Raw genomic sequence first — 57,671 nt, forward strand, 5'->3', positions numbered from 1 at the left:
GAATAAGTGTTTTTTAAAACCTCTTCTTTCTAACCTCTTCAACTATGGCTTTAGCCATCTCATCTACTTCTGATGTTACTTCGTTTGCTTGATTAGCAATTACTACGTTTTCTTTTGTTAGGTGATCTATTTGAGCAACTGATTGATTTATCATATTTATGCCTTCGCTTTGCTCTTTGATTGATTCACTCATCTCATTTATTGATTGAGCTAGGACATTTGTATTTGCTTCTATCTCACCAAGTGATTTTTGAGTTCTTTCAGCTAGCTTTCTAACTTCATCAGCAACAACTGCAAATCCTCTACCGTGTTCTCCTGCACGTGCTGCTTCAATTGCAGCATTAAGTGCTAGAAGGTTTGTTTGATCTGCTATATCTCTAATGATAGTTATTATGTTTTTGATCTCATCACTTTGTCTTATAACATCAGCTGTCTTTTGAGAGATGGCATTCATTGAGCTTGACATTTGCTCAACTGCAGCAGCAGATTCTTGTAAGCTATTTGCTTGAGTGTTTGCTGAGCTTGCTACTTTAGATACTGATTCAGCTAGAAGTTTAGCTTTTTCTTCTAGTACTTGTGCTTGGTTTAGATTGTCATTTAGCATTTTAGATATCTCAATGCCTAGTGAGTTTATACCACTTGCTATCTTACCATCATCATCAAGTCTTTTTGTAAAGTCTTGGTTTTTATATGTGTTTAGTAGATCAAGTACATCTTTACCATTACAAGAGATTGCATTTTTAAGAGCAAGTTGTAGATCTTTAAATGTGCTTTTTAGTTGATTTAGAGCTGGGTTATTAGTATCAGCTTCTAGACTTGCTTCATAGTTGCCATCTTTTATCTCATTTACAAAGGTGTTGGCTTTTTGGATGAAGATACTTTGATCTTTCATACCATCTTCAATGGCCTTTGTGTTTTTGTTTATTAGCTCTGCCATTTGACCAAATTCATCTTTAGAGGTTATCTCTATAGGCTGGGCTTTGTTTGTCTTGTGATTTAGTAGATCAAAGAAAGATAGTAGGCCTGTTTTTAGTTTGAGGATGATTTTTAGGAGGTAAGACGACATTAGAAGTGAAACTATCACAGAGATGATGATCGCTGCTAAGATAACGCCGATAGCTGAGTAAAATAGCGTATGCAAATCTTTTAAAAGCACATCCTCATCCATCTCGCCAAATAGGTACCAATCAAGGCTTGGGATATATTTTGAGCCAATTATCAAATTTCTCGTGCCGTTAAAGTGACGGATGACGCCGCCATTTTTATTCATCAAGACATCAAATTTCTCTTTGCCAAGGACATCTTTTACATTTACTTTGCCGACCCTGTCGCTCTTTTCTATCTTTACGATACCGCTTGAATCAACCATTAAAAATTTACTGCCCTCACCCATGGTTTTTGAGGTGACTAAATTTACGATGTCATCAAGGTTCATGCCTATCGCGCTGACGCCATAAAATTTGCCGTCTTTTTCAACCTTGCTATTTACATAAAGTGTTAGCGAGCCAGTAGCTTCTGAGACTTGGATGTTTAGAGAATTTACCTCTTTGCCATTTTTAACGTCAAAGTACCAGCTATCACGTGGATTATCCTTGCTAAGCTGTTTTAAAATTTTGTCGTTTGTGTAATAGTTTAGAGTTTTATCGGAGACAAACATCGCCGTTGAGAGGTTAAACGCCTTCATAAGGTCGGTGTTGTAGTTAAAAAGCGTTGCTAATCCGTCCTTTGGCTCGCCCTCGTCGATCCACTTGAGAAGATAGTCGTTTTTGGTCATCTGATAAGAGGTGTTGATGATCTTGTCTATGGCATAGCCGATCTCACCTGCAACGTTAGAGACAGCTAGTGGCAGCTCATCTTTCACAACTTTTTCTGTATATAGGTTGCGAGCTATGTTGTAACTAATGAGGCTAACGCCGATTAGTAGCAGCACGATCACAGCTGTCAAAATAACAGAAATTTTAATCCTTAAAGACTTCATAAATCACTCCTTGATCAATATTTGCGTAATTATTCAACTTTTTATATAAAAGTAAAATTAATTTAAACAAATCTGAAATTTTGTTTTAACTATGTCACTTTGTGGGGTTATAATGACACAAATTTAAATCACTCCCTGCCATAAAGTGCTAAAAATTTCTAAGTAATTTTTCAAACTGCACGCCATATTTTGTGCGATTATCATCTTGTAATGTGATCTTGATGCTCTCAAGCACAAAATTTGCTGCCTTTTTGATAGCATTTTGCATGCTTTCGCCATTTATGAGCGAGCCAAAAAGCACTGAAGCGAAGATATCTCCGGTGCCACTTGCATGAAAAGGCAAATACTCGTGAAAATACTCCACTTTTTCTTTCGTCTTTGCATCGTAAGCTATGATGCCACACTCATTTTGCCTAAACCTAATGCCCTTTAAAACGATCTTTTGCGCGCCAAAACCAGCCAAGCCCTCAAGCAACTCCAAAATGTAATCCTCGCCGTATCCCTCGCTTAAAAATGACTTTTCACACATAAAACTTGCCTCAGTTATGTTTGGCGTGATAACGTGAGCCTTTGTGCAAAGCTCTCTCATCTTTGCGACAAATTTCTCATCAAATCCGTGATAGAGCTTGCCATTATCGCCCATACAAGGATCCACAAGCCTTAGCAAAGAGCCACTATCAAACTCAGCAAAGACCTTCCCTATAAGCTCAAGCTGCCTAAAACTACCTAAAAATCCAGTGTAAATTCCATCAAAGCTGATGCCCTCTTTGTGCCAAACCTGCGTTATAGCGTCAAATTCATCAGTTAGATCACGAAAAGTGAAATTTTTAAAGCCAGTGTGAGTTGAGAGCAGTGCCGTTGGCAAGATGCACGCCTCGATGCCTTGGGCGCTGATTATGGGAAGTGCGACTGTGAGCGAGCATTTGCCCACGCACGAGATGTCTTGTATAGTTAAAATTCGCTTCATCTATCATCTTAATTTATAAAATTTAACGCCAGCAACGTCAGTTTGATAAACCGCACCATCTTGCAAAAGGCTGTTTAAAATTTGCTTTGAGCGCTCTGAGAAATTTTCTTCGACATTTGCCATAGTTTGCGGACGGCGCTCTAGCATGGCTAAAATTTCACTCTTGCTAAATTCATACTTTTGCTCTATCTTGTGAGCCCTAGCTATGGTGACTGGCACGCCTTTTATCTTGCTTGCAAGCTCTTCAAGCCTGCTAGCATCAACGCCTTTTACATTGTAAGCTGGCGGGCGATCTATCGTGCCCACATCCACTCGGTGCGGAGCTATCTCATTTATAGCCTCATTAAGCGCTATAAATTCCTCTTCTTTGTCGTTAAATCCAGCCACGACCAAAATTTCAAGCACAAGCTCGCCCTTAAATTCCTTGCGAAATTTAGCCATTGCTTTTATAAGTTCATTTACTTCTATGCTACTTTTGTTGCGGTCTATCTTTTTAAATGTGCTTTGCACAGCGCTATCTAGGCTAAATTTAACTATATCAAGCCCTTGCAAGGCTTCACAAATTTTTTGATCTCTCGCGCCTGAGCCGTTGCTTAGGATTAGAGTTTTTGCCTTGCCTTTTATCTCATTTACTTTTACTATCAGCTCTTTTAAGTGCGGATAAAGAGTTGGCTCGCCATTTGCTGTAAGCGTGATGACATCGATATTTTGATGAACTTTTAATGCTTCTTTTAAAGCGCTTATGATCTCATCAACGCTTGGTGGATTTTCTATCTCCCCAACTGGCTTTGCTCCCTTTAGTTCGCAATAAATGCAGTCAAAATTGCATGATTTTTGCTTTGGGCTTAGATCGATGCCAAGACTCATACCAAAACGGCGAGAATTTATGGGCCCAAAGATGAGAGTGCTATCTTGCACTTTTTCTTTGAACCTCTTTTATGAAATATTTTGCGTTTTCAACTGACACATCAGGCAAGATCCCATGACCAAGGTTGAAAATGTGCGGTGCGCCTTTCATCGTACTTAAAATTTTATCCACGCCTTCATCGATCGCCTTTTTACTATAAAGCCTTGTTGGCTCCATGTTGCCCTGAAGGACGTATCTTGGACTAAGTTTTTCTTTTGCTAGTTCGATCGGCGTACTCCAATCAACGCCAAAAACATCAAATTTGCCTGAAATTTTATCCAGATATCCGCTTATACCTTTTGGGAAAACTATGACTGGGATCTCTGGAAATTCAGCCTTGATGCTATCAACTATCTTATTTATATAGCTAAATCCAAACTCAAAATAAGCCTGCTCTTCAAGCGCAGCCGCCCAGCTGTCAAAAATTTGCACCGCATTTACACCAGCTTTTATCTGCTCTTTGACGTAAAGAATGAGAGCTTGCGTCACTTTTTCTAAAATTTGATGTAAAAATTCTGGATTTTCATAGAGCATTTTTTTGCAGACCGCATAGTTTTTGCTGCCACCACCCTCGATCATATATGTAGCTATCGTCCACGGCGCACCACAAAAGCCGATCAGTGCTTTATCCTTCGCTAAATTTTCACGAGTTAGCTTGATCGTGTCATAGACATATGCTAAGCTTTTAACCGATCTTTCGATACTAAGCGCATCAAGGCCTGCTTGGTCGCGCAAAGGCTCTGTAAAGACTGGTCCCTCGCCCTTTTCAAAGCGCAGATCCATACCCATTTCAAGAGGCACGACAAGGATATCGCTAAACAAAATAGCCGCATCAACACCAAGAATTTCAACTGGCTGAAGCGTGACCTCGCTAGCCTTTTTATAGTCTTTGCAAAGTGACAAAAAGTCCCCAGCCTGCGCGCGTACTCGCATGTACTCAGGCAAATATCTGCCAGCTTGGCGCATCATCCAAACAGGCGTGTATGGCGTAGGTTTTTTAAGGCAAGCGTCTATGAAAATCATCAAATTTCCTTTAAATTTTTAAATGGATATTATCCAAAAATAGCTAAAGAAAAGATGTAGGAGAAATTTTAAGCGTAAGAACGCTTAAAATTTTAGTGTTCGCCCTTGTGAAGGAAGTAAAGTCCAAGGCAAAGTGCGAGGATAGAAGCCGCAAGATAGGCCATCTCAAGCGGAGTTGTGAAATTTGCGTGAAGCACTCTTTGGAAGAAATTTACGATGAGGACCATGACGATCACTTTGCCAAGCTTGTCTTTTAGCTCATCAAGCGAATGCACTTCAAGCACCTTACTCTGCTTTGACTGCTTTAGCTGTGTGATCTCTGAGATGAAAAGCTCGTAAATTCCGAAGCTAAATATATAAAGAACAAGCGCCATCAAGTATAGATCGATCGCTCCAACGATCTCGCCAACGACCTCTGGGTGGAAATTTTCAACGTGAAAATCTGCAGCAAAGAAATATTTATAAACCTCTAAAATCACCTTGCCGACATCATAGCTTGCGATGATGAAAAGCACGATCGCACCTAAAAGTCCAAAGACCACCGGAAAAAGCGTGAAACTGTTGCTTGCAAGCAAAATTCTCTCAAATATTTTACGCAATAAAAACCCTTTTTATGAAATTTAAAAAGGGGGTATTTTATAGTTTTTTCCTTAAATTTTTAGGTGCAAAATCGTAATTAATTTTAATGCAAACTACTCCTGCATCGCGATCCATTTTTGCGCGATCCTCACGGCATTTGTCGCAGCTCCCACGCGGATCTGATCGGCACTGCACCAAAGGTGAAGCACATTTGATCTAAAGTTATCAACCCTGATCCTGCCAACATAAGTCTCGTTTGTATCGCTTGATATAGTAGGCATCGGATACTCTTTTTTAGCTGGATTATCGACTACAACGACGCTTGGAGCTTTACTTAAAACCTCTCTTGCCGCATCTGCGCTCACGTCTTTGTCAAAGTGGATAGTGATCGCCTCAGAGTGGCTTCTAAGCACCGGCACACGCACGCAAGTTGCGCTCACTTCGATATCTTTGTGAAGTATTTTTTGCGTTTCATTGACCATTTTCATCTCTTCTTTTGTGTAGTCGTTATCCAAAAAGACGTCTATGTGAGGGATCACGTTTAGCGCTAAGCGGTGCGCAAAGACCTTTGGCTCGCACTCATCAAGCTTAAATTCAAAAAACTTTTGCATCTGCACAACAAGCTCCTCCATACCCTCTTTACCAGCGCCGCTTGCTGCTTGATAGGTAGAAACATCAACCCTGTTGATGCCAAAAGCGTCATTTAGTGGTTTTAAAATTTGCACCATTTGGATAGTTGAGCAGTTTGGATTAGCGATGATGCCACGGTTTTTCCACATGGCGATGTCACTTGGGTTACACTCAGGCACGACTAGCGGGATATCTTTATCCATCCTAAAATGGCTGGTATTATCGATAACTACCGCGCCGCTATCAGCTGCAAATTTGGCAAATTTCTCTGAAACTGAGCCACCTGCACTAAAAAATGCGATATCGATCTCGTGCTCGCTAAAAACTTTCTCGGTTAGCTCTTTTACTTTGTAGTGTTTGCCCTTAAATTCGATCTCCATGCCAACGCTCTTTGCACTTGCAAGTGGCAAAAGCTCACCAACTGGGAAATCAACCTCCTCCATAACTCTAAAAAGCTCTTCGCCGACCGCTCCAGTAGCACCAACGACCGCTACGTTAAATTTTCTCATCTGCTCTCCTTGGTTTCTTTTAATTTTCTTAATTTGCATAATTTTACTAGCCAAAAACTTAAATTTTTACCTATTTTTTACTTCTCGCTTGCAAAAATAGATCTTTTGGCAAAATTTCATCGCCCTCGCTTAGTATCGCTGCACGCTGCACGACTGAGATGAGCTCTCTTATGTTGCCTGGGTAGTCGTAGCCCAAAAGCTCCTCTTTGGCTGCTTTTGAGAATTTTTTAGCCTCAAAGCCATACTCTTTGCAGCATTTGTCCAAAGCATCCTGCGCGATAGGCAAAATTTCATCCTTTCGCTCGCGAAGTGGCGGGATGAAAAGCGGGATCGTGTTTAGGCGGTAGAAAAGGTCCTCTCTAAACCTGCCCTCTTTCATCGCAAGCTCTAAATTTGCATTTGTAGCGCAGATGATGCGAACGTCTATCTTTTCGCTCTTTGTAGCGCCAAGCCTTGTTATCTCGCGCTCCTGCAAGGCACGAAGCAATTTTGGCTGTAAATTTATAGGCATCTCGCCGATCTCATCTAAAAATAGTGTTCCGCCATTTGCCAGCTCAAACTGCCCTTTTTTGGTAGTCGCAGCGTCAGTAAAGGCGCCCTTTTCAAAGCCAAAAAGCTCACTTTCTATCAAATTTTCAGGTATCGCTGCCATGTTTAAAGCGATAAATGCCGCATCTTTTCTAGGTGAGTTTGCGTGGATAAACTTAGCAAAGACCTCCTTACCAACACCACTTTCGCCACTAAGCATAATAGAAGCGTCCGTTCTTGCGGCTTTTAGTGCGATATTTAGCGTGATTTCAAGCGCTTTTGAAGTAGCTAAAAAGCCGTTATTTTCGCTTTTGCTTTCAACTTTTTTTATGCTTTTTGGAGTCTTTTGCTTTAGCGCCTCTACCCTTTTTATCGCCTCATAAAGCGTTGAGACGTCAAATGGCTTGGTTAAAAAGTCCTTCACGCCAAGCCTAACGCTCTCGATCGCCTTATTAAGTGTCGCGTTTCCAGTCATTATGATGACGTCAAATTTGCCGTTTAGCTCTTTAATGAACTCAAGTCCGTCCATTTTTGGCATGTTTATATCGGTGATTATTAGATCAGTGTCGTCGCTTAGCTTTTTTAGAGCCTCAACTGCGCTCTTATAGCTTTTGATATTTAGCTCATCATACTCGCCAAGTGCGATCTCAAGCGACTTTCGCATATTGATGTCATCTTCTACTATGACGATATTCATTTGATCTCTTTTTTATTGAAGTGTGCCGATGATAGCGGATTTTGACTTAAATTCCACCATAAATCTAACTGGCAAAATTTTCAAATTTGAAGTGTTTGAGATCTGTGCATTTTTGACTTTTAGCTCATTTTTTATCATCACTTTTTTTAAGACAAAGCAGTCAAATATCTCATCTTTGTGTAAATTTAAAAAGCCAAGAGTTGTGATGTTTTCATCTTTAAAGGCGTCTATCTGGCAAAGAAATTTTGGTTTTGGATTTGGCGTTAAAGTCATCGCCTTAGAAAATGAAATTTCCTCAAAGGCAACTATTTGATTTTTCGTATCGACCTTTGCCCAGAAGATAAACTCCTCCAGGCAAAAGGCGAAATTTAAAAGTATCGTTAGTAAGAAAAGACTTCTCGCCACTTATCTTCGTCTATCTTAAGCTCCATATTTACCTTATAAAGCCCGTCTTTGAAATTTTCACTTACGATCCTTGCGTTTTTGACAAGGCCTTGAACCTTTGAAGTGATAGATGAGTCGTTTAGCATCGCGTCTCTTACGGTGTCTTCAGCATTGATCTTTACGCCGTAAAGCTTGCCAGCAAGCTGCGAATAAGCATCAGCCATCGCCGCTCTTTTTGCAAGAGTAACCGACTGAGCGTATGAGAGAGAATTTAACGGAGCTATACCCTCACCTGTGGCTCTAAATGTAGTCTCTCTTGGAGCGCTATCATATATCATCTTCTCTTTTTTCATCACCTCTCTAAGATCGTCTTTATCGACCTTTTGGATGACTACGTTGCGGTTTGATGTGCTAGTTGGCTCGCCCATAAAGCCGTTAAATGAGCAACCGCCAAAAATAGCAACCATCAAAGCAAAAGATAAAATTTTAACCTTCATAAACAACCTTTTTTATGCTTTTATTTAAAATTTAACAGCAAATTTTATTCCAAAAGCCCCATATCTTCGCTTGGTGCTTCATCCTCGTCCTCGCCATCATCTGCCTTAGGGCATCTTGCGATACTTACAACATCATCGCCATCAACATTTACGACGATCACGCCGCTTGTGTTACGTCCTGCTTTGCGGATGCTTTGCATATCAACTCTTATCATCTTGCCGCTTGATGTTAGAGCCATAAGGTCTTGCTCTTCATCAACCATCACAACGCCCACTAGATCGCCTGTTCTGTTTGTTAGCTTCATGCAGATGACGCCTTTGCCACCGCGATTTGTTAAGCGGTACTCATCAGCGGTTGTGCGCTTGCCGATACCTTTTTGAGATATGCTTAAAATTTCTTGATCATTGCTTTCGATGACTGCAGCACCCACGACCTCATCGCCTGGCTCTTTAAATTTGATACCAGTTACGCCGCGTGCCGTTCTTCCCATTTGGCGAACCTTGCTGATCTTAAATTTAAGACACATACCCTTTTTAGTAACTACAAATAGCATTGTCTCATCGCCTGAGTTTGCGTCCTCTTCGGCATTTGCACTATCTTCATCGATCTCGTTTTGAAGCTCTTCAACTTCAAGCACCTCTGTCTCAACACTTAGCTCATTTTCAGGGTCAGTTACTGGCATATCATCGTATGTTTGAGCGATGAGTGCAGTTACTAGCTCGTCGTTCTCATCAAGGCTTATAGCTCTTACGCCAACTGAGCGGATATTTTTAAACTCACTTAAATTTGTGCGTTTTACGATGCCGTTTTTAGTAAAGAATGCTAGAGATTTGCTCTCGTCAAAGTCAGTCGTTGGGATGATCGCTTTTATCTTCTCATCAGGCTGCAGCTGGATCAAATTTACAACTGCTTTGCCTTTTGCTGTACGGCTTCCCTCTGGAATTTTATAGACTTTTAGCCAGTATAGCTGTCCGCGGTCTGTCACAAACATAAGCGTGTCGTGGGTATTTGAAGTAAAGAAGCTCTCGATAAAGTCATCATCATATGTCGTGACCGCTACTTTGCCCTTGCCGCCACGTTTTTGCTTCTCATACTGCTTGCTTGGCACACGCTTGATGTAGCCTCGGTGAGTTATGGTTACGACCATATTTTCATTTGGTATAAGATCTTCAATGTCGATATCATCGTAGTCATCAACGATCTCAGTTACTCTTGGCACTTTAAATTTATTTTTGATCTCAAGAAGCTCTTCTTTGATCAAATTTTCAAGCAATGTCTCGCTCTTTAAAATTTCATCAAGTCTTGCGATCTCAGCCATAAGCTCGGCTAGTTCGGCCTCTAGTTTTTCTCTCTCTAGGCCTGTAAGCTTGCTTAGACGCATATCAAGGATAGCGTTTGCTTGAAGCTCTGAGAGGTTAAATTTACTCATCAAGCCTTCTCTAGCAACCGCCGTATCGGCACTATTTCTAATAAGCTCTATCACCTCGTCGATATTATCAAGTGCGATCTTTAGACCCTCTAAGATGTGAGCTCTTGCGCGCGCTTTTTCAAGCTCAAATATCGTTCTTCTAATGATAACTGTTTTTCTGTGATTTAAAAATAGCTTAAGTAACTCGATAAGATTAAAAACCTTTGGCTCTTTGTTATTAATAGCAAGCATAATAACGCCAAAAGTGCTCTCCATCGTGGTTGATTTAAATAGGTTATTTAGCACGATGTCGCTCATAGCGTCGCGTTTTAACTCGATGACTACGCGAATGCCGTCCTTGTCAGACTCATCTCTAACCTCGCTAATGCCCTCTATCTGCTTATCTTTTACAAGCTCGGCGATCTGCTCGATAAGTCTTGCTTTGTTTGTCTGATAAGGCAGCTCATCGATGACGATGACATCTTTGTTTGGCTTTTTTTCTATGTGAGTTTTAGCTCTTAGTTTGACCCTGCCACGACCTGTGCGGTATGCCTCTATGATGCCTTTTTTACCAAAAATGATACCACCAGTTGGGAAGTCTGGACCTTTTATAAATTCCATCACCTCTTCAAGTGTTGCTTCTTTGTTTTCAAGAAGGAGCAAAAGACCGTCTATTAGCTCATCAAGGCTGTGTGGCGGGATATTTGTCGCCATACCAACAGCGATACCGCTTGAGCCATTTAATAATAAATTTGGCACACGGCTAGGCAAAACATCTGGCTCAACCTCTCTATCATCGTAGTTTGGCACAAAATCAACCGTGTCTTTGTCGATATCTTTTAAAAGCTCTTCAGTAAGCATAGTCATTCTAGCTTCGGTATAACGCATCGCAGCTGCGCTGTCGCCATCAATCGAGCCAAAGTTTCCTTGTCCATCAACGACTGGATAGCGCATAGAAAATTTCTGAGCCATACGAACAAGTGCGTTATAAACCGCTGTATCGCCGTGTGGGTGGTACTTACCGATGACTTCACCTACGATACGAGCTGACTTCATATAAGCACTTCTGCTGCCAACGCCGAGGTTATCCATAGCGTATAAAATTCTTCTATGAACTGGCTTTAGTCCGTCTCTAGCGTCAGGCAAAGCACGTCCGACGATGACGCTCATAGAGTAGTCAAGATAGCTATTTTTTATAGAATCTTCGATATCAACTGAAGCGATATCTTGAGTTAATTCAAGTAGATTGTCTTTCATTTTTATCCTTAAATTTAGCTTGTGGGATTTTAGCCAAAAATTGATAAAAACTTTCTAAGGGCAAAGCGGCCTGGGTTAAATTTAACCCTTAAGCGCGCTCGTAATATGTAGCTCCGTTTGAAAAACGCTTTGTGTAAAGCGGGGTGTAAGGCACAAGATCAGCGTGTCCTGCGTAGAGCCTGCCCTCTGGCTTAAGCATCCTATGCAGTCTCTCAACGCATTTTAGCCTAAATTCGTCGTCAAAATATATCATCATATTTCTTGAAAGGACGATGTCAAATTTACCAAGATTAAACATCGCATCGTCAAAAACATTTAAAATTTTAAACTCGCACCTTGGTAAAATTTCTTTTTTGATGAAAAATTTGTCATCTTTTTTTGTAAAAAATCTCTCCTTTTGAAACTCGCTTAGCCTATGTAAGCTCCTCTCGCCATAGCTTCCGACGCTACAAGCTTGTATGGCTTCTGAGTTTATGTCGATGCCAGTTAGCTGGATATCACTTTGTTTAAGACCAAATTCATAAGCAAGCATAGCAAGCGAATAGGTCTCATCGCCAGTTGAGCAAGGCGCGCATAAAATTCTAGCCTCCCCAAGCTCTTTTGCGTAGTAGATCACGTCTTTTAGCTGTGCTAGCTCTCTATAAAAATATGTCTCATTTACGGTGACTAAATTTAAAAGATCTTGCCTAAGCAACGTGTCAAATCTTATCATCGAAACTAGATCTTTAAAGCTTTTTATCTGGCGATTTTTGGCAAATATACTAACTCTTTGCAGCGTGATATCCCTCTTTGGCTCTAGATCAACCCCGCAAAGCGTCTTTATAGTGCTCATAAATTCGTTAAATCCATCCATATCGCTTGGTGCTTTTGCCTCTAAAACTTCGCTTTGTTTATCCACTTTGTTAAAAAGCATTTAAAAACTCCTCAAGCTCTTTTCTTATCATCATTAAATTTAACGATTTTAAATTTTGATTTAGCTCTTTAGCACGCTTTGGCATGCCATAAACTATCGCGCTCTCTTCATTTTCAGCTATGCATTTTGCACCTGCTTTATAGAGCTTATCAAGTCCAGCTGCGCCATCATCGCCGATGCCAGTTAGCAAGATCGCAAGTAAATTTACATTTTTTGAGATCTGCGTGCCTGAGTTAAAAAGCACATCAACATTTGGCGTATATATCGTTTTTATCTCAGGTTGTGGCTTTGCACTAACTGGCAAAGTCGCTGAAATTTCAAAATTTTGATCACAGATATAGACGATATTTTCTCTTAAATTTGTCTTCTCGCTTAAAATTTCAACATTTATATTGCACTCCCTGCCCATTTGCGTGACAAATGAGTTTATAAACATCTTGTTCATATGCTGAGCTATAACGACCATCGCACCATTTAAATTTATATCTTTTAATAGTTTTTTTATATGACCTGGGCCTCCTGTAGAAGCCCCTATTAAGACCAGTTTTTGAGCCACTAATTGCCTTTAAATTTAAAATTTACCACACAAATCAAGTTCTAAATTCGCCAAGTTTTGCATTTAGCGTATCTGTCATCTTGTTTAGATGCTCAGCAGCTGAAGCTATCTCTTCTACGCTTCTTGCACTTTGAGATGAAATTTGACTTATGCCCTTCATGTTTTTTACTATATCGTCAATATCCTTGCCAGTCTTTATATAGTCCTCGATAGTTTTATCAGATAGTCCTATGGCTGATCTCATGATACCACTCATATCTCTTATGGTGTTTTGCGCGTTGTTTGCCACGCCTGTTAGCTCGCTTATTTGCCTTGAGTTTATACTCATTTGCTCGCTACTTTCATTTATCGCTTGAACGATGACGTTGATAGTTGCGTTTATCTCAGTGAGACTCTTTTGAGTGCGCTCAGCTAGCTTTCTAACCTCATCTGCAACGACTGCAAAGCCACGTCCATGCTCGCCTGCACGTGCTGCTTCGATGGCTGCATTAAGGGCTAGTAAATTTGTTTGATCAGCGATGTCATTGATAACCACAAGGACTGATTTTACCTGCTCGGCATCACGGCTAAGCTGCTCGATCTTGCCAGCCATTTGATTTTCTATATCTGATGTCTGAGCGATCTCTGAAGATAAATTTGAGATGGTATTTAAGGTCTCATCAACGTAGCTTAGCGCCTTTTGAAGATCATCTTTGCCGCCTTTTGCAACTTCGATTGAATCTTTCATATATGATTGTATCTCAGTGCAATCCTTCCCAGCGTCCTCAACTATCTTGCTTGAGTTTTCTACCCCACGACCAGTTTGGACTGAGGTTGAGCTAAGCTCATTTGCGATGGAGCTGTTTTCATTTGAGATATCTTTTGCTTCCGAGATTAAAACCCTTACTTTTTCTATAAATTTATTTATAGCCTCGCTGGCTTTTGCTATCTCATCTTTGCCTACAACTTCTAGTTTTCTTGTTAGATCGCCATCGCCGCTTGAGAGGTTTGTAGCTCGCAAGATTAGCTCATTTAGCGGTTTTGTGATAGAAAATTTAGAGTAGAGCATGGCAACTATTAGTGAGATGATTAAAACTACTACGGCTATGACGATGAAATTTGTAGTGTTTGCCTTAGCGTCATTTTGCATAGTGGCTGAAATTTTATCTATCTCTTTATACATACCCTCAAGATTAACAACAGACATCAGCACTACATCTTCATGAAAGAGGTTTAGTTTTAGCCCTTTTCCTATCTTTCTCGTAGTTGAGCCATCTTTTGCTTTAGCTACAAAATTTACAAAAGCGCCCTCGCTATTTTCAGAGGCTTTTTGCATGAGATCTTTTATGTATTTATAGCCATTTGCGTCAGTTGCTTCAAGTCTATCAAGACCGTTATACTCAGGCACTCCAGGACTAGAGATAACCACACCTTTTGTAGTGTAGATACTAAAGTATCCCTTTTTATCATCGCCAAATCTAGCCTTTGAGAGATAGTCGATGATATCTTCTTTTTGATCTTCTATAGTCTCGTTTGCGTCGTCATAGACCTCTTGAATTTTAAGCAAAATGTTTGAAACGATATCCATCTCTTCACTTAAAGCTGCCCTTTTGTCGGCTAAGATCGTTTCAGTCAGCTGTTTGGTAGAAAATTCTATCGCTTTGTTTTGCTCGTAAATGTTTAGAAAGACTAAGATGGCTCCAAGCACCAGTAGGGACGAGACGATCATCATCGTCACTTTTGATGAAATTTTCATAATACCTCCTTTTTAATGTTTAAATTTCCTTAATTTTGAGATTATAGCACCATTAAAGTGCAATATTTACTTTTTATTTGTGATCTTATATAAAAAGCTAAAAATCTCAGCCACCGCTTTATATAAATTTGGCGGTATCTCTTGATCGACCTCGACCTTGCTTAAAATTTCAATGAGATCAGGATCCTCTTTGATCGGTATGTCATGCTCTTTTGCAAGGCTTATTATCTTATTTGCTATCTCGCCAGCACCGCTTGCAAGCACCTTTGGAGCGTTATCTTGCGATCTGTTGTAGCCAAGAGCAACGGCTTTTTTCTTATTTACTTGCATCAAATTTTCTTATCAAAGCCCACATCAAGGCCGCCAAAATTTTTAAATCTATCGTTTAGCTTCACCTTTGGCAAGGTTTTGATGTTAAAATTTGAAACGATTAGTCCAAGCTTTGAGATCGCTTGCTTTAGCTCGCTTGAGTTAGACAAAATAAGCTCTTTAAACTCATTTGTCTGCGTTGCCACCGATAGATCGATATAGCGTTTATCCACAAGCCCAACCATCACATTTATCTGTCCAAATTTCTTAAAATTTAGATCGATCTGAGCATAAAATTTATCCTTTTTGCCCTGCTTAAACGCGACATTTCCGCCCTCCACGCCGTCCCAGATATAAGGCATATAAGTTTGTATGCCTCCTTGTAAGCTTGAGACCATCTGGTGCATCTCGATTTGAGAGATCATTTTGTTTGCAGCATTGACTGTTTGGGCGTTTTGGCTCTTTTCGCTTATGTTTAAAAGCGTGCTTTTTACATCTTGATTTAGCACCTTTGAAATTTCACTCTGGCTCTTTGTCGTGATGTTATTTATATCATTTGTGGCTAGTTTTAGCTGTTTTAAAAGCGCCTTACTCTCAGTTAGATCGCTTTTAGCTGTGCTTGCTTCTGGGTCAGCTAGACTTAGGCTATGAGCGAGGCGTCTGGCCGCACTTTGGAGCTTATCTTGCAAGCTGCCCTCTTTTGAGACGTCGCTAACCTCGTTAAACGCCTTTACAAGCCCAGCCTCATCGCCTATGTTATTTAGCATTTTTAGATCGTTTTTTAGGTTTTCAAGGATAGTTTTTAGCTCTTTGTGGTTTGAGCTAAAAGCCGCACTTTGATTTAGCTTTTCACTCGCTAAATTTGCTACCTTTTCGCTTAAATTTGAGATGAAATTCTCCATCTTGCCGATCTGGCTTTTAACCGCGTCTGCGCTTTGCTCTTTTGAGAAGTTTTTATCAAGAAATTTAGCCACATTATCAAGCTTATCCACATCTTTTAAAAGCATTTTTATGCTTGAGTTATCAAGGAGATTTTTAGCGTCACTACTCGCTTTTTCAAGCATAGAAGTAAGCTTCATAAATGAGTTTTGATTATCCAAGCTCTCATCATTTAGAGTTAAAATTTGACTAAGTAAATTTTGATTTGAGAGATTTTTTATATCGCTTAGTAGCTTTTGTATCGAGCTTGGCAGTTTTTCTGGGGTAAGCGCATCTTTTAAATTTGCTTCAAGCATGACACCTGAGTTTTTTATCTGATCATTTAGTGAGCCAGCTTTGAGATCTGCTATTGGCTTTAGAAATTCTTTTAGTTTTAGTGCAAGGCTCTTTATCTCAGGGCTTTCATTTTGCGTGGCTTCTGCCTCTAAGCTTTTTGCAAGGTCTGAGAGCTCGCTAGCTAAATTTGGAGCGATCTTCGTATCTTTTGCTTGAGATAAAATTTGCTCAGCTTTACTAAGGCTTGAAGCGCTTTTTAGATCATCAAGCACCCTTGCAACTAGCTTACCAACGTTATCAAGAGCATTTGAGATGGTCTGCTCACTTGGCGTCCCAGCTGGCTGGTTTTTAAAAAGCGAACCCTCATTTTTACGAACAGGCGCGTTTTGGGCGGCGTTTTGCCCGGTTTGGACCGAGGTGTTTGATATGTTTAGAGAATTTGCTACGTCCATTTTCTACTTTTTATTTTCTTTATCGGCAAAATTGCCATTTTGCTGAATAGTAGCGATGCCAGCCGTCCTTGCAACGAGCCTGTCGTTGTACTCTTTTCTCATGTGCTGCGGTATGGTCTTTTGCGTTAGCGCAAACAAAATGAGCCCAACATAAAGCACCAAATAGACATAGATAAAGCCAAATGCGCCAAAAATTTTCATCGCATAGCTCATAAGAAGCGGCGAGAAAAGTGAGGCAAAAGAGTAGCTAAAAAGCAACGCACGTGCCACTTGGACGCTCTTTGTCTTGTCTGTGATCTCGTCATTTGCTCTAGCAAGCGAAAGTCCGTATGTGCAAAAAATGCCGCCGCCAAAGAAAAACGAAAGTATGTATTGAACGATCAAATTTGAGCCATTTAGCAAAAATAAAACCGCACTGATTAAAGATACAACGCTACAAAGCAAGAGCGCTGGGCGTCTGCCATATTTATCTGAAAAGCCTCCGATAAATGTTTGAGCCAAAAAGCCACCAGCCATCGCTATAGTCATAAAAAATGACGCCTCTTTTGCGCTATATCCTTGAAGCAAGACAAAGAGGCTTGCCATCGAAAAAAAGCCATTTATCGCAAGTCCTGCAACGAGCGCTCCCACAAGGGCAAGTGGGACGATACCAAAAATTTTTGGGATGTTTATGGGTTGGCGCTGCGGGATTTGAGGCTGGTTGATGCGGATTAAATTTAAAGGTATGCTTGAGAGCATGATAAAGGCTGCGCTGATGATGAAAATTTCAAATGCGCTAAGATCAAGCGCTAAGATCAAAATTCCAAGTCCAAAACTTGTGTAGAAAACGCACTCGTAAAAGGCGATAACGCGCGATCTTATCTTGTTTGGGATCTTAGCATTTAGCCAGCTTTCTATAACCATCAAAAGTGCGTAGTAGCAATATCCCAAAAAGGCTCGTAAAATCGCCCAAAAGATCAAATTTTCACTTATGGCGTGAAGCATGGCTGAGACTGCAAATATAGCTGAAAAGATAGCAAAAGCTCTGATGTGACCAGTGGTTGAGATGATCCTGTGCGCTGTGATCGTGCTAATTAACGCTCCTATAAAAAATCCAGTGTTAATTAGTCCAATCGCAAGCTCGCCTACGCCATTTTGCTTAAGAAGCGCACTACAAGATGCGATGACTAGGCCATTGCCTATAAAAAGCAGGCTCATGCCTAAAAATAGCGGTCCCATCGAGCGAATGATCCTAAAGCTACTTGCCATCTTCGTCCTTTCTTAAATTATTTTGCATTATCCCAAAGATAAAAGCTCCAATAGGCATCGGAGCAAGCCCCACTAAAAAGCCAGGCACGTTTAGTAAATTTTCATTTTTTAAAAATATAAATCCAAAAAAAAGTATCGCATACGCAACCAAGCGATAAGGCATAAATGCCGCCACAAAGCTTTTATCTTTAAATGAAAATTTCTGCTTTTTTAGCCTTGCTTTTTCATCTTTTAGGCTAAATTCTTTTGCCTCCCTCTGGGGCAAAATTTCATCATCCTCTTCGTCCTCTTCTTCTATCTTGACTAAAATTTCCTCTCTTGCATTTTCTAGCCTTGAGTTTATGCGGTTTTTATAGGCAAAAAAGCTAGCCGTTAGGACGATAAGCGAGGCAAAAAATGAAATTTGCGAGCTTATAAAAAATGAATTTGATATAAATTTGCCAACCACGCTAAGAGCTAGCCAAAGCGCAAAGTAGCAAATAAAAAGCCTGCTAATCGTCCTCGTCATCATCGTCTTTTTTATAGCCTTTATATCTAGCCTCATCCTTTAGCTCATCTAGGCTTTTAACCTGCGCTTTGTAGGCCTTATAGACATTTAAAATGGCAGCTGCGATGCCAAAGGCAAGCCCTATCCAAAGCGCTGGCGTGAAATTTGTAGCCTTTTTTACAAGATATCCTAGCCCAGTGCCGATCACCACAGCCACAACCATCGATATGCCAAGGCTTAGCTGCTCAGCACCAGCAACGATATCTTTTATCTTAAATTTTGCCATTAAGCTTTTATCTCCAAAAATGCCTCTTTAGCTGCATTTACCGCTAGGTCGATATCCGCTTCACTCATCGCATCGCAGATAAATCCCGTCTCAAACTGACTAGGTGCAAGATAAATTCCACGCCTAAGCATAGCTTGGTGAAATTTAGCAAAGAGTTTTGTATCGCTCTTTAGCGCATCGTCGTAGTTTTTCACAACGTGATCTGTAAAAAAGTAGCCAAACATCGAGCCACGAACCTCGGTTTGTATAGCGATACCAGCGCTCTTTGCTGCCTCTTTAAAGCCGTCCATTAGTTTTTTAGCTAGTTTTTCAAGTCTAGCGTATAAATTTACGTCGCTATTTATCTTAGAAATAGCCGCTATACCAGCGCTCATCGCCACTGGGTTGCCACTTAGCGTACCTGCTTGATATACAGCGCCCTCTGGACTTAGGCAGTCCATGATCTTAGCCTTACCGCCAAATGCAGCGACGTTCATGCCTCCGCCTATAACTTTGCCAAATGTGATAAGATCGGCGTCCACCTCGTGAAATGGATATGAGCCAAGGCGAGAAGCTCTAAAACCGCTCATAACCTCATCAAGAATGAGCACTGCGCCAAATTTATCGCAAAGCTCTCTAAGCTCCTGCAAGAATTTCTTATCAGCTGGCACAAGCCCCATATTTCCAGCGATTGGCTCGATGATAACAACGCCTATTTTGTCTTTATTATTTTCAAAAATGGCTTTTACGCTCTCTATATCGTTGTAGATAGCTAAAAATGTATTTTTCACAACATCTTGTGGCACGCCGCCGCTTGAAGCGTTGCCATATGTCGTAGCGCCACTTCCTGCTTTGATAAGAAGTGCGTCGCTGTGTCCGTGGTAGCAGCCTTCAAATTTAATAAGTCCGTCTTTTTTAGCATATCCTCTAGCCACTCTGATAGCGCTCATGGTAGCCTCTGTGCCAGAGCTAACGAAGCGAATTTTATCTATTTGTTTAAACTCATCACATATTAGCTTTGCTAGAGCGGTCTCTTTTGGAGAGGGAGCGCCGTAAGATACGCCTTGTTTTACAGCAGAGATGATCGCCTCTTCTATGTCTTTGTCGCAGTGACCAAAGATGAGCGGACCCCAGCTTTGGATGAAGTCAAGGTACTTTTTGCCCTCGACGTCGTATAGATAAGCTCCCTTAGCATGATCTATCATCACAGGCTCGCCTCCAACACTGCCAAATGCACGAACAGGTGAATTTACGCCGCCTGGGATATATTTTTTAGCTTCGCTAAATGCCTCTTTATTTGTCATTTTTTATCCTTTTGATTTTGTGTTTTTAAATTTGTCTTTTGATTATCTTTTTGATTTGTTACTGGCTTTGCTGGTGACTTTGGTGCCTGCGTGTTAGCTGGCTTTGCGGGCTCAGCTGGTTTTGCCGGGGTGCTTTTAGCTGACTCTGCTGGCTTTGCAACAGGCGCAGTTTTAGTGGGTTCAGGCTGTTTTTGCGTAGCAGCAGGTGCGGCTGGCTTGGCTAAATTTTGCGATTTTGCCGCTTTTGCAGGAGGTTTCATCTGATTTGTGATGTACTCATAAAGGATAGTTGTCTCCTCGTCTGTCAAAAAATAGCTTGGCATGACCCCTTTTGGCTTTGTTAGAGCGGCTTTAAAGCTTTCAAATTCTATATCATTTATCTTTGGTGCTCTAAGCTCATCATCTACCGTTTTGTTTGCCTTTTTGTCAAAGTGCTTGTATTTAGAGATTAGGCTGCCCTCGCCCTTTGCGCCGTGACATTTATCACAGCCTATGCCACGAGGATTTAGGTAGAGCATCTTGGCGTACTCGGTCTTTGTGATAAAATCAGCACCAAAAATCGCCACGCAAAAAAGCAAAATCAAAAAAACAGACCTCATAAACCTCTCTTTTAAAAATTTAATTTATTTTTAGGTATGATACCACCCTTGTGATTAAAAAAGCTTTTAAGTAAGGATCGAATATGAAAATTTTAGACGGAAAAGCCGTATCTTTAAAGGTCAAAGAAAGCGTAAAAGTAAGAGCCGATGAGCTAAAGAAATTTGGTATCGAGCCAACCTTAGCCGTCGTCTTAGTCGGCGAAGATAAGGCATCTCAAACATACGTTAGAGCCAAAGAGAAAGCCTGCAACGAATACGGCATAAAAAGCGTGGCTCACCGTCTAAGCGAAAATACAACCCAAAACGAGCTACTTGCACTTATAAACGTGCTAAATTTAGACGATAGCATCCATGGCATCTTGGTTCAATTGCCACTGCCAAAGCACATCGATACAAATGTCGTACTAGCAGCGATCGATCCACGAAAAGATGTAGATGGCTTTCACGCTGTAAATGTTGGCAAACTTGTTAGCGGACTTGATGGCTTCGTGCCTTGCACACCGCTTGGCGTGATGGAGATTTTAAAAGAGTATGGCATAGATGTAGCTGGGCTAAATGCGGTGGTGATTGGCAGAAGCAACATCGTTGGCAAACCTATGGCAAATTTACTCCTAAATGCCTCTGCAACGGTTACGGTGACACACAGCAAGACTAAAAATTTAAAAGAAATTTGCAAAAATGCTGACCTCATCGTTGCTGCCATTGGCAAGCCATTTTTCTTAAAGGCTGATATGGTAAAAGATGGCGCAGTAGTCGTTGATGTGGGCATAAACAGACTTGATGATGGCAGGCTTGTGGGCGATGTGGATTTTGATGAGGTCGCACCAAAATGCTCATACATCACACCTGTTCCTGGCGGCGTTGGCCCGATGACCATAGCCATGCTTTTAAACAACACAATCCTTGCTGCACAAGCAAAGATAGCTAAAAATTAAAGAGTGAGATAATGAAGAGAGCTTTTACTAAATTTTATGACTTTTGCTCGAGCTGGACAGGCACGGTTATCATCGTTTTGCTTGTCATTTTCTTTGTAGCTCAAGCCTTTGTGATCCCGTCTGGTTCGATGAAAAACACGCTTTTGGTTGGGGATTTTTTATTTGCCAAAAAGTATGTTTATGGCATACCAACACCAAGAATTCCATGGCTTGAGGTAAAAGTTTTACCAGAGCTAAATGACAATGGTCACCTCATCACAGGTGATGGTCCTGCAAGGGGCGATATAGTCGTATTTCGCTATCCAAACGATGAGAAAACTCACTTTGTAAAGCGCTGCTTTGCAACTAGCGAAGACGAGATCGTTTTTACTGAAAAAGCCCTCTATCTACGCCCTAAAGAGGGAGATAGCTTTATAAAGGCAAACTGCCGTGAAAATTTAAACGGCAAAGAGAGTAAATTTGGCTACTCATGCAGCGACGTTATCGAGCTTGATGGCAAGCTTTTCATAAAAGAGCCGTATAGATTTAGTGGCATCCATTACGACGAAAAAGTAAATTTATTTGAGCAGATGGTTTTCATGCTAAATACAAACAAATCAAACGTTTTTATGAAGCCAGCGCTCATTAGCTCACTACCGCAAAATCCAAATTTTAACTTTAACGCTTTTTACGTCAAAGTGCCAAAAGATGAATACTTTATGATAGGCGACAACCGCGATCACTCAAACGACAGTCGTTTTTGGGGAAGCGTGGCTTACAAGGACATAGTCGGTCAGCCTTGGTTTATATATTTTAGCTGGGATAGCAACTACAATGTGCGCTGGGAGCGTATCGGACGCTTTGTAGATACGATAGAAAATGATGAGTTTTTCACAAAACAAGCTCTAAAAGAGGGAGAAGTCGATGGACTTCACTAATTTTGATCCCATAAAAGTCGCCACTATCGTCATCTCTTTAATAATCGCCATCGTAGGCCACGAGATCGCTCACGGATATGTCGCTTATAAATTTGGCGACAACACCGCAAAAAACCTTGGCAGACTTAGCATAAATCCTATAAAACACATCGATCTTGTTGGCACTATCATCGTGCCACTGGTGCTTTATCTAAGCACTGGCATGATGTTTGGCTGGGCAAAACCAGTGCCTGTAAATACCTACACAGTCGTGCGAAATGGCGGATACAAGGCAGCTATCTACGTAAGTCTAGCTGGCATTTGCTACAACATCATCCTAGGCATCTTGTCGCTTTTTGTGTTAAAAGCTTTGCTAAACATAGAAACCTTTGAAATTTTACTTCAGTTTTTATTTACGCTTGCACTTTTAAATTTGATGTTAGCCATCTTTAACCTCTATCCGATTCCGCCACTTGACGGCTTTCACGCGGTAGAGTATGCTTTAAGAAATTTTGGCTTTCACGCACTGGCAGAAAAGCTTGAGGGTATCTCAAGATATGGCTTTGTCATCCTTATTATCATCCTCATTTCGCCTTTAAAAGATACTATCTTTTATCCGACAAGATACGTTTTAGAAATCGCAAGAGCCTTTATAAATGGCTAAATTTAGAGCAAATTTGCTCTAAATTTTTGGCTTTGTGATCTTATAAGAGTACTCTTTTTTAAATTCCTCTTTTGGTGCAAGGCTAAATTTAAGCTCCACCTTGCCATCTTTGCTGATATCTTTTTTATCAAAGCCCTTTATCTCGACCTTTACCGCCTCGTCGGCAGATACTGGCACGCGATCAACCAAAGTGACATCGACACTTTTACTTGAGTTATTTTTGACACTTATCTCATAGCCCTCTTCGCTTATTCGCTCTTTGCCAAGAAGCGAGCTCTTTTTAAATTTATTTAAGCGCTCTTTTTTAAGCTCGATTAGCTCGTTTTGCCCCAAAAATAGCTGAGTGGGCTCATCTTTAGCTTTCATCTCAAACTCGCTTGGACTGCCAACACTCACACCATTAACATAAAACTGCGTTTTAGCTGGAGTTAGATCATCATTTAGCTTAAGGCTAGCCACGTTATATGCCTTTAGCGAGCCGTAAAAATCAGCAAAAACGCTAAAATTTGCGTCCATTTTTTGCGTGTCGTAAGTTATATATTTGCTCTCGCCCTTTGCTAAATTTATCCCATCTATCTTCCAAATTTTGGCAAACTCATTCTCATCTCTTTGCACGCGCATATCAGCGACCTCGGCGGCGACTTTCGCGGCTCTTAGCATATTTTTTGAAGCGCCGTAACCATCATCTTCAGCCTCGCTCTCCTCATACCAAGGGTAAAACTTGCTTGGAGCAAGCGCCTTTTGGTATCTGGTCGGATATATAGCGAGCTTTAAATTTTTAACTTCACTAGCATATGGGTTGGTGAGTAAAATTTCTTGTTTTATCAAGATATTTTTGTTTTTTGTATCTGCATAAATTTCATTTAGCGTCTTTGGCGCCTCATCATCCATATATGAAAGCGTCGCCTCTTTTGGGTCGCAAGCAAATTTCATATCAAGCTGCAAAAATCCAGCCATCTCGCTTTTTGGCTCATTTTCTTTAAGCGCTTCAAGCTCACTTTTAGCAGCTGAAATTTTCTCGATATTTTCTAGGCTAAATTTATAAAACTCATCAGCTCTTTTTGTCACATCGTTACTTTTGTTTTCTCCTATCAAAGCTTGCTCTATAAACCTAGCTCTTGCATTTAGCGCCTCAAGTTTATTATTTAAATTTACAACTTCTTGCTTCCATTTTATATAACTTTGGCTATTTTCTTCGCTGATCTTTTTTAGATTAGCATTCGCGTCACAATCCCCATTTATAGTTATGCTCTCACTCTCCACACCCTCTGGCACAAAGGCGCTAAAAGAGCTGTTTGCGTCACTAAATTTTTGAGTGATAATGGTTTGATCTGTGTAGATCTCTATTAGATTTTCATTTGCAAAGGCTAGCGTAGAAGCCACTAAAAAGAGCGCTTTTTTCACATTTTCTCCTTTAAATTTTTGGTAAATTATAGCTTCATTTTGGCTGAGAGTAAAATTTTATTTTAATGCAACTTTGACTATAATCAACAAAAAATTTAACGGACTTTTCATGAAGATAGACAAAGTTTTCTTAGCTAGCGATCACGCTGGTTTTGAGCTAAAAAACGAGCTTAAAGAGGCTATTAAAGGGCTTGGATACGAAGTGGTTGATCTTGGTACAAACGATAAAAATAGCGTTGATTACCCTGATTATGCGCATTTGCTAGCAAGCAAGCTTGAGCCTAACTGCTACGGCGTGCTAGTTTGTGGCACTGGCATAGGCATCTCGATCGCCGCAAACAGGCATGAAAACGTAAGATGTGCCCTTTGCCATGACGAATTTACCGCTAGACTTGCCAGAGAGCATAACGACGCAAATGTCATCGCCTTTGGCGCAAGGGTTATCGGCGCTGGCGTGGCTATCTCGGCGGTTGAAGCCTTTTTAAAGACTGAGTTTGCAGGCGGCAGACACGAAAGAAGAGTCAAAAAAATAGAGCTTGAGGCAGGCAAATGATAGGCGAGTGGATCGTTTTTACCGCTCTTGTTTGTGCTGCGATCTACCTAACCGTCATGGTTTTTTACTTCAAAACGCTTCTAAAAAAAGAGCGTGCGACAAAAGATTTTATGAAAAATAACCTCCAAGATACCGAGGTCGTCATAAGAAAATTTCAGATCCAACTCCAACGAAGTCTAGGCAACATCGACATCTTAACAGACGAGCTAAACAAAACTAAAAACGACGTAACCTCACTTCGCACAAGAAATTCCCAGTACCGCCTAGAAAACGACAAGCTAAGACAACGCATACGTGAGCTTGAAGGCAAGATCGAAGCGCTACTTTAACATCAAATTTAAGGAAATTTATGAAAATTTTAGATCAAAAAGGCAAAGAATTTTTACTAAACTCTATTCGCTGCATAAACGACTTTCCAAAGCCTGGCATAGTCTTTCGCGACATCACGACACTACTAAATAACAAAGAGGCATTTAACTTTTTGATAGATCATTTAGTGGCGAGATATGAGGGTGCAAATATCGACTATATCGCTGGTATTGAGTCTCGCGGCTTCATCTTTGGCGCAGCACTTGCGGCAAGACTAAGGCTACCTTTTGTGCCTATTCGCAAGCCAAAAAAACTACCTTTTATCACGCTTTCTCAAAAGTATAGCCTAGAATACGGCGTCGATGAAGTGCAAATTCACATCGATGCTTTTGGAGAAAAAGCAGGCGCTAGAGTGCTTTTGATGGACGATCTCATAGCCACTGGCGGCACTGCAAAGGCCTCGGTTGAGCTTATCAACCAAACTAACGCAACCTGCGTTGAAGCTTGCTTTCTCATAGATCTAGTCGATCTAAAAGGTAGCGAAAAGCTAAAGTCGCTTACTAAAATTTACAGCGTTTTAGAGGTTTAGAATGGAAGAGTTTTTTATAGAACTGCTTAAAGAATATGGCTACATCATACTTTTTGTCTGGTGTATCATGGAGGGCGAGATGGCCTTAATAATGGCTGGAATTCTCGCTCACACCACGCATATGCACATCGCGCTTGCTATATTTGTGGCTGGACTTGGAGGCTTTGTGGGAGATCAAATTTACTTTTATTTAGGGCGTTACAATAAAAAATACATCGCAAAAAGGCTTCACACGCAGCGGAGAAAATTTGCAGTGGCGCACATAATGCTGAAAAAATACGGCTGGCCGATCATCTTTTTGCAACGCTATATGTATGGCTTTCGTGTCATCATCCCGCTTTGCATAGGACTTACGGGCTATGACGCTAAAAAATACGCCTTTATAAATTTGATCAGCGCTTGGTGCTGGGCGGCGATCACCACCATACCTGCTTGGATACTTGGCGAGCATATATTAGTGCTGCTTCAAAAAGCAAAAGAGCACTGGTATGTCGCTATCCCAGTGGTTGCTATATTTATGGGGCTTTTGATCTATGCATTTAAGCGCATCGAAAATAAAATTTTAAACGATAGGAGACACAGAAGACATGCAATTTCAAATAGTTGATAAAAAATTAAAAGACATAAAAGCTGATATTGAACTAATTTTCGTAGTTGATAAGGAGTTAAAACATAAATTTATAGGCGATAAAGAGGCTATTAAATTTAACAATTACAAAGGCGAGAGCGTCCTTATCCTAAGTGAGGCAAAAAGAGCCTACGTGCCGCTTTCTAAGCTAGAATTTGACGAACTAAGACTCGCAGCCGCTAAAGCTTATAACGCACTAAAATCACTAAACATCAAGAGCATAAAGTTAGCTTCATATATCGCAAGCTGCCAAAAACTAAGCTTTGAGGCGCTAGCTGAGGGCTTTTTGCTTGGAAGCTATGAATTTAACAAGTATAAAGAGAAAAAAGAGAGATACACCCTTAAAGAGATCATCTTTTCTACTGAAGAATTTGCTGACAAAAAGGTCGATCTAAAGGCTGCAAATGAGGGCTTTAAAGAGGCAGAAATAATAGCAAGTGCTACAAATTTCACAAAAGATATCGTAAATGAAATTCCAGAAATTTACACCCCACAAAAGATGGCCGAGGACGCTTTAAATTTAGCCAAAAATATCGCAAGCATAAAGTGCGAGGTCTATGACGAGAAATTTCTAGCTAAAGAAAATATGAACGCATTTTTGGCGGTAAATCGCGCAAGCGTGCATAAACCAAGGCTCATCCACCTAACATACAAGCCTAAAAAGTCTAAAAAACGCATCATCTTTGTTGGCAAAGGCCTAACATACGATAGCGGCGGCCTTAGCTTGAAGCCGGCTGATTATATGCTTACTATGAAATCAGATAAAAGCGGCGCAGCAGCAGCACTTGGTATCATAAAAGGTGCAGCAGAGCTAAATTTACCATTTGAAATTCACGCCATTTTGGGCGCCACCGAAAATATGATCGGCGGCAATGCCTATAAGCCTGATGACGTGCTTATTTCAAGAAGTGGCGTTAGCATAGAGATTAGAAACACCGACGCAGAGGGACGTTTAGTCTTGGCTGACTGCCTAAGCTACGCACAAGACTTTAAACCAGACATCCTAATCGACATGGCAACCCTAACTGGCGCTTGCGTCGTGGGACTTGGCGAATACACAACAGGCATCATGGGCAACAGCGAGAGCCTAAAAAGCGAGTTTAAAAACAAGATAAAAGATAGCGGCGAGCTAGCGACTATGCTTGATTTTAACCCTTATCTTAGCGAGCTTATCAAAAGCCAGATCGCAGACGTCAGCAACTGCGCCTCAAGCAGATATGGTGGTGCGATCACAGCTGGCATGTTTTTGGCTAAATTTATCAAAGATGAGTACAAAGATAAGTGGCTTCACCTTGATATCGCAGGCCCAGCATACCGCGAAAAAGCTTGGGGCTATAACCAAGCAGGTGCAAGTGGGGCTGGCGTTAGGATGAATTTATACTTTTTACAAGCACTTAGCAAGGAGAATTGATGGGACTTTCAGTTGGAATAGTAGGCCTACCAAATGTAGGTAAATCAACAACATTTAACGCACTTACAAAGGCGCAAAACGCAGAAAGTGCGAACTATCCGTTTTGTACGATCGAGCCAAACAAAGCCATCGTGCCAGTGCCTGATAAACGCCTAAATGAGCTTGCAAAGATAGTTAGTCCTAATAAAATTCAATATTCAACCATCGAATTTGTCGATATCGCAGGTCTTGTAAAAGGGGCTAGCTCTGGCGAGGGACTTGGCAATAAATTTTTATCAAATATCAGAGAAACCGAACTTATTTTGCACATAGTTCGCTGCTTTGAAGACGAAAACATCACCCACGTCGAGGGCAGCGTCGATCCAGTAAGAGACATCGAGATCATCCAAACCGAGCTGATACTAGCTGACATCGAGCAGTTAAATAAAAAGATAGAAAAGCTCACAAGAGAGGCAAAAGCAAATGCAAAAGGCGCTAAAGAGGTGCTTGAGATAGCAAATTTACTTTTAGCTCACCTAAATGATGGCAAAAGTGCAAGCAGCTTCGAGCAAAGAGATAGCGAGGCGTTTTTAGCGCTCAACAAAGAGCTAAGGCTTCTAAGCGCTAAAGAGGTAGTTTATGGCGCAAATGTCGATGAAGAGGGACTTAGCGAAGATAATAAATTTGTAAAAGCGCTAAAAGAGTATGCAAAAGCCTCAGATCACGAGGTGATCAAGCTTTGCGCCAAGGTCGAAGAGGAGCTAATAGGCCTAAGTGACGAAGAGGCACACGAGTTTTTGGCATCTCTTGGCACGAGCGAGAGCGGACTTGAGAAGATCATCAAAACGTCTTTTGCGAAGCTAAATTTGATAAGCTATTTCACCGCTGGCGTCGTGGAAGTTAGGGCTTGGACGATCACAAATGGCTGGAAAGCGCCAAAAGCAGCAAGCGTCATCCACAACGACTTTGAGAGAGGCTTTATCAGAGCTGAAGTGATAAGCTATGATGACTACATCGCACATGGCGGCGAAAACGGAGCCAAAGAGGCTGGCAAGATGAGACTTGAAGGTAAAGACTACGTCGTGCAAGATGGCGACGTGATGCACTTTAGGTTTAATGTCTAAATTTAGCCCTTTTTGGGCTAAATAGCTAAAATTTATACATAAAATATTCAAGCCTTGGGCTGCAAGGCAAATTTAAATTTTTTATAACAAGTTAATAAAATTCTTTTAAAAATATATCAACTCATAATCTTATATATTATTAATATATTTAAATGATGTAAAAGCTATCGACTTAGTAAAACAAATACGAGCTTTATAATAGATGAGCCAATTAAATCTTAATCCTAGAGAAATTTCGATAGATAAAATAATACGTTCGTCATCTTTTACAAGCCTTCATACCTATAATATTTTAAGGACTATAACTCATATTGTAATAAATATATAAAAATTTACTCATATGCTTAGCGTATTTATTTTATAAGCCTGATCGCCTCAGTAAATTTTAGCTCTTTATTTTCAAAGAGATTATACTTGGTTGCATTTCTCGCCAAGTATGACAATGTTTGAGCCAAGTTCGAAATTTCCAAGTCGCTCACCTTTTTTGATATGTAAATTTTCATACTCATAAATTTGCGTGAAATTTGCCATCGCATTTGTCTGGATGCGCTCATCAAAGCTAAATTTCATCTTACCAACGTTTAGCGCACCCACGAAAAATAGGATCGTTATGGCTAGGATTAAATTTATCTTGGCATTAGTTATTCTTTTTAAAGCCAAATAATACAAATTTGCTTTTGCAGGTTGATTTGCCACCTTGCAAATTTAATTATTTATCTTTTTGCAAATTCTTTTTATTATCCCTATGCGCCATAAAACATGCACATATAAAAACAAAAATCGTTATGGCTAGGATCAAATTTTGCCCTGGCATGAAAGCTCCTACTTTGTAAATTTAAACCTCTTTTGCGCTGTTTTTAAAGACATTTACCACGCTGGCTCGTTTGTGGCAAATTTCAGCATACTCTTTTTCGCTTTTTGAGTCATAGACTATGCCAGCTCCAGCTCCGACAAAGACGTCGCTAAAGCCGTTTTTAGCTGGCACAAAGATGGCTGAGCGGATGAGGATCGCCACCTGAGCGTCACCATTAAAATGCAAAAATCCAATGCCCCCGCCATAGATATTTCGCTCAAAAATTTCAAGCTCATTGATTATCTGCATAGCTCTGATCTTTGGCGCACCGCTTAACGTGCCAGCTGGAAAGATGCTAGCAAGCACGTCAAAAAGATTAAGCTCCCTAGCGCACTTGCCATAGACGTCGCTAACGATGTGCATCACTTTTTCAAATTTCTGGATATGCATCGCATTTTTCACGACCACGCTCTTTGGCTCTGAGACCCTGCCGATGTCATTTCTTGCAAGATCGATTAGCATCTTGTGCTCCGCGAGCTCCTTTTCGTCACTTAAAAGCTCATTTTCAAGCGCCACGTCAGCATTTGCGTCACCCCCTCTTGGTCTTGTGCCTGCGATCGGCGCTACAAAAATTTGCTCCCCTTTCATCTCAAAAACAAGCTCAGGCGACGAGCCGACCACATCGCCATAAGGCGTAGGAAAATGAAACATATATGGGCTTGGATTTGCAGTGGCTAGCTTTTTGTAAAAATTGAGACTATTCATATTTGTTGAAATTTCAAGTAGCTCGCCAAGCACCACTTGAAAGACATCACCGCTTCTTATATACTCTTTTGCCACTTCAACCATATCTTCAAAGTGTTTCTTCTCGCTACTAAGGTCAGTTTTTATGCTAAATTCACACTCTTTTTCGCCCTTATACTCAGCCTTTAAATTTAGCAAAAAGTCATAATACCTCTCTTTATCTCCATAAAAAGTGTAAATTTTACTCATCTTATCAAAGTGCAGATATGCTTTAGCATCGGCGTAGATAAATTTTGGAAATTCATATTTTTTAGTTTTCTTTTCGCCGATATATTCAAAATATCTCACGCCATCATAAGCAAAAACGCCAAAAAGCCCAGCAAAAGGTGCGAGTGATCTGTTACGATTAGTATCAAAGTAACTTCTAAGTCCGTAAAAGTCCATATCCTTTTCGTCGATATATTCGCAGTCGATGCCGATTATCGTCTGTGTCTTGTCTTCAGCAAGGTAGCTATTTTTAAATTTCTCTCTGATCGCTTCATAATAAAAAAGTGGTTGTTCTAAGAGCATCTTTTTCCTTTTAAATTTTTATTGATTATAAAAAATTTTCGCTTTTACTTTTTAGAATTTTGGCTAAATTTTTAAATTTACGCCTTTTTTACTATTTTTTTAAGAGCCCCTTGGCTAAAATTTGTACTAGTCAAGGGAGAAAAAATGCTTTTTGTAGAACTTTTCATATTAGGTATCGGCGTTGGCTATATAGCTGGATTTTTTGGCATAGGTGGCGGCACGGTCGTCGTTCCTATAATGGTCGCCTTCGGATACGACGTGAAAACGGCCATTGGCATAAGCGTCATGCAGATGATCTTTAGCGCGACATTTGGCTCGTATCTAAACTACAAAGCTGGACTTTTAAAGCTAAACCGCGGCGTATTTTTGGGGCTTGGAGGTCTTGTGGGAGCAAGTTTTAGTGGTATCATCGTATCGCACGCGCCCGCACTCTTACTTGAGTCTATGCTTCTAGCAACTTTTGTCTTCTCGCTCATAAAGCTATACTTTTCGCCAAACAGCGACGGCTCAAATGCAAATAATTCACTCTTTTTGCTATTTTTAGTTGGCGTTTTTGTTGGCGTTTTTGCCATTAGCATCGGCATCGGCGGAGGCGTCTTTATCGCGCCGATCTTGGTAGGCTTTTTGCGTTATGAGCTAAAAAAAGCGGTCTCAATGGGCGTGTTTTTCGTTATGTTTGCAGCCATCGCGGGCTTCATCTCACTCTCGCTAAATGGCCATATCTCTTATGCAGAGGGCGCATTTTTAGGTCTTGGCTCGCTAATAGGCGCATACTTTGGCACCAAAAAGACGCAAAATACCGACAAAAAAACACTTAAAAAATGGTTTTTGGTCTTTTACATAGCGATGATATGTTTGATATTAAAAGATATGTTTTTTGAGTAAGAGCATGGCTAAATTTGCCACGCTCTTTTTTTAAATTTCTTCAAAAAAGTAGGCTTCGCTTAGTTTAAAAGCAAGCTCTTTTAGCTCATCTTCGCTTAAATTTGCGCCTTTTGCGATCTCTTTAAAGCTAGACTTGCCGTCAAATTTCAAGGCAGCTTTGATCTCTTCAACGCTTAAGTTTAGTTTGCCATTTAGCTCATTTGCTAAAGATATGACTGGTGAGCTAGCCTCCAAAAAATATCCTAGATACGCCGCAGCTCTAGGCTTTAGCCTAGTTTTTTTAGGCTCATAATCAAGCGCAATAAGTTTTGATGATGAAATTTTAGTGTTTTGATCATTTAAAATTTCAAGTAGCCCCATAAAGCCCTCGCTCTCGCTTTCACCAAGTGCGGCCTTTACTTCGCTTAAATTTAAGCTTTGCGGGTAGGCCTTGCTTAAAATTTCTTGCGTTTTTGTCCTTGGCTGCTCGCTAAAGTAGGCAAAATTTAGGCTATTTAGCTCGCTCTCTCCAAGCACCGCGTCAAAGTCATCAGCGCCATTTAGCCTTTCTTTGTGAGCGATGAGGCTTTTTCTAAAGGATCTATTAAACAAAAAGTCGTTTAGCTGCTCTTTTTTGATGCGAGTGTTGTAGCTTTGCTCGATGTGCGCGTCAAATCGGTAAATCCCAGTCGAGCTTGCAAAGATATCGTTTAGCGAGGCGTCTATGACGTAGCAAAGTCCGTGTTTATCGATGTGCCTAGCAAATTTATGAAAGTAAGTTGGCTCGTTACTCGCCTCCAAAAAGTCGTGCAAGATATAGTAGTCGCTACCCTTTGCGATGATGCCTTGCAAGAAATTTAGCTGCGTCAAAAGTAGCTTCATGCTATCTTTATAGACGACGTCGCTTTGGTTTTGCAGGCTAAATTTCAAATAATCCTGCAAGAAATTTAACTCTTCTTTGACGTGAAGAAGTGAGTCTTTATCGCCCCTATTTGCGCTCGCAAAGAGCATGAAGTCTCTTAAGATATCAAGGCTCTTCCAGCCTGGGTAGGTGTTATAAGAGACGTAGGCGATGCCATCTTTGCTAAGTAGCGCCTTTATCGTTGCAAGTAGCGCATCTCTCACGTTTGGGCTCACCCAGCTATAAACGCCGTGAGCGATGATGTAGTCAAACTCGCCAAGCTCTTTGATATCGTGCTCATTCATGTGCAAAAAGTCGCGCTCAAGAAGGGTGAAATTTTTTAAATTCATCTTCTTTGCGATCTTGTTGCCTTCTTTTACTTGGTGGCTTGAGATGTCGATGCCAACGACCTTTGCCTCTTTGTGCGAAGCTGCAAATGGCAAGATATTGCCACCGTATGATGAGCCAAGCTCAAGCACTCTAGCGTCTTTTAAATTTGCCGCCTTTAAGCCTAAAAATTTAGCGATCGCCTCTATCCTAACAGGCGAGCAGTCGCTAAATGCAGCCGAGAAATAAGGAATTTCATCGTAAGCTTTTTTTGCCTTGTTCATCAGCCGTGCTTTCTGGCAAATTCTCTCATGAACTCGCCAAGTTTCTCAACGTCGCTTTGGCTAACGGCGTTATAGATAGAGGCTCTTATACCCCCAAGATGTCTGTGACCTTTTAGCCCTAGCATGCCCTCTTTTAGCGCTTCTTCGACAAAAACCGGCTCAAGCGCATGATCTTTTGGTATCGTAAAGCTCACGTTCATATCTGACCTGCTTGATTTTTTGGCATGTCCCACGTAAAAGCCATTTGAGCTGTCTATGATGCTATAAAGTGTGCTTGCTTTTTTGGCATTTATCCTCTCAACCTCAGCAAGTCCGCCAAGATCTAGCAGGTGCTGCATGGTTAAATTTAAAAGATAAATTCCAAAAGTTGGCGGTGTGTTGTAAAGTGAGTTTGCCTCTACGTGCGTTTTGTAGCGCAAAAACATAGGGACGTTTTGGCTGCTCACGCGATCAACTAGGTCTTTTCTTAAAATGACGATAGTCACGCCGCTTGGGCCTGCATTTTTCTGAGCGCCACCGTAGAGCAAGCCGATACTGCTAAAATCAAGCGGTCTAGCGAAAAAATCGCTCGAAGCATCGACAACTAGAGGCGATTTGGTCTTTGGCATAGCCTTATACTGCGTGCCATAAATCGTGTTATTTGAGCAGATGTAGGCATAGTCGGCGTCATCGCTAAATTTAAACTCAGGGATGTAAGAGAAATTTTCATCCTCGCTGCTTGCTACGACATCTACATTTACGCCAAGCACTTTTGCCTCTTTGATCGCTTTGTTTGTCCAAACGCCAGTGTTTGCGTACTCGGCCCTGCCACCTTGATATAAATTCATCGGTATCATGCTAAACTGCAAGTGAGCGCCGCCTTGCAAAAATAAAATTTCATACTCATCACCGATGCCATAAAGCTTTCTTATCTTCTCCATCGCGCCAAAGTGGATCTCCTCAAAGGTCTTGCTTCTGTGGCTGATCTCCATGATCGAGTAGCCCTCGCCTCTGTAGTCGGTAAATTCGGCTTTTGCGTGCTCTAAAACATCTAATGGTATCGCACTTGGGCCTGCGCTAAAGTTGATTTTTCTACTCATTTTTACTCCTTGATAATTGCTTTTTTATGTGTATTTTGCGAGATAAGCTCGATCTCATCATTCAAATTTAAATCCCTAAGATCAGCTCTCTTGCCATCTTTTCTAACCTCGATAAGCCCCTTCGTGCTCTCAAAAAAGAGCTCCCTCATCTCATAAGCCTTCTCAAGCGAGCCAAGAGCTGAGCTAAGAAGCAAGAGCTTTCTTTGCACGGCGTTTGTTAGGGCATTTTGCTTATTTGCCACCTCGCTAAATTTTAGCTCGATCCTAGCTTTTAGAGCGTTTGATGAAAATTTAGAAAGTAGTAAATTTAATAAATTTTGCTTCTTTGTGATCTTTAAATTTAAAGCGCTATCAAGATCGTCGCTGAGCCTATCAAGATACTGGAAAAACGCCTCTTCATCAGGCAAAAGATCTAGCATGGCTGCACTTGGCGTAAGCGATCTGCGGTCTGCCACAAAGTCACTTATAACATAGTCGATCTCGTGTCCGATAGCGCTTATAACTGGCGTTTTTGTAGCGTAAATTTCACGCGCTAGGCCCTCATCGTTAAAGCACCAAAGATCCTCTTTGCTACCACCTCCTCTAGCTAAAACGATCACATCAACGCCGTATTTATCAGCCCTACGCAAGGCTTTTATAAGCGAGCTTGGAGCACTTTCGCCCTGAGTTAGCGCGTCAAATATATAAATTTCACTTAGCCTCCAGCGGCTTCTTACCACCTTTAGCATATCCTGAAGTGCAGCTGAAGTGGCGCTTGTGACAAGGGCTATTTTTTTAGGTAAATTTGGTATCTCTTTTTTTGCACCGATGTCAAAAAGCCCCTCGTTTTCAAGCTTTTCTTTAAGCTGCCTAAACGCAAGTTCAAGCTCACCCTCGCCATCAGGCAGCATAGCACTAGCCACTAGCTGATACGACCCACTTGGCGAATAAATGGTCACTTTGCCATAAATTTTGACCTTCAAACCCTCTTTTGGCAAGAATTTCACCTTTTGGTTATTCATGCGGTACATCACGGCTGAGATGCTTGACTTTTCGTCCTTTAGCGTGAAGTACCAGTGCCCAGAGGCATGCTTTGTAAGGCGCGAAATTTCGCCACTTACCTCGACGTAGTCAAGTGTCGCTTCAAGCAGCGCCTTTGCTTTTTCGTTTAGCTCAGATACGCTAAGCATTGATCTCTTTGACCTTTTTAGCGATAAATAGCGTCGAAATGTCCATGCTAAAGCCCTTGCAAAGCTCTATCTCAAAGCCAGCTTCAACTAATTCGTCGCAAAAGCTCTTTGCATCGAGGAAATTTTCGATCGAGCTTGGCAGATACTCGTATGCCTCTTTGTTTTTTGAGATAAAGCCCCCGATACTTGGCAAAATTTTACTTAGGTAAAAATCTCTTAACGCGGTTATAAAGCCCTTTTTTTGGCGTTTGGTAAATTCAAGCACGACTACGTAGCCGCCATCAACTAGGACCCTGTTAAACTCCCTAAGCGCAGCCTTTCGCTCGACCACGTTTCTTATGCCGTAGCTTATGCTTAAAATTTGAGCCTCACCGCTTGCAAGCGTTGTATTATCAGCGTAGGCTTCTATAAATTTAAAATTTGGAAATTTCGCTCTCGCCTCTTTTAGCATGCCACTTGATGGGTCGATGCCAGTTAGGCTTTTCACCTCTACGCCAAATTCTTTTGAAATTTCACTCCAAAGCCCCATCATATCGCCAGTGCCGCAAGCCACGTCCACGATATTTATGCTTTTATTTTTAAAAATTTCTAGCATATATCTGCAGGCAAATTTCCTCCAGCTCACATCCACGCCAAGGCTTAGCACCCTGTTTGCTACGTCGTAAGTCGGAGCGATCTGGTTAAACATATCAACTATTTTTTCTTGTTTTTGCATAAATTTTAGACCTTTATATGTAGTAAATTTTTAAATTTCGCGAGATTTTGCGAGTTGCTTTTATAAATTTAAGCCGTTTTTTTAGTATCTCTTCTCTGGTTTTGTAAATTTGTTTGTAGATTTTACTCTCTAGCTTTTCTTTACCAGCAGCCACAGGCAAGCGCTCTAAGATGCCGAGCCAAACGTCATAGTCTTGAAGCGCACCAAAGATCTCTTGCATATCTTTTAGCCGCTCTTCATACTTTTTAAGCCCGTCAAAATAAAAAATCTCACTCAGAAACTCGTAAGTGTATCTCACCTTTTTAAGCTCGATCCTGATCTTATGAAAGCTATCATTTGGACAGTCTTGATCTAGGCCTTTTAGCCTCTTTTGAGCCAAAACTAGAAGTGTTCTAAGTTTAAACGAGCCAAGGCGCGAAAGGCTCACGTCAAAGAGCCTTGATCTATAAAACTCTCCCTCGTTTAAAAATATCTCCCACTCTTTTAAAAATGCGTAGTTTTCCTCATCGCTAAGGTAGCTTTTAACATTTTCATACTCTAAATTTAGAGCCTTTTGCACAAAGTAAATTAGCTCATTCGCATGCTTTTGCTCGCTTAAAAAGCTTAAAAATATGTCTAAGTCTCGCTTTTTGTTGGTTGAGTTTGCCAAAATTTTAAAATTCTCTCCAAAAAAAAGCGTCACTTTTTCATCAAAAACGCCGTTAAAAATTTTAAGTAGCGACCTAACTTTTCTTAAATTTACTCGCAGGTTGTGCAAAATTTCTTCATCGTGATCTTGCAGATAGTCACCCTTTAGTCTCTTTATCTCTTTAAAGATGCTTAAAAACAAAGTTCTAAGAGCCTCGCCGCTTTTTAAATTTGCAGCAAAATTTGGCGAAATTTCTTTGTTTTTAAAGACATTGTAGGCTCTTTTATAATCAATTTGTTCATTTTCGTTTGCGTGAATGGCAAGAAATTTGTTTTTATATCTTTTATCGCAGGTGACATCGGCCTTACAAAACTGCTCCAAAAATGGTGGCAATTTAAAATATACGGCCTCGTTTTCATCACTAAATTCGATCTCAAACGTGCAAAGTCCATTTAAGCTATCTTTAAAAACGTCGATGTTGCAGGGGTTATTGTTTAGCCGAAAAATGTATCTATCTTTTGTGATGACGTGCCCGATGCGGTTTTTTAGAGCCTTTTTAAACTCCGCCTTTTCGCAAAATTCCTCATTTTCTTCTCTTATAAGATCTTTGCCGACCTTGATCGTTTTTATAAATTTACCCTCTTCACTTCTGAAGCGGATCTCTTCATTTTGCGTGATCTTAGTGTAAAACTGAGAAATTTCAAGGTGCTTAAAAACTACTCCAGCCTCTTTTAGAAAATCTAGAATTTGAGAATTTTTGAGTAAAAATTTACGCTCTATCTCCAAACCCACATTTTTCTCCGAAATTTTTTGTTTATTTTAGCGAGTTAGTGCTTAAAATAATGAGAAAAAAGCTAATTTCAGGCTTGTTTGAAGTGTTTTATGAAGAAAAATAAAAATTTATGTTGCGTAGTGCAACATAAATTTTGCCTTATCGGCAGTGTTTACAGCTTTTTACGCTAGCAACGATATTTAGGCGCTCGATGATGTTACCGATCTTTTTTTCAAGCGCTTCTTGGTATTTGCCAAGCTCTGAGTCATCATAGCTCATATCCTCGACGCTACCGCAGTTTTCGCAAACCACGTGAATGTGCGGATGCTCGTAAATGTCGTATCTCGCCTTTTGATTGACGATATTTACTTCAACCACTAGACCCTCGTCTTTTAGAGTGTTTAGGTTTTTATAGACAGTTGCGAGCGAAACTGATGGATTTTCTTTCAAAATTTCATCATAAAGCTCATCGATCGTTGGATGTGTGTGACGATCAAGAATTCTCAAAACGCTAAGACGCTGCGGCGTTACTTTAAGCCCAGACTGTTTTAGCAACGATACATATTGCATAATTTTCCCCTATACAAATTTTTGCTTTATGCTAGCAAAAGTAATATTAAACGTTTCTTTATTAAATGATATTAATTATTCTCTAGTAATTTTTGGGTAATTTGCTCAGCGCTTATGCCAAGGCTCTTTTCGACCTCAGCTGTCGAGCCATGCTGGATAAATTTATCATCATACTCAAAGCTAACAACGCTTACATTTGATATGCCATTTTCTTGTAAAAATGCACTTACGATCTCGCCAACGCCGCCTTTTTTAGCGCTATCGCTAAAGATATACCACTTTTTAGTGCGTTTTGCTAGCTCACATAAAAGCTCTCTATCAAGCGGCTTTACAAAGACTAGATCGACTAGGATAGCTTCAAGCTTGCCAGTTAGTAAATTTCTAACCAAATTTGCCCTGCCAACGCCGTTACCATAACCTAAAAATGCAATATCGCTCTTTGCGTCAGCCAAAATTTCACCCTTGCCAAACTCTAGCGGCTTAGCTTTAAACTCATCCCTTAAAATAAACGCCCCACGCGGATATCTAAACGCGCTAACACCCTTGTAAGAGTAGGCAAATTCCATAACATTTTTCATGCTCTCTTCGCACCTTGGAGCAAAAAGAACCATGTTTGGCACAGCGTTTAAAAAGCTGATATCAAAAGCGCCCTGATGCGTTTCGCCGTCCTCGCCCACTATGCCCGCTCTATCCATCGCAAAAGTGATGTTTAAATTTAGTATAGAAGCGTCGTGGATGACCTGATCGTAGGCTCTTTGCATAAAGGTCGAGTATATCGCGACAAATGGCTTAAAGCCCTCTTTTGCCATGGCTGACATTGAGGTGACAGCGTGCTGCTCGGCTATCGCCACGTCCCAAAAGCGGTCTGGAAACTCATGTATGAGCGCGTCCATGCCAGTGCCTGTTGGCATCGCAGCCGTTACGCCAACGATGTCGCTATGCTCTCTCGCCATCTTTAAAAGCTGCTCGCTAAAGATCGCCGTGGCTGATTTGTTTGACTGTCTTTTTATAAATTCGCCACTTTTTAGATCAAATGGCCCAACTCCGTGCCAATTTTCATAGTAACCCTCGGCAAATTCATACCCTTTGCCCTTTAGCGTCTGCACGTGCACGATGACTGGTTTTTTCATGTTTTTAGCGGTTTCAAATGTGCTAAGAAGCGCTGCGAGGTCGTGTCCATCGACTGGGCCTATGTACTCAAGTCCAAGCTCTTCAAAAAACATGCCAGGAGTGATGAGCCTGATGCCCTCCTCCATGCGTCTAGCCATGTAGGCTGCAGAGTCTGGCATATAGCTTAAAAAGCGCTCGACCCTGCCTTTAAATTTTTGATAAAACTGCCCTGCCATCATCTGGCTTAGATACTTGCTAAGCGCGCCTATTGGCTTACTTATGCTCATTTCGTTGTCGTTTAGGATGATGACGCAAGGATATTTTCTATCCCCAAGCTCATTTAGCGCCTCGTACGCCATGCCGCCACTTAGTGAGCCGTCGCCTATGACAGCTACTGGCAAGCGCTCTTCATTTTTTAGTTTGATCGCCTTTGTAGCGCCAACTGCTAGTGAAATGGACGTTGAGCTATGGCCTGCTACAAAGTAGTCAAATTTACTCTCGCTTGGCTTTGTGTAGCCGCTGATGCCGTTAAATTTTCTAAGCGTATCAAAGCTATCCCAGCGCCCAGTTAGTAGCTTGTGCGCGTAGCTTTGGTGGCTCACATCAAAGATAAACGGATCTTTTGTGACGTCAAAAATTTTATGCATCGCAACGATGATCTCAACTGCGCCGATGTTTGAGCTAAGATGGCCGCCATTTTTGCTAACGGTGGATAGAATTTTATCCCTGATGTCGTGGCAAAGCACGTTTAGCTCATCGACATTTAGGCTTTTAACATCTTTATTCATTATTTACCAGCATTTTTAGCTTCTCAAGCCTTGTTTGCATCGTCGCATCGATGTTTCCGCCCTCGCTTATTATCACCACGCCACCTTTGCTTATGGCGTCATCAGCGCTTACTTTTACGCGTTCATTTTTGTTAAATTGCTCTTTTAGATAGTCGCTATCTTCAGGATTAACGCGAATTTCTATATTTTTTACGTCGCTTAGCTCTTTTATAAGCGAATTTGCTAGGTGATGAGCGATCTGGCTAGATGCGCTTGATACCTCTTTTTCTATCACCTCTTTTGCGATCTTTATCGCAGTTTGCCCAAGCTCTTCCTCGCTCTTTTTCAAAAACTCATCAAATTTAACGTACTGCTCGTCAAGCTTTGTGGCTGAAGCGCTAAATTTAGCCTCAAGCTCCTTTATCTTTGCCTCGTTTGCAGCGTTTGTTTGAGCGATACCTTCGTTTTTGCCATCCTCTTTTGCACGAGCTATCTCAGCTTCAAGGCGCTTTGCAAATTCGCTCTCTTGATTTTCTATTTGCATTTGAAGTTTGATGATGTTGCTACTTAGCTCATCTGTCTTTTTAAGTAGCTCCTCAACAAAACTTGAGTCAAATCCAGGCTGGTGAGCTTGGCTATTTTGAGGCTGAGGTGCAAAGTGATTTTGCATGTTTGCTTGCATTTGGCGAACTGGCTGGCTTTGCGGCGTGAAATTTTCACCGCCTTGCTCTAAATTTTGTTCATTTAGCTCTTCACTAAGATTATTTTCTTCTATCAAAACAGGTGTGCTATCTTGGGCTCTTTCGTTACTTCCAAGCACCTTAAATCTATAATTTTCTATAAAGTGAGCCGGCGAGGTCTCACTTGTTATTACGCTACTTTTCATTCTATCATCTCATCTGCTTCGCCAACTTGGAAGACACCTTGATCAGCTAGACCTTGAACGACCTCAACGATGCGTCTTTGCGCCTCTTCAACGTCTTTTACACGCACAGCGCCAAGGTATTGCATCTCCTCTTTGAAGGCTTCGGCTGCACGCTGAGACATATTTGATAAAAATTTATCCTTAATGCCATCACTTGAGCCCTTAAATGCAACCATAAGGTCCTTTTTATCGACATTTTTAAGAATTTCTCTAATCGCAGTTGCGTTAAGGTTGATAATATCTTCAAAGGTAAACATAAGCTCTTTGATCGTTGTGGCAAGCTTATCGTCACTTTGTTCGATGCGCTCGATCGTGCTTTTGCTAGCTTTTTGACCAAGTCTGTTAAGCACTTCTGCCACAGCTCTTGGGCCACCAACCTCGACCTTGTAAGATGTGAGGCTCTCAAGTTTGCCCTCAAGCACAGTTGAGACACGCTTGATGACCGATGGGCTGATCTCGCCAAGATTTGCCATCCTGATCACAACCTCGCTTCTTAGCTCATCTGAGAAAAAGCTTAGCGTCTCGGCGGCACTTGTTGAGTCCATGTGGGCTAGGATTAGCGCGATAGTTTGAGGGTGCTCTTTTACGATGAAGTCTGCGAGTTGCTGTGGCTTTATCTTATCAAGATAGCCAAAGCTCTTTGAGTTTTCCATGCTTTTAGCAAGCTTGTCTAAAATTTTCTGCGCAGCTTCTGGACCAAATGTGCGGTATAAAATTTCTTTTGCATACTCTAAGCCACCGCTTCTCATATATTGATTTGACTGCATGAGAGCGTAAAATTCTTCTAAAATGGCGCCTGCAACTTGTTTGTCTATATTTTTTGCAGTTGCTATGTAGCCTGAAATTTCGGTGATGACATCAACATCCATATGAGAAAATATAAGAGCTGTCGCCTCTTCGCCAAGCTGGATTAGTAAAATAGCGATCTTTTCAGGCATTGAAAGATCATCATATATCATCTTTTGCTTATCGGTTAGTTTTATAGACATCAAATTTCCTTACGCATGTTAAAGTCACTATCGTTTTTAACCATATCTTGGAGTAAATTTGAAATTTCCTCACTTCGCTCGGTGACTACTATCTTCATCTTTTCAAGAAGGACGTCGTATTTTAGCTCATCTTCGTTAAATTCACCGCTAAGACCAAGCTGCTCCTCGACCTTCTTACGAGCGGCTTTAAATTTCTCAAGCGTATCTTCAGCATCCATCTCGATATCTTCAAGATCGTCCTGGGCTTGCTCCTCTTCTTCTTTCGTCTCTTCAAGCATCTTTTGCATAAATGGCACGATGACTTTTTTGTAGAAGATATAGAGTAACAGCGCCGCAAAGATGTATTTTAGTAGCGGCAAGAAAGGCATCACGTAGTTATTCATAAAGCCATCCATCTTCTCGCCAGTGCTGACATCTTTGCCAGTTTTAAACTCGAAGTTATCCAAGCTTACCTCATCGCCTCTATTTTGATTGTAGCCGATTGATTGCTTGATTAAATTTGTGATTGATTCTCTTTGCTCTTTGGTAAGCGGGGCAAATTCAAGCTCGCCAGTTGGCTTGCCGTCTTTGTCCTTTTTGCTCTGATAAAGTCCGTCTATAACGACAGCTGCACTTACTCTGTTTATGCTAGCAAACTGCCCTTTGACATTTGTCACTTTCTTTGAAATTTCGTAGTTTGTCTGCTGTGAGCTTTTATTGTACTGCTCTTTTAAAGTGCTATCATCTAGTCCTTGAACAGGACCTATGTTACTAACCGCACCTGGGATGCCGCCCACTTCATTTGGAGCTGAGCCTTGACGCTTTTCTTCGATGTTGCTCTCGCTTCTTACGACGTTATTTGGGTCATAAACCTCGCTTTTTGTATCTTTTTTGTCAAAGTCAAAGTCGATATTTACCTTTGCTACGACCTTATCTGCCCCGCCTACGATAGGAGCTAGGACATTTACGATCTTTTGCTCATAATTATTTTCAAACTCGCGCTTATAGCGGATCTGCTGAGCTATGGCATCACTATCAAACTCACCATCTTCATCGCCAAGTGCAACGCCATCTTGATTTACTATCTTGACATTTTCTGTGCTTAAATTTGTAACAGAGGCAGCGACTAGGTTTTTAATGCCAAAAATTTGCTTTGCATTTAGACTAACGCCTGGCTTTAGCTCAACTACGATAGAAGCGGTCGGAAGTGCTTGTCTTTCAGTAAAGACGCTCTCTTTTGGTATGGCTATTCTTACGGTTGCTTTTTGGATAGATGAGAGGCTCTCGATCGTTCTAGCTAGCTCACCCTCAAGTGCTCTTTGAAATTTAACTCTCTGCTCAGCATCAGTAGCTCCAAATTCTTGCTTGTCAAAAATTTCAAAACCGATCTTGCTCTCTTTTGGTATGCCAAGCGTTGCAACCGCGATACGCTCTTTATATACATCACTTGTTGGCACAAGGATAGTGCCTTCATTTGCTAGTTTATACTTTATACCATCTTTATTTAGCTGATCGACTATTAAGGCTGAGTCGCTTGGGCTGATGTTTTCAAAAAGGACGCTATATCCTGCAAAGCTATCACTTTTACTTTTGTAAAGCGTTAAAAATACCAAAAAAGCCACTACTAAGACGATCGAGCTGCCCGCGACGATCTTTTGTTTTAGTGAAAGCTTTTGATAAATTTGACTTATTTGATGAAGTAATGCCTTAAAATCCATATCCCTACTTTAAAATTTGCTTTAACTCTTCAAAAACTCTATCGTTTTGCCATGCCTGACCGATGGTGATTCTCACCGCATTTAAGGCATAGCTTTTTAAATCTCGTAAAATTATACCTTTTTTTAGCATCTTTTCGCATATCTGGCTTGATTTTGGCTCGTTAAATTTAAATGTGATGAAATTTGTATAGCTTGGGATAAACTCAATGCCATTTTGCCTTGCAAATTCCTCATATCTCTTCATCTGCTCGAAGTTGTTTTGCATAGTTTTTTGCACAAATTCATCATCACCAAGTGCTACGATCGCCGCTCTTAAGCTCGGTGTTGTGATGTTAAAAGGAGCTCTTAACTTTGAAAGTGCGCCTATGATCTCTTCATTTGCCACGCCGTATCCAACGCGCATGCCACCAAGTGCGTATGCCTTTGAGAAAGTACCAAGATAGATGGCATTTTTAAATTTCACCACCTCGCTTGGCTTTATCTCTTTTTTGCTATCTTTAAATTTAGCAAATTCAATGTAAGCACAATCAAGCACCACAAGCGTGTTTTCGCCAATATTTTTTATAAATTTATAGACCTCATTGGCATCAATGCACTCGCCCAAAGGGTTATTTGGCAGGCAAAGAAAAATGACAGAGATTTCATCTTTGTGCGCGTTATAAATTTCTAAAAACTCACTCAAATTATGTTCCACACTCTTTGTGCGGTAAATTTTAGCCCCAGTTTGTTTTGCATAAATTTCATACATCGCAAATGTCACGCCAGCCATCAAAACGCCACTTTGCTTGTTCGCCTTTGCATGAAGCGCATACTCTATGATCTGGTCGCTTCCAGAGCCGATGATTAGATTTTTGCTAGTTACGCCAAATTTCTTAGTCAGCCCCTCTTTTAGTTCAAAGTAGCTATCGTCTGGATAAAGATGTGCGTTTTTAGCGACCTCTTTTAGCGCCTCTTCTACGCGTTTGCTAGTGCCAAAAGGGTTTTCATTGCTCGCTAGCTTTATCACATCTTTTGCATCTATGCCAAACTCTCTAACTACAAGCTCGATCGGCTTTCCAGCCTCGTAATTTACTAGATCATCTAAAAAGTCATTAAATTTCATTACTCATCTCCGTTTAAATAGCTTCCAAGCCACGTTATCTCAGCGCCGCTCTCTTTTGCGAGTTCAAAGGCGTTTTGCACCTTCTCATCGTCGATATGCCCCTCAAAGTCAAGATAAAAAATTGACTTAAATTCGCGCTGTTTGATAGGACGTGACTCAAGTTTTGTGATATTGATATTTTCATTTTTAAAGATAGAAAGCAGATCAGCAAGGCGTCCTGGGCGGTGATCGGTCTTTGCAAGTACCGAAGTTTTTGAGTTTTCAACCTTGGCGTTTTTAAAATCGCTTAAGATCAAAAATCTCGTTCTATTTGCCATATTATCTTCGATCGTTTCATAAACGATTGGCACATTGTAAATTTTAGCTGCGATTTTTGAGCAAATAGCGGCTGATTCTCTATCCATAGATGCCATATATGCGGCTGCGGCGGTTGATTTGGCTGGGATAAATTCGACCTCATTTAGCAGGTGATCTTCTAAAAATTTACGGCACTGGTTGTAGCCTTGCGGATGCGAGTAAATTCGCTTTATCTCTTTTAAATTTTCATTTATGCTAACAAAGCTGTGGTGGATATCTACGTAGAGCTCTGCCACTATCTTTATATCATCAAATTTACTCAAACAATCAAGCGTAGCTCCAACAGCGCCTTCAGTGTTATTTTCGATAGGCACGACGCCATATTTTGCCTCTTTTTGAGCTAGCTTCGTAAAAACTGCCTCGATCGTAGCAAGTGGCAGATAGGCACTCATCGCGCCAAATCTGCTCTGTGCTGCTTGATGCGTATAAGTGCCCTCAGGTCCTAGATAGACGATCTTTTGAGGCATCTCTAAATTTCTACTAACAGCAAAAATTTCAAGATAAATGGCCTCGATCGCAGCTTTATTTAAGGCTTTTTCTTTGCTTAGGCTTGTTAGGCGGTTTATGATAGCTCGCTCACGCTCAGGACGATATATAGGCGTCCCAGTAGTTTGCTTTAGCTTGCCGATCTGCTCAACAAGCTTCATCCTCTCATTTAATTTATTTAAAATGAGATCATCGATACTATCGATCTCTTTTCTAAGCTCATTTAGCTCTTGCATCAGCGCTCTCCAAAAATTCTATCTCAGGTGCCACGACGTCCTCGAAACTCTCGCGTCTTCTTATGAGCCTATCTTTGCCATCAAGCAGGCAAACTTCAGCGGCTCTGTTTCTTGTGTTGTAGTTTGAACTCATGCTAAAACCATAAGCCCCAGCTCCTTTAACCACGATGATATCGCCACTCTTACACTCTGGCAGCTTGATATCTTTTGCTAAAAAGTCGCCACTTTCGCAGACTGGACCAACCACGTCGCAAGTGCCTAAATTTTCATCCTTGCCGTAAGCAAAAATTTTGTGATGCGCGCCATAGAGACTTGGTCTTATAAGATCATTCATCGCGCCATCAGTGATGATAAATCTCTTTTTGCCGTTAAATTTCTCATATAAAACGCTTGCGACAAAGTAGCCAGCATTGCCTACGATGAAGCGGCCTGGCTCGCAAACAATGGTCACATCTTGACCCTTTAGCGCGCCTAAAATTCCTTGTGCGTAGTCATATAAATTTATCTCTTTTTCGTCGTTATAGATGATGCCAAGTCCGCCGCCAACGTCAAAAAATTTGATATCTATTTCAAGCGCTTTTAGCTCTCTTAAAAGCTCGCTAACGATCTTTGCAGCGTCTATTATAGGGCTTAGTGAAGTTAGCTGCGAGCCGATGTGAAAGTGTATGCCAGTTGGCTCAAGAAACTCTGAAGCTTTAGCGTGGATATACATCTTTTTAGCAGTCACCGCATCAACGCCAAATTTGTTTTCATTTAGCCCTGTCGAGATATATGGGTGTGTTTTTGCATCAACGCCTGGATTTACCCTGATGCTGATCCTAGCTTTTAAATTTAGCCCCTTTGCAATGTTTTCAAGCCTTAAAAGCTCAGCAAAACTCTCAACATTTATAAGCAAAATTTCATTTTCTAAAGCCTCTTTTAGCTCTTCGTCGCTCTTGCCAACGCCGCTAAAGATGATCTGATATCTCTTGGCTCCTGCCAAAAGCGCTCTTTTGACCTCGCCGATGCTCACGCAGTCAAATCCAGCTCCAAGATCAGCCAGAAATTTTAAAACACTTAAATTTGAGTTTGCTTTTACAGCGTAGCAAACTAGAGATTTTCTAGCGTAAAATGCGTTTTTTAGCGCCTCGTAGCGCTCTTTAATGTAGTTAAAATCATAAACGTAAAGTGGGGTTTTGTATTTGCTTGCAAGCTCTTTAAAATCCATAAAATAGCCTTTTTTAAAATGGCTTGATTTTACAAAAAAGTTGCCAAAATTTGGCTTAACGATGCGATTTTATGAGATAAATGGCGTATGCAAAAAGCAAAATAACAGGGAAAACCATGCCGATCTCTGGCAAGATGACAGAGGTTTGAGCAAATTTGGTTAAGATAAAGAGAAGTCCCCAAACTACGAGTGTTATGACGACAAAGATAAATGTTGAGAGTGCGAGGTTAAAAAACCTGCCAGTTACTGGCAAATGATAGTAGAAAATAAGCAATAAAAATGGCGCAAAAAATGGCGTGATAGCAAGGTTATAAAATGCAGTCCTCGCGCTATCAAGCCCTATGCCTTCGTTTTTAAATGTCTTTATAAAATTTATCGCATCAGGTATGTTAAATTTCGAGTTTTCAACGCTTGCAGCACTTTCAATGCTCTTTGGCTTAAAGCCTCTTAGCGCATCTAAATTTTCACTTTTTACCTTGCTAAAGCCATTTTCGCCAAGCTCTAAGCTTTGAGGCAAAAAGGTCTGATTTACATCTTCTAAAACCCACTCATTGTCTTTAAATTTAGCGTGGTCGGCAAAAGTTGTTGAGAGCAAGTCGGTGCCATTAATGTCAAAAATTCTCACATCATTTGCTCTTTGCTTGGCTGAGTTTAGCTCTTTTATATAGATAAATTTGCCTTCAAATTTCAAAAATGAGTCGTTTGTACTTTTTGAAAAAGCGGTGTTTTTAGCAATGCTTTTTTGATAATCATGCGCATAAGCAAATGGCGTAAAATTTAGCCCAACGTAAAAAATCGTCACAAAAAGCGCGATGAGAAATGGCGGCAAAATGAGCTTGTTTTTACTGATGCCAAGAGCATAAAAGCTGATTAACTCGTTTGATCTAACCATATTTACATGCAAAATTATTAGCGCAAAAATGAGTGAAAGTGGTAAAACGTAGCTAATGGCACTTAGCGCAGTAAGGCCTACGTAGAGTAGCTGAAGGTTGGCAGATGGCGGCAGATCTTTTAAATTTGTAAGCAGATCAATGCCAACATAAAATAGCTCAAGCGCTAAAAATACGATAAGAAAAGATTTTATATAGACCCAGCCAACGTATCTGGCGTATAGTTTCATTTGATAAGACCTTTTTTTACCGTAAATTTTTGTGAAATTTCGTTGATGTCGCTCTTTAGTAGCTCGCAAACTGCATTTTTTGTATAGGCTAAAATTTCATCTAAAGCCTTTTTCTCCTCGTCGCTAAACTCGCCAAGGACAAAATTTTTAGCATCACCCTCATGTCCGATACCGACGCGCACCCTTTCGTAGTCGTTGCCTATTAGATTATCGATCGATTTTATGCCGTTGTGTCCGCCGCTACTGCCGCCTTTTTTAAATTTAACCGCGCCAAAAATAAGGTCAAGATCATCGTGGATGACGATTATCCTATCTGGTTTATAAAAGTCTTTTACCGCTTTAACACTTTGACCTGAGAGGTTCATAAATGTCGTTGGTTTTAGCAAGATAATGTCGTTAAATTTAAAAACTTCGCCTTGAAATTTAGCTGAGCTAACATCTTTGAAATTTGAGTCTTTTAGGAGGTCTATAAGCATAAAGCCTATGTTGTGTCTAGTGTTTTCGTATTTGGGGCCAGGATTTCCCAGCCCCGCTATTAGTGTCACAAAAGCCCTTTTTATTTAGCTTTAATAACTCCAAGTACCGCAACACGGTCAGCGTCAATGATAGTAACGCCTTTAGGAGCTGTGATATCACGAACCAAAATCGTATCATCAATGTCAAGCTTGCTTACATCAACGTCAAATGAATTTGGTAAATTTTCAGCCGTGCATTTTACGCAAAGACGTCTTTTTGACTGGATCAAAACGCCCTTATTTTTAAGACCAATAGGTGTTCCAACTGGCTTAACTGGGATCATATATTTTGATAAAACGCCAGGAAGTGCTACTTTTAGATCTACGTGTTTAAGATCGCTTGTAACAACATCTCTTTGGTAATCAACAATAACGACATTATAAACTTTTCCGCCTACTTTTACATCAAAAGCAAGGCTCTCTTTTTTGCGCGCTTCTTTAATAAAGTCATTTACTTTAAAAGCAGCTGCAACATTCTCTAATCCCTTGCCATAAATGTTGGCGATTAGATAACCATCTCTTCTCAAAGCCTTTGCAGACTTCTTACCGATACTCTCTCTAACGATTCCTTCTAACATCGTTTTCCTTTCATAAAAAATAGGTGCTGATTTTATCTAATGCTTTATAAATTTCACATAAAGCTTACTAAATTTCTTTAAGTGCGATCACTTCAGGTTGATCTTGTTTGCTTTGAGGTTTGCCAAAATTTACACCATTTTCAAAGCTAAAACCTGCTACATTTGAGCTTTTTATCTTAAGCTGCAAGTCACCCCTGTTACTAGCATTATCAAGCGCTACTTCGGCACTAATTATCTTATTTTCATAAAGTTCAAGCAGGTGCTGATCAAAGGTTTGCATGCCGTAAGTATTTTTTGACTCAGCTATGGCAAGATCGATCTCATCAAATTTCTCTTCAGATATGAGCTCTTTTATGCGGGTATTTTTTCTCATGATCTCGACTGCTGGGCGTCTTGTACCAAAAAGTGTCTTAACTAGCCTTTGTGAGATGACGCAAGCAAGGACAGAAGAAAACATAAGACTTACCTTATCTCGCTCGCCTTGCGGGAAGCTATTTACTATTCTATTTACGCTCTCTTTTGCATCAAGTGTGTGAAGTGTCGAAAGCACTAAGTGACCAGTCTCAGCAGCTCTAATGGCAGTCTCAATCGTCTCAAGATCTCTCATCTCACCCACCAAGATGATATCAGGATCTTCTCTTAGCGAAGCTCTTAGCGCATCTGAGAAATTTAGCGCATCTGCCCCGATAGAGCGCTGATTTATTATGCTTTTATCGTCGTTAAATACGTATTCAATCGGATCTTCGATAGTCACAATGTGCGATCTTTTTGTCTGGTTTATGAAATTTATCATGCTTGCAAGCGTTGTCGTCTTGCCACTTCCAGTTGGGCCAGTCACTAAAATGATGCCACGAGTGGTCTCGGTGCAAATTTTTTCTATCACGCTTGGTAAATTTAGATCTTTTATGGTTGGGATTTTCGTTGGAGTGACACGAAATACAGCAGAAATTCCATTTATCTGCAAAAACATATTTACACGAAAGCAGTACTCATCATTTAGTTTATAAGAAAAATCTATATCTTTTTTATCCATAAACTCATCAAATTTAGCCCCCAAAAGCTCATTTGCGATAGCTACCGCATCACTTGGGTCTAAATTTTCTTCGCTAAGTGGCATGATCTCACCATTAAATCTCCCATAAACAAGGCTTGCAGACTTTAGATGAAGATCGCTGCCGCCTTTATCTACTAAAGAGCACAGATATGAGTCTAGGTCTTTTTTGGTCATTAAAGTGATTTCATAATCTCATCAAATGCCGCAACAAACTGCTTTAAGCCGTCATTTAAAAGCTCTTTATAAGTAGCATTTATGTCGATCTCATTATTTTTTATGATGTGAAAAAAGCTTGAGATATTTTCTTTGCTAGGGGCATTTTTTGCCTCGGCTTTTTCTTTTATAAATTCTTTTATCGTCTCTATCGGAGCTGTGTTTATAGAGTTTTTATACATTAGCTCCCTAACGTAATAATCCCCTCTTAAGCCACCACCTTTTACGCCAGTGCTTGCAAAAAGTGTTCTTACGTTTTCTAAGCCAAAATCCTCAATGATATGATAGATATTTGCAGCGTTCATTATGCCGATCTGTCCTGTTGGTAGGCTTTTTGCAGCCATTGTCTCATCAAGCTTTCTATCAAATCTACTAACAAAAACGCTGATCACACCTTTTGGCATCGTCGTATCCACAAAGCGGCTTGCATAAGCTTTGCTACCCTCTTTAAAGGCCTCTAGGCAGTTTTTGGCCTGATCTGGCGAGAAAATGAGAGTCGCATTTACGCTGATGCCTCTTGCCATGAGCGCGCTCATCGCCTCATAGCCCTCTTTTGTAGCTGGGATTTTTATCATGACATTTGGCATTGAGATAAGATTGTGAAGCCTGATGCCCTCTTCTATCGTCGCAGCTGTTTCGCCACTTAAATTTGGATCAACCTCGATGCTAACAAAGCCATCATCGCCATTTGCGTAGTTTTTTAGCATTTTACATGCGGCGATCTTGATATCTTGGGTCGCTAGAATTTCATAAAGATCTTTCGGGTGACGCTTGTTGCTATTTTGTATGATCTGTTTGTAAGCAGGTGATGCAAAAGCTGTTTTAAAGATAGCTGGGTTGCTTGTAGCTCCGTTTATAACGCCTTTTTCTAATAAAGAGTTGAATTCGTTTTGTAAAAAATCTCTCTCTATAAAGTCACACCAAAGAGAAAATTTAGCTTCATTGTCATACATTTTTTCACCTTATAAAATTTAAAATTTCACGCAGATCTTTGACATCCACGCAATGCGTCGCCTCTTTTTTTAAAATTTCTTTCGCACAAAAGGCAATCTTTAGATCACATTTTCTAAACATCGAAATATCATTAGCTCCGTCGCCAACACACATGATCTCACTTTTATCTAAATTTAATAGCCCTTTTAAGCGATCTATCATCTCACCTTTTGAGCTACCAAACATCATCTCTCCGCCAACTTCACCTGTTAAAATTCCATCTTTGTGGTGCAAAATATTTGCAAAATTTGCGTCAAATTTAAGTTTTTCTTGCATCTTATCAGTTGCGATGTGAAAACCACCACTAAAAACCACGACTTTTATGCCTTTTTGCTTTAGAGCGTCTATAAGCTCGCTAGCTCCTGGCATGATAGGTAAATTTTTGCAAATTTCATCTGCCTTTGTAAGTGGCATTCCTTTTAAAAATTTTACTCTTGCTGTAAGACTTTCAAAAAAATCAAGTTCGCCGTTCATAGAACGCTTCGTTATGCTAGCCACCTCATCGCTGGCGTTATTAGCGGCGGCGAGGATATCAATCGTCTCGCCGTCCATTATCGTAGAGTCAAAGTCAAAAACACAAAGTTTTATCAAGCTATGCCCTAAAAATCACGCTTTAAAAGGCTCTCAACCTTTAAAATCGTAAGGATATTTTGATCGCGTTTTCCGATGCCATAGATCATACCTTTGTCTTTTACCAAAGTCTCTGGCGGCGGATCGATCCTGTTACGGTCTATTCTGATAGCCTCCGTCAAGCGGTCTATCACGAAGCCCGCGATATTATCCTCATCTTTCATGACGATATATCTTGTATTTGAGCTTTGTTTTGTAACATTTAGTGAAAAACGTTTTCGCAAATCAATAAGCGGGATAACGTTTCCACGCAAGTTAAATACACCAAGGACATAGTCAGGCACGCTAGGAACACGGGTGTATTCGATAGGCTTGATTATCTCTTGGATATTTAAAATAGGTATCGCATACTCTTCTTCGCCAACAACGAAGCCTACAAGTTGGACTATATCTTCGTTGTTTTTTATCTCAGGCTCGTCAATTTGTTGTTTTTGTTTGCTTAAAACTTGGTTTAGTTTATCATTCATCGCCTAACCCCTAACCTAATTTAATATTTTTTCTAACAACGTTTTCAAGGTATTCTGACGAATATGGTTTTGTGATATATTCTGTCATACCAACCTCTACTCCGCGCAATCTATCAGTTTTAGACGTTCTTGATGTTACTGCTATTAGCGGTAAAGTGCGATACTTAGAGTATTTGCGAATTTCACCTGCTAGAGTATATCCGTCCATCCTTGGCATCTCAATATCAATGAGCACCGCATCAAATGCATGCTCGCCTGATTTAATTATATTGAGTGCTTCTACTCCGTTAGTTGCTTCTATGATTGTGACGCCGATTGGCTCAAGCGATTTTTGCATGATGGTTCTATCCATCTTAGAGTCATCAACGATTAGGACCTTATAATCGCTTGGTTTCTCTTTTGCTTTAGTGCTATCTTCCATTTCGGCTCTAATATTTACCTTAATATCCTTTGCCATCTCCATCATAGCACCAACGTCTATGATAAGAGTTACGCGGCCATCGCCTCTAATAGTAGCTCCAGCGATGCCTGGGATATTTTGTAGATAATCACCCATTGACTTAATAACGATCTCTTCTTGACCGACTAAAGTATCTACTATGATGCCCAGTTTTGCCTCAGCAACGCCGATGATAACGACATAAGTTTGATCTCCGCCGTCAAAGACTTTATTGACACCAAAGACATCTGAAAGTCTAACAAGAGATAAGACCTCATCTCTTAGTCTTAAAACATTTTTACCATCGATCGTGTAGATATCATCGATAGGTACGCGAACAGTCTCAAGAACGCTTGCAAGTGGTATCGCATAAAATTCCTCTTGTGTTCCGACAAGTAGTGACTGAATGATCGCAAGTGTGAGTGGAATTTTAAGTTTCATAACCGTGCCTTTTCCAACTTCACTCTCGATATCAATGATACCATTTAGTTTTTCAATGTTTGTCTTAACAACGTCCATACCAACGCCACGACCAGATACGTTTGTAACCTTAGCTGCAGTTGAAAATCCTGGCTTAAATATAAGACCAAAAGCCTCTTTCTCGCTCATCGCATCAGCTTCACGCTCAGTGATGATGCCTTTTTCTATCGACTTAGCTTTAAGCATATCAGCATCCAAGCCCTTACCATCATCAACTATCTCAACAACGATATGGTTGCCCTCGTTGTAAGCTTTTAGCTGAACAAGGCCTTTTTCAGGTTTGCCCATTGCTTTTCTTGTCTCAGGATCTTCGATGCCATGATCGCATGAGTTTCTGATGATATGAACTAGCGGATCGCCGATCTCTTCAACGATTGATTTATCAAGCTCAGTCTCTTCACCTGAAATTTCAAGGTCTATTTGCTTACCAAGGTCGCGGCTAAGATCACGTATCATACGTGGGAATTTATTAAAGACTTTTGCTATTGGAAGCATCCTTGTCTTCATAACAGCTAGCTGGATATCAGTCGTAACTAAACTTAGGCTTGATACTACTTGATTTAGCTCTTCGAGGAATTTCTCGCCCTCATATCTCTCTTCTACGTCATCATAAATTTTTAGTAGGCGGTTTTTACCAAGAACAAGCTCACCGATTAAATTCATCAAGTGATCAAGTCTTTTTACTTCAACACGTATCGTTTGCTCTTGTGCTACCGCACTGTTACTACTAGCTGCTGGCACTTTTTTATCAGCATCCCTTTCTCTACTAGGAGCTGGCTTAGGTGCAGGTGCTGGCGCAGCGCTTGTGGCTGGAGCTATCTCTTCAGGAGATTTTGGAGCTATGCCTTTTGAAGCACGTCTTGCTTGATCTTCTGCTTTTCTAACTTTTAAAAGTCTTTCTATCTCAGCTTCAACCTCAGAGTCACTTAGCTTTGAAAGCTCAGCATCACTTACTTCAGGAGCTGCTTCTTCAGCTGGTGCGACAGGTTCTGGCTCTTTTACTGGCTCAGGTGCTGGTGCGGCTGGAGCTTCTGCGGCTGCGCTTGGTGCTTCACCTTCAGAAATTTGAGTAAGTCTTACACAAATATTTTTGATATCAATGCCAGCGGCTGCGTCACTACCGTTATCTCTAATGCTCTCAAGTAGTCCCTTCATCATATCAACTGACTCAAGAACAACGTCCATGATGTCCGGAGTGATTTTTAGCTCGCCTTTTCTAGCTTTGTTTAAAACATCCTCCATGTGGTGAGTAAGCTCTGTTAAAACGTCAAAATTTAAAAAGCTTGAGCTACCTTTTACTGTGTGAGCAACACGGAAAATTCTATTTAAAAGCTCCAAATCTTCAGGGTTTGCCTCTAGTTCAACAAGGTCATGGTCTATCTGCTCAATAAGTTCGAAAGCCTCTATTAAAAAGTCTTCCATTATTTCTTTCATATCATCCATACTTCACCTCACTTCGCAGATTTAGAATGTGCTTCAATCACTTTTAGCACCTCTTGATAAAATACACCAGCATCAAATTTTGTAAGATACGCAGCACCACCGGCTTCTTTACTCTTAACCTCACTAAATTCGTTGCTTAATGAAGAGTTAAACACAATCGGAACATCTTTAAATCTATCATCATTTTTAATAGTTGAAGCAAAGCGGTATCCATCCATTTGTGGCATTTCGATATCACTTAAGATAACTCTAAGCTCTTTTGTTAAGTTATCTCCATATCTTTGATAAAGCTCCTCCATCCTCTCTAAGCCCTCAACGCCGTTTTTAGCTTCAACTACGCTAAGACCCATCTTCTCAAGTGCGTCTTTTACTAGTTTTCTAGCAGTTGAGCTATCATCTAGAACTAAAGCAGCACCTTTGATCTTTTGATCGTCTGTTACGTCAAATTCGATCTTTGGTGAGTAAATTCCTAGCTCTTCAACGATGCTTTCAAGATCAAGAATTAAAAGTACTTCGTCATTTTCTATTCTTGTTACGCCTGTGATCTTGCCTTTATCCAGAGTGCCAGCTCCAGCAGCAAAATTTGCAGGCTCTATATCTTTCCAGTTTATACGTCTGATCCTCTTGGCCTCATGGACGATAAAACCGATTAATATACCGCTAAATTCAGCGATAATAACACGTGGCTTTATGACTACACCCTCAGTTGGTTCGATGATATTCATCCATCTTGCCAAATTTATAACAGGGATAACCACACCTCTTAAATCAAAAATTCCCTCGATATACTCAGGAACGCCAGGAAGCTCGGTAAGATTTGGCATCTTAATGATCTCCCGCACCTTTGCGACATTGACTCCGTATATTCCTTCATATACTTTGTTTTCGGCCTTTTTAAAGATACGAAAATCAACAAGTTCCATCTCGTTTGAGCCCGTTTTTAGTACGTTGTCTCCAAACATCAATGTCCTTTCAAACTCATTTTGAGCAAATTCAACTTTTGCTGGGCGTATTCTACAACAAAATAACTTTGCTCGCATGCAAAACAAGGTAAATTTATATAAAATCTATCGTAAATATCAAATAGCTCACCTTGATGATAGTGTCCCTCTATCACTATACTTGCGTCAAAGCCCTGCAAATGCTTGCTCATTAGCTCCTTGAAGTTTGAAATTTTATAGTGCAGATTTTTCTTAGTAAGTTTGGCTAGTATCGCTTTTGAAATTTTAAAATCCAAAATTTTATCAAACGCGTTCATAAATTTCAAAAACCATCTAAGCCTTAAAAACCTAAGCGCATACTTATCTATAAAAGGTAAAAATATATCGCCATGTGCGATCTGGACGTACTCGCCACCTATAGTTCTAAATTTCACTGGCTGAGCGCAAATGTCATAAACCTTTACCCCCTCAAAGCTTAGCCTCTCGCCTTTGTCCCAAAAATCTCTAGTTTTATTAAATAAATTTGAAAGCCTAAAATCGTGGTTGCCCTCGAAGTAAAAAATTTCCACCTTTTGTGAAATTTTATTTATAAGCCTTAAGTGCTCAGCGTAAAATTTTTGCGTATATTCGCCCTCGCCCGTTAAAAAATCAAATATATCGCCAAGCAAGAAAATTTGCGGCGGCTCTTTGATCTCTCCGCTATCGACAGCGCGCAAGAATTTCAAAAATCCATCGCGGTTTATGTTTTCATGCGCATCAGCCAAAAAGATCGCACCTTCTTTTATAATGGGGGCATATAGATATTCGCTCAAATTTTGCCTTAATTAAAAATTAGCAGAGCCAAAAAGCAGTTTTAGCTCTTTGTCTCGTCTTTTTAGTCAAATTTTATAGGCTTGTAGCAAATTTTCACGATCTCAACGTCGCTTCTGCCTTTTGGTAAATTTAGCGCGACCTCATCGCCCTCAGCCTTGCCTAAAAGCTGCTTTGCAAGAGGTGAGTTTATCGAGATATATCCCTTGTCTAGGTCACTTTCACTAACGCCAACTATCGTGTAAGTATGCTCAACCTCAGTCTCTTCGTCCATTATCGTCACACTTGAGCCAAACCTCACCCTATCATGCTCGTAGCTACTTGGATCGATCACTTCTGCGTTTGCCAAAAGTGCGCTAAGCTCAGCGATCCTAGCGTCTATAAAGGCTTGCTTCTCTTTTGCTGCGTGATACTCAGCATTTTCTTTAAGATCGCCGTGGCTTCTTGCGATGTCGATCTCTGTTACGATTTGAGGGCGCTGCACCAGCCTTAGATCCTTTAGCTCAGCTTCTATCTTCTCATATCCGTGCATTGTCATTGGTTCACTCATTTTTTACTCCATATTTTTTAAAATTTTTACTACATTTTTACTGCTGCCATGCCCTAAGTAAGCCCTTAGCTCATCGCAGCCTTTTAAGAATTTTTGCCTATCACAGCTCTCATAAGCTTTTAGCAAATTTTCAGCCGTTGCAAACTCTTGGATAAATTCCTCATGAAGCGGCTCTTTGCCCATGAAGTCAAACATTATATTTGCAA

The 57,671-nt window shown here is 40.6% G+C and carries 57 protein-coding genes and 2 pseudogenes (1 of these 59 only partly in view); 10 read left to right on the plus strand and 49 right to left on the minus strand.

The features are described from left to right. Nucleotides 1-13: 13 nt before the first annotated feature. From F3G88_RS10735 to F3G88_RS10745, 21 genes and pseudogenes are all read right to left on the minus strand, one after another. Entirely contained in the window at nt 14-1,168 is a 1,155-nt protein-coding gene (locus F3G88_RS10735) for a methyl-accepting chemotaxis protein (RefSeq protein WP_411160871.1), read from the minus strand. Further along, a pseudogene (locus tag F3G88_RS10740) lies at nt 1,157-1,978 on the minus strand (cache domain-containing protein); the annotation flags it as partial. The pseudogene F3G88_RS10740 and the gene F3G88_RS10735, both read right to left, overlap by 12 nt. A gap of 148 nt (nt 1,979-2,126) precedes the next feature. Further along, a complete protein-coding gene (locus F3G88_RS05605; RefSeq protein WP_103611321.1) occupies nt 2,127-2,945 on the minus strand; it encodes a pyridoxamine kinase in 819 nt (272 codons plus the stop codon). 3 nt (nt 2,946-2,948) lie between these two features. Next, complete coding sequence (locus F3G88_RS05610; protein WP_149715582.1) at nt 2,949-3,863, minus strand: radical SAM protein; 915 nt, start codon at nt 3,861-3,863, stop codon at nt 2,949-2,951. After that, nucleotides 3,853-4,875 (minus strand): uroporphyrinogen decarboxylase, encoded by a 1,023-nt coding sequence (gene hemE, locus F3G88_RS05615; protein ID WP_149715583.1) that lies wholly within the window; start codon nt 4,873-4,875, stop codon nt 3,853-3,855. Before hemE ends, F3G88_RS05610 begins: the two co-directional genes overlap by 11 nt. Nucleotides 4,876-4,967: 92 nt before the next feature. After that, a complete protein-coding gene (locus tag F3G88_RS05620; protein ID WP_149715584.1) occupies nt 4,968-5,474 on the minus strand; it encodes a YqhA family protein in 507 nt (168 codons plus the stop codon). A gap of 93 nt (nt 5,475-5,567) precedes the next feature. Further along, nucleotides 5,568-6,593: an aspartate-semialdehyde dehydrogenase gene (locus tag F3G88_RS05625; RefSeq protein ID WP_021090026.1), complete on the minus strand. Its 1,026-nt coding sequence runs from the start codon at nt 6,591-6,593 to the stop codon at nt 5,568-5,570. A 70-nt stretch (nt 6,594-6,663) separates the two neighbouring features. Further along, complete coding sequence (locus F3G88_RS05630; protein WP_149715585.1) at nt 6,664-7,818, minus strand: sigma-54-dependent transcriptional regulator; 1,155 nt, start codon at nt 7,816-7,818, stop codon at nt 6,664-6,666. Between the two features lie 12 nt (nt 7,819-7,830). After that, nucleotides 7,831-8,223 (minus strand): hypothetical protein, encoded by a 393-nt coding sequence (locus F3G88_RS05635; RefSeq protein ID WP_149715586.1) that lies wholly within the window; start codon nt 8,221-8,223, stop codon nt 7,831-7,833. Next, nucleotides 8,199-8,699: an LPP20 family lipoprotein gene (locus F3G88_RS05640; protein WP_021087651.1), complete on the minus strand. Its 501-nt coding sequence runs from the start codon at nt 8,697-8,699 to the stop codon at nt 8,199-8,201. Before F3G88_RS05640 ends, F3G88_RS05635 begins: the two co-directional genes overlap by 25 nt. 44 nt (nt 8,700-8,743) lie before the next feature. Beyond that, nucleotides 8,744-11,365, minus strand: a complete 2,622-nt coding sequence (gene gyrA, locus F3G88_RS05645; protein WP_149715587.1) for a DNA gyrase subunit A — start codon at nt 11,363-11,365, stop codon at nt 8,744-8,746. Nucleotides 11,366-11,453: 88 nt separating this feature from the next. After that, on the minus strand, nt 11,454-12,278 hold the full coding sequence (locus F3G88_RS05650; RefSeq protein WP_021092926.1) for a CheR family methyltransferase: 825 nt from the start codon (nt 12,276-12,278) through the stop codon (nt 11,454-11,456). Then, entirely contained in the window at nt 12,268-12,834 is a 567-nt protein-coding gene (locus F3G88_RS05655) for a CheB methylesterase domain-containing protein (protein WP_021087663.1), read from the minus strand. Before F3G88_RS05655 ends, F3G88_RS05650 begins: the two co-directional genes overlap by 11 nt. A 34-nt stretch (nt 12,835-12,868) precedes the next feature. Next, complete coding sequence (locus F3G88_RS05660) at nt 12,869-14,569, minus strand: methyl-accepting chemotaxis protein (protein WP_149715588.1); 1,701 nt, start codon at nt 14,567-14,569, stop codon at nt 12,869-12,871. A gap of 66 nt (nt 14,570-14,635) precedes the next feature. Beyond that, nucleotides 14,636-14,902: a FlhB-like flagellar biosynthesis protein gene (locus F3G88_RS05665; protein WP_223227339.1), complete on the minus strand. Its 267-nt coding sequence runs from the start codon at nt 14,900-14,902 to the stop codon at nt 14,636-14,638. Next, on the minus strand, nt 14,899-16,545 hold the full coding sequence (gene fliK / locus F3G88_RS05670) for a flagellar hook-length control protein FliK (RefSeq protein WP_149715589.1): 1,647 nt from the start codon (nt 16,543-16,545) through the stop codon (nt 14,899-14,901). The genes F3G88_RS05665 and fliK overlap by 4 nt, the downstream gene beginning before the upstream one ends. 3 nt (nt 16,546-16,548) lie before the next feature. Further along, nucleotides 16,549-17,793, minus strand: coding sequence for an MFS transporter (locus F3G88_RS05675; protein ID WP_149715590.1), 1,245 nt, complete (start codon nt 17,791-17,793; stop codon nt 16,549-16,551). Further along, a complete protein-coding gene (locus F3G88_RS05680) occupies nt 17,783-18,337 on the minus strand; it encodes a hypothetical protein (protein WP_223228738.1) in 555 nt (184 codons plus the stop codon). Before F3G88_RS05680 ends, F3G88_RS05675 begins: the two co-directional genes overlap by 11 nt. Continuing rightward, on the minus strand, nt 18,285-18,566 hold the full coding sequence (locus F3G88_RS05685) for an AtpZ/AtpI family protein (protein WP_087582590.1): 282 nt from the start codon (nt 18,564-18,566) through the stop codon (nt 18,285-18,287). The genes F3G88_RS05680 and F3G88_RS05685 overlap by 53 nt, the downstream gene beginning before the upstream one ends. Then, nucleotides 18,566-19,849 (minus strand): glutamate-1-semialdehyde 2,1-aminomutase, encoded by a 1,284-nt coding sequence (hemL, locus tag F3G88_RS05690; RefSeq protein WP_149715592.1) that lies wholly within the window; start codon nt 19,847-19,849, stop codon nt 18,566-18,568. Before hemL ends, F3G88_RS05685 begins: the two co-directional genes overlap by 1 nt. Then, nucleotides 19,846-20,448, minus strand: a complete 603-nt coding sequence (locus F3G88_RS10745) for a c-type cytochrome (protein WP_149715593.1) — start codon at nt 20,446-20,448, stop codon at nt 19,846-19,848. Before F3G88_RS10745 ends, hemL begins: the two co-directional genes overlap by 4 nt. Before the next feature lie 83 nt (nt 20,449-20,531). Here F3G88_RS10745 and folD point away from each other — a divergent pair, with 83 nt between their 5' ends. From folD to F3G88_RS05710, 3 genes are read left to right on the plus strand one after another with little or no spacing between them, the layout of a single operon-like run. Next, complete coding sequence (gene folD, locus F3G88_RS05700) at nt 20,532-21,383, plus strand: bifunctional methylenetetrahydrofolate dehydrogenase/methenyltetrahydrofolate cyclohydrolase FolD (protein WP_107833007.1); 852 nt, start codon at nt 20,532-20,534, stop codon at nt 21,381-21,383. Between the two features lie 11 nt (nt 21,384-21,394). Further along, a complete protein-coding gene (lepB, locus tag F3G88_RS05705; protein WP_149715594.1) occupies nt 21,395-22,300 on the plus strand; it encodes a signal peptidase I in 906 nt (301 codons plus the stop codon). Continuing rightward, nucleotides 22,287-22,943 (plus strand): site-2 protease family protein, encoded by a 657-nt coding sequence (locus tag F3G88_RS05710; protein WP_149715595.1) that lies wholly within the window; start codon nt 22,287-22,289, stop codon nt 22,941-22,943. The genes lepB and F3G88_RS05710 overlap by 14 nt, the downstream gene beginning before the upstream one ends. Before the next feature lie 18 nt (nt 22,944-22,961). Here the strand turns inward: F3G88_RS05710 and F3G88_RS05715 are convergent, their stop codons facing one another. Continuing rightward, nucleotides 22,962-24,347, minus strand: coding sequence for a DUF4139 domain-containing protein (locus tag F3G88_RS05715; protein WP_149715596.1), 1,386 nt, complete (start codon nt 24,345-24,347; stop codon nt 22,962-22,964). A gap of 109 nt (nt 24,348-24,456) precedes the next feature. Between F3G88_RS05715 and rpiB the strand changes: the two genes are divergently transcribed. From rpiB to ychF, 6 genes are read left to right on the plus strand one after another with little or no spacing between them, the layout of a single operon-like run. Next, a complete protein-coding gene (gene rpiB / locus F3G88_RS05720; protein WP_021086444.1) occupies nt 24,457-24,900 on the plus strand; it encodes a ribose 5-phosphate isomerase B in 444 nt (147 codons plus the stop codon). Continuing rightward, entirely contained in the window at nt 24,897-25,229 is a 333-nt protein-coding gene (locus tag F3G88_RS05725; protein WP_002939538.1) for a hypothetical protein, read from the plus strand. The genes rpiB and F3G88_RS05725 overlap by 4 nt, the downstream gene beginning before the upstream one ends. A 20-nt stretch (nt 25,230-25,249) precedes the next feature. Further along, nucleotides 25,250-25,798: an adenine phosphoribosyltransferase gene (gene apt / locus F3G88_RS05730; protein ID WP_103604695.1), complete on the plus strand. Its 549-nt coding sequence runs from the start codon at nt 25,250-25,252 to the stop codon at nt 25,796-25,798. Nucleotide 25,799: 1 nt separating this feature from the next. Then, nucleotides 25,800-26,405, plus strand: coding sequence for a DedA family protein (locus F3G88_RS05735; protein WP_149715597.1), 606 nt, complete (start codon nt 25,800-25,802; stop codon nt 26,403-26,405). Next, a complete protein-coding gene (locus F3G88_RS05740) occupies nt 26,386-27,837 on the plus strand; it encodes a leucyl aminopeptidase (protein ID WP_149715598.1) in 1,452 nt (483 codons plus the stop codon). The genes F3G88_RS05735 and F3G88_RS05740 overlap by 20 nt, the downstream gene beginning before the upstream one ends. Continuing rightward, the gene (gene ychF, locus F3G88_RS05745) at nt 27,837-28,940 is read left to right on the plus strand and encodes a redox-regulated ATPase YchF (protein WP_149715599.1); all 1,104 of its coding nucleotides are present in this window, start codon (nt 27,837-27,839) and stop codon (nt 28,938-28,940) included. Before F3G88_RS05740 ends, ychF begins: the two co-directional genes overlap by 1 nt. Before the next feature lie 353 nt (nt 28,941-29,293). Here the strand turns inward: ychF and F3G88_RS05750 are convergent. Both F3G88_RS05750 and F3G88_RS05755 read right to left on the minus strand, forming a co-directional pair. Then, nucleotides 29,294-29,543, minus strand: a pseudogene (locus F3G88_RS05750) (phosphatidylserine decarboxylase); the annotation flags it as partial. Between the two features lie 232 nt (nt 29,544-29,775). Next, a complete protein-coding gene (locus tag F3G88_RS05755; RefSeq protein ID WP_149715600.1) occupies nt 29,776-31,047 on the minus strand; it encodes an anthranilate synthase component I family protein in 1,272 nt (423 codons plus the stop codon). A 144-nt stretch (nt 31,048-31,191) separates the two neighbouring features. On the opposite strand from F3G88_RS05755, the gene F3G88_RS05760 reads away from it, so the two are divergent. After that, on the plus strand, nt 31,192-31,932 hold the full coding sequence (locus F3G88_RS05760; protein WP_103598330.1) for a sulfite exporter TauE/SafE family protein: 741 nt from the start codon (nt 31,192-31,194) through the stop codon (nt 31,930-31,932). A gap of 30 nt (nt 31,933-31,962) precedes the next feature. Here F3G88_RS05760 and F3G88_RS05765 read toward each other — a convergent pair whose 3' ends face one another. The 25 genes from F3G88_RS05765 to lpxB form a co-directional block, all read right to left on the minus strand. Further along, nucleotides 31,963-33,423, minus strand: a complete 1,461-nt coding sequence (locus tag F3G88_RS05765) for a methyltransferase regulatory domain-containing protein (protein ID WP_149715601.1) — start codon at nt 33,421-33,423, stop codon at nt 31,963-31,965. After that, the gene (serC, locus tag F3G88_RS05770) at nt 33,423-34,502 is read right to left on the minus strand and encodes a phosphoserine transaminase (RefSeq protein WP_149715602.1); all 1,080 of its coding nucleotides are present in this window, start codon (nt 34,500-34,502) and stop codon (nt 33,423-33,425) included. The genes F3G88_RS05765 and serC overlap by 1 nt, the downstream gene beginning before the upstream one ends. Nucleotides 34,503-34,504: 2 nt before the next feature. After that, on the minus strand, nt 34,505-35,671 hold the full coding sequence (gene xseA, locus F3G88_RS05775) for an exodeoxyribonuclease VII large subunit (protein WP_103652094.1): 1,167 nt from the start codon (nt 35,669-35,671) through the stop codon (nt 34,505-34,507). Continuing rightward, nucleotides 35,664-36,386 (minus strand): bifunctional demethylmenaquinone methyltransferase/2-methoxy-6-polyprenyl-1,4-benzoquinol methylase UbiE, encoded by a 723-nt coding sequence (ubiE, locus tag F3G88_RS05780; RefSeq protein ID WP_103612378.1) that lies wholly within the window; start codon nt 36,384-36,386, stop codon nt 35,664-35,666. The genes xseA and ubiE overlap by 8 nt, the downstream gene beginning before the upstream one ends. A gap of 13 nt (nt 36,387-36,399) precedes the next feature. Beyond that, nucleotides 36,400-37,806, minus strand: a complete 1,407-nt coding sequence (locus tag F3G88_RS05785) for a CYTH and CHAD domain-containing protein (protein WP_223228739.1) — start codon at nt 37,804-37,806, stop codon at nt 36,400-36,402. Between the two features lie 139 nt (nt 37,807-37,945). Then, a complete protein-coding gene (locus tag F3G88_RS05790; protein WP_009294652.1) occupies nt 37,946-38,356 on the minus strand; it encodes a Fur family transcriptional regulator in 411 nt (136 codons plus the stop codon). Between the two features lie 71 nt (nt 38,357-38,427). Further along, complete coding sequence (gene dxs, locus F3G88_RS05795) at nt 38,428-40,254, minus strand: 1-deoxy-D-xylulose-5-phosphate synthase (protein WP_149715603.1); 1,827 nt, start codon at nt 40,252-40,254, stop codon at nt 38,428-38,430. Continuing rightward, nucleotides 40,247-41,119: a flagellar assembly protein FliH gene (gene fliH, locus F3G88_RS05800; protein WP_149715604.1), complete on the minus strand. Its 873-nt coding sequence runs from the start codon at nt 41,117-41,119 to the stop codon at nt 40,247-40,249. The genes dxs and fliH overlap by 8 nt, the downstream gene beginning before the upstream one ends. Further along, nucleotides 41,116-42,147, minus strand: coding sequence for a flagellar motor switch protein FliG (gene fliG / locus F3G88_RS05805; protein WP_012001435.1), 1,032 nt, complete (start codon nt 42,145-42,147; stop codon nt 41,116-41,118). The genes fliH and fliG overlap by 4 nt, the downstream gene beginning before the upstream one ends. Then, nucleotides 42,147-43,844: a flagellar basal-body MS-ring/collar protein FliF gene (gene fliF / locus F3G88_RS05810; RefSeq protein ID WP_149715605.1), complete on the minus strand. Its 1,698-nt coding sequence runs from the start codon at nt 43,842-43,844 to the stop codon at nt 42,147-42,149. Before fliF ends, fliG begins: the two co-directional genes overlap by 1 nt. 4 nt (nt 43,845-43,848) lie before the next feature. Beyond that, nucleotides 43,849-44,946 (minus strand): histidinol-phosphate transaminase, encoded by a 1,098-nt coding sequence (gene hisC, locus F3G88_RS05815; RefSeq protein WP_149715606.1) that lies wholly within the window; start codon nt 44,944-44,946, stop codon nt 43,849-43,851. Beyond that, complete coding sequence (pheA, locus tag F3G88_RS05820; protein WP_149715607.1) at nt 44,946-46,025, minus strand: prephenate dehydratase; 1,080 nt, start codon at nt 46,023-46,025, stop codon at nt 44,946-44,948. Before pheA ends, hisC begins: the two co-directional genes overlap by 1 nt. Continuing rightward, on the minus strand, nt 46,009-47,232 hold the full coding sequence (lysA, locus tag F3G88_RS05825; protein ID WP_149715608.1) for a diaminopimelate decarboxylase: 1,224 nt from the start codon (nt 47,230-47,232) through the stop codon (nt 46,009-46,011). Before lysA ends, pheA begins: the two co-directional genes overlap by 17 nt. Before the next feature lie 55 nt (nt 47,233-47,287). Beyond that, nucleotides 47,288-48,352 carry an LptF/LptG family permease gene (locus tag F3G88_RS05830; protein WP_103601598.1) on the minus strand — a complete coding sequence of 355 codons (1,065 nt, stop codon included), beginning with the start codon at nt 48,350-48,352 and terminating at the stop codon, nt 47,288-47,290. Next, nucleotides 48,349-48,897: an aminoacyl-tRNA hydrolase gene (gene pth, locus F3G88_RS05835; protein ID WP_103610513.1), complete on the minus strand. Its 549-nt coding sequence runs from the start codon at nt 48,895-48,897 to the stop codon at nt 48,349-48,351. The genes F3G88_RS05830 and pth overlap by 4 nt, the downstream gene beginning before the upstream one ends. An 11-nt stretch (nt 48,898-48,908) precedes the next feature. Continuing rightward, the gene (locus tag F3G88_RS05840; protein WP_002939542.1) at nt 48,909-49,445 is read right to left on the minus strand and encodes a 50S ribosomal protein L25/general stress protein Ctc; all 537 of its coding nucleotides are present in this window, start codon (nt 49,443-49,445) and stop codon (nt 48,909-48,911) included. A gap of 67 nt (nt 49,446-49,512) precedes the next feature. Beyond that, nucleotides 49,513-50,673: a type IV pilus twitching motility protein PilT gene (locus F3G88_RS05845; protein WP_103598339.1), complete on the minus strand. Its 1,161-nt coding sequence runs from the start codon at nt 50,671-50,673 to the stop codon at nt 49,513-49,515. Further along, a complete protein-coding gene (locus F3G88_RS05850; RefSeq protein WP_148822788.1) occupies nt 50,673-51,665 on the minus strand; it encodes a transaldolase in 993 nt (330 codons plus the stop codon). The genes F3G88_RS05845 and F3G88_RS05850 overlap by 1 nt, the downstream gene beginning before the upstream one ends. A 4-nt stretch (nt 51,666-51,669) precedes the next feature. After that, nucleotides 51,670-52,296: a phosphoserine phosphatase SerB gene (gene serB / locus F3G88_RS05855; protein WP_149715609.1), complete on the minus strand. Its 627-nt coding sequence runs from the start codon at nt 52,294-52,296 to the stop codon at nt 51,670-51,672. 8 nt (nt 52,297-52,304) lie between these two features. Then, nucleotides 52,305-52,802 (minus strand): chemotaxis protein CheW, encoded by a 498-nt coding sequence (locus F3G88_RS05860; protein WP_021087872.1) that lies wholly within the window; start codon nt 52,800-52,802, stop codon nt 52,305-52,307. 10 nt (nt 52,803-52,812) lie between these two features. Then, a complete protein-coding gene (locus F3G88_RS05865) occupies nt 52,813-55,164 on the minus strand; it encodes a hybrid sensor histidine kinase/response regulator (protein WP_149715610.1) in 2,352 nt (783 codons plus the stop codon). Nucleotides 55,165-55,172: 8 nt separating this feature from the next. Further along, nucleotides 55,173-56,126, minus strand: coding sequence for a chemotaxis protein (locus F3G88_RS05870; protein WP_107914591.1), 954 nt, complete (start codon nt 56,124-56,126; stop codon nt 55,173-55,175). Then, entirely contained in the window at nt 56,126-56,917 is a 792-nt protein-coding gene (locus F3G88_RS05875; protein WP_149715611.1) for a UDP-2,3-diacylglucosamine diphosphatase, read from the minus strand. Before F3G88_RS05875 ends, F3G88_RS05870 begins: the two co-directional genes overlap by 1 nt. A 62-nt stretch (nt 56,918-56,979) precedes the next feature. Continuing rightward, nucleotides 56,980-57,465, minus strand: coding sequence for a transcription elongation factor GreA (gene greA, locus F3G88_RS05880; RefSeq protein WP_012001423.1), 486 nt, complete (start codon nt 57,463-57,465; stop codon nt 56,980-56,982). A gap of 3 nt (nt 57,466-57,468) precedes the next feature. After that, on the minus strand, nt 57,469-57,671 hold the end of the coding sequence (gene lpxB / locus F3G88_RS05885) for a lipid-A-disaccharide synthase (RefSeq protein ID WP_149715612.1). The gene runs 832 nt beyond the window's last position; only the last 203 of its 1,035 coding nucleotides appear in the window; its start codon lies beyond the right edge, outside the window; the stop codon is at nt 57,469-57,471.

This window comes from Campylobacter concisus, from assembly GCF_902460675.1.
Classification (GTDB): domain Bacteria; phylum Campylobacterota; class Campylobacteria; order Campylobacterales; family Campylobacteraceae; genus Campylobacter_A; species Campylobacter_A concisus_AJ.

Bases quoted from the DNA above. Each gene is read 5' to 3' on its own strand.
- F3G88_RS05630 (WP_149715585.1), bottom strand. From the start codon at position 7,818: ATGAATATCGTCATAGTAGAAGATGACATCAATATGCGAAAGTCGCTT.
- F3G88_RS05735 (WP_149715597.1), top strand. From the start codon at position 25,800: ATGGAAGAGTTTTTTATAGAACTGCTTAAAGAATATGGCTACATCATA.
- gyrA (WP_149715587.1), bottom strand. From the start codon at position 11,365: ATGAAAGACAATCTACTTGAATTAACTCAAGATATCGCTTCAGTTGAT.
- fliF (WP_149715605.1), bottom strand. From the start codon at position 43,844: ATGGATTTTAAGGCATTACTTCATCAAATAAGTCAAATTTATCAAAAG.
- pheA (WP_149715607.1), bottom strand. From the start codon at position 46,025: ATGCAAGAGCTAAATGAGCTTAGAAAAGAGATCGATAGTATCGATGAT.
- F3G88_RS05725 (WP_002939538.1), top strand. From the start codon at position 24,897: ATGATAGGCGAGTGGATCGTTTTTACCGCTCTTGTTTGTGCTGCGATC.
- F3G88_RS05740 (WP_149715598.1), top strand. From the start codon at position 26,386: ATGCAATTTCAAATAGTTGATAAAAAATTAAAAGACATAAAAGCTGAT.
- hemL (WP_149715592.1), bottom strand. From the start codon at position 19,849: ATGACAAATAAAGAGGCATTTAGCGAAGCTAAAAAATATATCCCAGGC.
- F3G88_RS10735 (WP_411160871.1), bottom strand. From the start codon at position 1,168: ATGGATGAGGATGTGCTTTTAAAAGATTTGCATACGCTATTTTACTCA.
- dxs (WP_149715603.1), bottom strand. From the start codon at position 40,254: ATGAATAAAGATGTTAAAAGCCTAAATGTCGATGAGCTAAACGTGCTT.
- F3G88_RS05660 (WP_149715588.1), bottom strand. From the start codon at position 14,569: ATGAAAATTTCATCAAAAGTGACGATGATGATCGTCTCGTCCCTACTG.
- F3G88_RS10745 (WP_149715593.1), bottom strand. From the start codon at position 20,448: ATGAGGTCTGTTTTTTTGATTTTGCTTTTTTGCGTGGCGATTTTTGGT.
- F3G88_RS05675 (WP_149715590.1), bottom strand. From the start codon at position 17,793: ATGGCAAGTAGCTTTAGGATCATTCGCTCGATGGGACCGCTATTTTTA.
- lysA (WP_149715608.1), bottom strand. From the start codon at position 47,232: ATGGATTTTAAAGAGCTTGCAAGCAAATACAAAACCCCACTTTACGTT.
- F3G88_RS05760 (WP_103598330.1), top strand. From the start codon at position 31,192: ATGCTTTTTGTAGAACTTTTCATATTAGGTATCGGCGTTGGCTATATA.
- xseA (WP_103652094.1), bottom strand. From the start codon at position 35,671: ATGCTTAGCGTATCTGAGCTAAACGAAAAAGCAAAGGCGCTGCTTGAA.
- F3G88_RS05765 (WP_149715601.1), bottom strand. From the start codon at position 33,423: ATGAACAAGGCAAAAAAAGCTTACGATGAAATTCCTTATTTCTCGGCT.
- fliK (WP_149715589.1), bottom strand. From the start codon at position 16,545: ATGGACGTAGCAAATTCTCTAAACATATCAAACACCTCGGTCCAAACC.
- F3G88_RS05650 (WP_021092926.1), bottom strand. From the start codon at position 12,278: ATGCTTTTTAACAAAGTGGATAAACAAAGCGAAGTTTTAGAGGCAAAA.
- F3G88_RS05685 (WP_087582590.1), bottom strand. From the start codon at position 18,566: ATGGCAAAATTTAAGATAAAAGATATCGTTGCTGGTGCTGAGCAGCTA.
- F3G88_RS05605 (WP_103611321.1), bottom strand. From the start codon at position 2,945: ATGAAGCGAATTTTAACTATACAAGACATCTCGTGCGTGGGCAAATGC.
- F3G88_RS05865 (WP_149715610.1), bottom strand. From the start codon at position 55,164: ATGGATGATATGAAAGAAATAATGGAAGACTTTTTAATAGAGGCTTTC.
- serC (WP_149715602.1), bottom strand. From the start codon at position 34,502: ATGAGTAGAAAAATCAACTTTAGCGCAGGCCCAAGTGCGATACCATTA.
- fliH (WP_149715604.1), bottom strand. From the start codon at position 41,119: ATGAAAAGTAGCGTAATAACAAGTGAGACCTCGCCGGCTCACTTTATA.
- folD (WP_107833007.1), top strand. From the start codon at position 20,532: ATGAAAATTTTAGACGGAAAAGCCGTATCTTTAAAGGTCAAAGAAAGC.
- F3G88_RS05680 (WP_223228738.1), bottom strand. From the start codon at position 18,337: ATGAGGCTAGATATAAAGGCTATAAAAAAGACGATGATGACGAGGACG.
- apt (WP_103604695.1), top strand. From the start codon at position 25,250: ATGAAAATTTTAGATCAAAAAGGCAAAGAATTTTTACTAAACTCTATT.
- fliG (WP_012001435.1), bottom strand. From the start codon at position 42,147: ATGTCTATAAAACTAACCGATAAGCAAAAGATGATATATGATGATCTT.
- F3G88_RS05840 (WP_002939542.1), bottom strand. From the start codon at position 49,445: ATGTTAGAAGGAATCGTTAGAGAGAGTATCGGTAAGAAGTCTGCAAAG.
- hemE (WP_149715583.1), bottom strand. From the start codon at position 4,875: ATGATTTTCATAGACGCTTGCCTTAAAAAACCTACGCCATACACGCCT.
- F3G88_RS05640 (WP_021087651.1), bottom strand. From the start codon at position 8,699: ATGAAGGTTAAAATTTTATCTTTTGCTTTGATGGTTGCTATTTTTGGC.
- F3G88_RS05790 (WP_009294652.1), bottom strand. From the start codon at position 38,356: ATGCAATATGTATCGTTGCTAAAACAGTCTGGGCTTAAAGTAACGCCG.
- F3G88_RS05850 (WP_148822788.1), bottom strand. From the start codon at position 51,665: ATGTATGACAATGAAGCTAAATTTTCTCTTTGGTGTGACTTTATAGAG.
- F3G88_RS05860 (WP_021087872.1), bottom strand. From the start codon at position 52,802: ATGAATGATAAACTAAACCAAGTTTTAAGCAAACAAAAACAACAAATT.
- rpiB (WP_021086444.1), top strand. From the start codon at position 24,457: ATGAAGATAGACAAAGTTTTCTTAGCTAGCGATCACGCTGGTTTTGAG.
- hisC (WP_149715606.1), bottom strand. From the start codon at position 44,946: ATGAAATTTAATGACTTTTTAGATGATCTAGTAAATTACGAGGCTGGA.
- F3G88_RS05710 (WP_149715595.1), top strand. From the start codon at position 22,287: ATGGACTTCACTAATTTTGATCCCATAAAAGTCGCCACTATCGTCATC.
- ubiE (WP_103612378.1), bottom strand. From the start codon at position 36,386: ATGCAAAAACAAGAAAAAATAGTTGATATGTTTAACCAGATCGCTCCG.
- F3G88_RS05755 (WP_149715600.1), bottom strand. From the start codon at position 31,047: ATGCTCTTAGAACAACCACTTTTTTATTATGAAGCGATCAGAGAGAAA.
- greA (WP_012001423.1), bottom strand. From the start codon at position 57,465: ATGAGTGAACCAATGACAATGCACGGATATGAGAAGATAGAAGCTGAG.
- lepB (WP_149715594.1), top strand. From the start codon at position 21,395: ATGAAGAGAGCTTTTACTAAATTTTATGACTTTTGCTCGAGCTGGACA.
- F3G88_RS05870 (WP_107914591.1), bottom strand. From the start codon at position 56,126: ATGTTTGGAGACAACGTACTAAAAACGGGCTCAAACGAGATGGAACTT.
- F3G88_RS05625 (WP_021090026.1), bottom strand. From the start codon at position 6,593: ATGAGAAAATTTAACGTAGCGGTCGTTGGTGCTACTGGAGCGGTCGGC.
- F3G88_RS05830 (WP_103601598.1), bottom strand. From the start codon at position 48,352: ATGAAACTATACGCCAGATACGTTGGCTGGGTCTATATAAAATCTTTT.
- F3G88_RS05845 (WP_103598339.1), bottom strand. From the start codon at position 50,673: ATGACCAAAAAAGACCTAGACTCATATCTGTGCTCTTTAGTAGATAAA.
- ychF (WP_149715599.1), top strand. From the start codon at position 27,837: ATGGGACTTTCAGTTGGAATAGTAGGCCTACCAAATGTAGGTAAATCA.